We start from the raw sequence: 57671 nt of genomic DNA, 5'->3' as shown, positions 1-57671 counted from the left end.
AAAGACCGTATAGCGAATGCAATGATAGAAGATGCTGAGGCTGCCGGAATATTAACTCCCGACAGTGAACTTATCGAGCCAACAAGTGGGAATACCGGTATCGGATTAGCTTTTGTGGCTGCTGCCAAAGGATATAAGCTAACTCTTACTATGCCCGAAACGATGAGTATAGAACGCAGAAATCTATTAAAAGCTCTAGGAGCTAATATAGTACTTACTCCTGGCCCTGATGGGATGAAAGGAGCTATTGCCAAAGCAGAAGAATTACAAAAAGAAAACTCTAAAGCAGTTATTCTACAACAGTTTGCAAATCCGGCAAATCCAGCCATACACAAAAAAACAACAGCAGAAGAAATATGGCGCGATACTGATGGCAAAGTAGACATCTTTGTTGCCGGAGTAGGAACAGGAGGTACTGTAAGCGGAGTAGGAGAAGTATTGAAAAAATACAATCCGAATGTAAAAATTATAGCTGTGGAACCGGCCGATTCACCTGTCCTTTCGGGAGGAAAACCAGGACCTCACAAGATACAAGGTATTGGCGCAGGATTTATACCTAAAACATATGATGCTTCTGTGGTAGATGAAGTGATACAAGTAGGAAATGATGATGCCATCCGTACCAGCAGGGAACTAGCTCGCGAAGAAGGCTTACTTGTTGGAATTTCATCCGGAGCAGCAACATACGCAGCAATACAGCTAGCTAAAAGAGCAGAAAATAAAGGCAAAAATATCGTAGTTATTTTACCTGATACAGGCGAACGATATCTATCAACTGTATTATACGCCTTTGAAGAATATCCTCTATAAAATAAATTCCGATTGTTTGGTTATATTAATTTATCATCGAGTAATCAGCATATATACTGGTTACTCTTTTTTTAATCCGAAATATTATGAGTAATTATAAGTTTGAAACATTGCAAGTACATGCAGGACAAGAGAAAGAGCCTGTTACAAATTCACGGGCTGTGCCTATCTATCAAACCAGCTCCTATACATTTAATGATGCACAACATGGTGCAGACCTTTTTGGTCTCAGAAAGTTTGGGAATATATATACCCGACTTATGAATCCGACTACTGATGTCTTTGAGAAACGAATAGCTGCACTCGAAGGAGGAGCCTCGGCTTTAGCCACATCATCGGGACAGTCTGCACAGTTTATTGCTCTGAACAACATCTTATCCAGTGGTGACAATTTCGTCTCCACATCTCACCTCTATGGAGGAACATACAATCAGTTTAAGATACAATTCAAGCGTCTTGGGGTAGAGGCGCGCTTTACTCCAAATGATGAACCAGCATCGTTCGAAAAACTAATAGACGATAAAACAAAAGCGTTATATCTGGAAACAATTGGAAATCCAGACTTGAACATTCCTGATTTTGAAGCAATAGCAGCCATTGCTGACAAACATAATATTCCGCTGGTAGTAGATAATACTTTTGGAGCAGGAGGATATCTTTTCCGTCCATTGGAGCATGGAGCTTCGGTTGTAGTAGAAAGTGCTACAAAATGGATTGGAGGGCATGGAACATCTCTTGGAGGAATCATAATCGACAGTGGTAAATTCAACTGGGGCAATGGTAAATTTCCTGAGTTTACAGAGCCTTCGGAGAGCTATCACGGTCTTGTATTTTGGGATGTCTTTGGCGCAAGCGGGCCTTTTGGCAATATTGCATTTACAATACGTGCTCGTGTCGAAGGTCTTCGCGACTGGGGAAACACTATTAGTCCATTCAATTCATGGTTGTTGATCCAAGGCCTAGAAACGCTATCGCTACGAGTTGAACGCCATGTAGAAAATGCCCTTGCTGTGGCAAAATGGCTGGAGCAGCATCCAAAAGTTGAATATGTTAATTATCCCGGACTGGAAAGCAGTCCATACCACTCTTTAGCAAAGAAATATCTAAAGAAAGGTTATGGAGGCGTATTGTCTTTCAAAGTAAAAGGAGAAGGAGAGAACGCTGATAAGATAATAAATTCCTTGAGCCTTATAAGCCACTTGGCAAACGTAGGAGATGCCAAATCTTTGATTATTCACCCTGCTGCCACCACACATGAACAACTGTCTGAAAACGAAAAAAAAGTAGCCGGAGCTATTCCGGGTCTGCTTCGCCTATCTGTGGGAATAGAGAACATAGAAGATATAAAATCGGATCTGGATCAGGCTCTAAGCAAAATATAAGCAACTATACTATATTATACAATAAAATAAGCCTTCTGAATTGTCAGGAGGCTTATTTTTTATATATTAAATAGAAAGAATTAGTCTACAATCCCTAATTTTGTTTTAACCGCTTTGCTGGCGTCTACAGCATGAGTTCCGATATGAAGTAATGTAGCTGCATCAAGAATATAAGTATAACTATTCTCGTTACCAACTTCTTTTATTGCGTCTCTCATTTTTTGTTGTACCGGAGCAATCAGAGCTTGTTGTTCTTTTTCTAGTTCTGCCTGACTATCCTGGATAAATTTCTGATATCTCTGTTGAAGATTCTCCAATTGAGTTTGTCTATCTAATATGATGCTATCAGTAAGACTATCTGATGGCGTTGTCTTAAATTTTTCCACCAAGTCATTATACTCTTTTTCTATTGCAGCTGCATTCTTTCTTATAGTTTCACTTTTTGCAGCAAGTTTTGTTTCTATTTCTTTTAGTTGTGGCATCTTAGAAAAGATTTCATTGGCATTGATATATGCAAATTTATCTTGAGCGAAGATTGTAACGGGAGCTATTACAAGAAGTAACAGAATCAGTTTTTTAAACATAATTATAAGTTCTTTTTTAGTGGTTAATTCTATATTATTTAAGGGAACAAATATAAATAATTATTTTGAATATCCGAGTTTTGCAAGTACTTCATTACTAATATCTATTCTCGGAGAAGCGAATATAACACTTTCGGCCGAAGCACGATCGAGAATCAGCTGATAGCCTTTAGCCTCCGATATCTCTTTCACAGCATTATATATATCATCCTGTATAGGTTTCACTAGTGCTTCTTTCTTCTTAAAAAGCTCTCCTTCAGGACCAAAGTACTTACGATTGAGATCTTGCACACTTTTCTCTTTTGCTACAATCTCATTTTCCCTTTTTGTTTTTTGTTCTGCAGAAAGAAATACCAAATCGGATTGGTAAGACTTATACATATTCTTCACCTCTTGCTGAACTTTTTCCACTTCACCCTGCCACTTTTTAGACATGACATCGAGTTGTTCCTGAGCTGTTTCATAACTACTGATATTCTTAAGGATATAATCCATGTCTATCAATGCAAATTTTTGAGCATAAGTACCTGTTGCAATTCCAACAAATAAAGCAAACAATAAAATTATTCTTTTCATAATGGTCAATCTTTAGTAATATATATTAGACAGCCAGTTGATACTTTTGTTTATTCTATCTAAGGTAAATAATGTTAATTAATATAGCCGTATGTTAGAACTCCTGACCTATAACAAAGTGGAACTGACTACCGCTACTATCTCGACTACCTCTTATCGGGTCAAACCCGTATGCCCAGTCTATACCCATCAAACCTATCATAGGCAACATAATACGAGCTCCGAATCCGGCAGAACGCTTCAAGTCGAATGGATTGAATTTACCTAAATCTCTCCACGCATTACCTGCTTCAACAAAAGACAGAAGATAAATTGTAGAAGAAGGTTCCAGTATCAAAGGATATCTCAACTCCAGAGCAAGTCTTGTATATGCACTAGCCTGTGTCTCCAGTGAACCGTTTTCATACCCTCTCAATCCGATTGTCTCTGTTGCATATGTGCTCGAGTAACCCGACATTCCGTCTCCCCCCATATAGAAAGTCTCGAATGGAGATTTTTTATTTTTATTGAAGTAACCTACAAATCCATACTCAGCACGAGTCATCAACACAGGAGTGCGTTTTGTATCGTACAATGAAGTAAAGGTCTTTGCCTTGAATTTCCATTTATGATACTCGATCCATTTAAATTTCTCAGGAGACTCATAGTAGTTATCAATAAGTTTCATTGAAGCATAATCTTTTCCATCAAATGATGAGAAAGGAGGTGTTATTTGTAAGCTCAACGAAATATCTGTTCCTCGACGTGTATAGGTTGGATTATCAATAGAGCGTCTGCTCACCGATAAGTTTACACTCAGGTTGTTCGCACTTCCGTCTTTTACTATAAAGTAAGCCCAATCTTTCATTCTATATAGCTGATAAGATAACTCTGCCTGCACATAGAAATAGTCATCAGGCCAACTTAGACGCTTACCATAACCAACCGAAGCTCCGATCATCTGAATAGATTTATTAGGGTCTGCTCCGATACTATAGTCTCCTCCATAGCTATTGCCATAGTTACTACCATACATAGAGTATGGATTATAGTAACCATATGCATTATTCAAATAACGGCTATTAATATCTGTTTGCTTAGAGTAATAGGCACCTACCGAAAGAGAGTTAGGGCGTTTGCCTCCAAACCACGGATCCATAAATGAAATAGAGTATGACTGATAAAACTTGGCGTTTGTTTGGGCACTCAATACCAGAGTCTGCCCTTCTCCCTGAGGGATAATTCCTTTGTATGATTTAGGATTCAATAAGTTCTTTAATGAGAAGTTAGAGAATTTAAGACTTAACTTACCTATTACACCGGTTTGCCCCCATCCTGCCGAAAACTCGACCTGATCATTTGCTTTCGATGTTAGAGGAAGCCCTACATCAACTGTACCGGATTCCGGATCGGGAACTATACTAGGATTAAGATTTTCCGGATCGAAATGCCCTGTCTGCGCAATTTCACGCAACGATCTTACAATATCATCTCGGCTGTAAAGAGCTCCGGGTTTGATGCGAAGTTCGCGACGAACAACATCTTCATAAACCCTATCGTTACCTGATATTGTAACTTTACGTATAGATGCCTGCGGTCCCTCCGTAATCCTTATTTCGAGATTTATAGAGTCCTTTTCTATATTTACCTCTACAGGGTCTGCATTTGAAAATATATATCCGTTATTTTGATAGAACATATTTATAACGGCATCGTCATCCATAGAAAGCCGTTCGGTAAGTTTCTTCTGATTATATACATCACCGGGCTTCATATTCAATACAGCTTGCAATTTCCATGTCGGCTCTATTGTATTACCCACCCATTTTATTTCTTTGATAAAATAACGCTGGCCTTCATCCACTTTTATGTCAACATTTACCTTCTCCGGCTTATCAGGCGATGTATAAACTGTATCCCACAAAATAGTAGCATCACGATATCCTAATTCATTATATTTTGCAATAAGATGCTCTTTGTCTTCTTCATAATTCTCCGGAACATATTTAGTTGACCTCAAGAAGTTTCTCAACCATGCTTTGAAGTTGCTTTTGTGGCGAGTTTTCTTCATCGCTTTTTCCAAAGTACTGGCGCTCACCTCTGTATTACCTTCAATAGCAATCGTATTTACTTTTGTTTTGTTCTTCTTTATTACATCTATATTGAGAATAACATGATTTTCTTTCGACAAATCAGGTTTCTCTGTAATATTTATCTCAGCCTTATTAAAGCCTTTTTCGTCAAAATATTTCTTAATTATGGTTTTGGCTCTATCCATCTGATTAGGAGTAATCTGCAAGCTCTTAACCATACCGATTTTAGACTCAATATCCTGTCTCTCACCTTTTTTCATTCCCGAATATATTATATCCGAAATACGAGGACGTTCTTTTAAGACTATATCGAGCCAGATTTTATTATCTTCTATTTTTGTTGCCAGTATTTTCACATCTGAGAACAAGCCTTGCTTCCAAAAACGCTTTATAGCATTTGTTATTTCGGCTCCCGGCACCTCTATTTTATCACCTACCTGCAACTGAGCAAAACCCAGAATTGTGTAGTCTTCGTACATAGGATTTTGGATACCAACAACCTTGATATCTGCTATTTCATACTTACGACTGTTATTGTATGATATAACAGGTAAATTATCAGCACTCTCCTGAAGAGCTTTATTGATATTCTTAATCTCGGTGCTATCTGCTTTTTGTGCCTGAGCAACTATAGAAGAGGAGAATAAGACAATAAACAAAATGAATAATCCTTTCTTGAACATATAGTAGATGGTTTCTTTCTTTATATTATTATTAGTGTTGGTCTCTAACTAAATTATGATTTCTTTGAAATTTGTTCACTGGTCTTTCCAAATCTGCGCTCCCGACTCTGATAGTCTACAATTGCCCGATAGAGAGATTCTTCATTAAAGTCTGGCCACAGTTCTTCTGTAAAATAAAGCTCTGAATAGGCTATTTGCCAAAGAAGAAAGTTGCTCACACGAAGCTCGCCTCCTGTACGAACAAGGATATCAGGGTTCGGAATACCTTTCGTCGAAAGATGTGATTCTATCAACTCTTCGTTAATCTCTTTATCTGTAAGTTTTCCAAGGCCTACATCGTGTACTATATCTTTTAGAGCTTTTGTTATTTCCCATTTGGAAGAATAACTCAAAGCCAGTATAACAGTAGTTCCTGTACAAACCGATGTTGTCTGCAAACAATGATCTAATGCTTCTTTAGTCGCTACTGGCAAACGGTCTATATCCCCAATCACTTTAACTCGGATATTATTCTTAACCAGTTCGGGAGTTTCATTCGCAACAGCTTGTATCATTAAAGCCATCAAAGCATTAACTTCCTCTTCTGGTCTTTTCCAATTTTCGGTAGAAAATGTATAAAGTGTAAGATAGGGAATCTCAGCCCGAGATGCCCCTTCAATAGCCCGGCGAACAGCCGAAACACCTTCTTTGTGGCCAAACGTACGATCCAAGTTACGTTGTTTTGCCCACCGTCCGTTGCCATCCATTATAACAGCAATGTGTTTAGGTAATCGCGTTTTATCTATTTGGTCAATATATGACATCTATACTTATTTTTTATTAATCTATATTTAAACAAGGACATACTCTTGCTCCGAAATTCCAGGTTACGCTTATCATTGTCAAAGAATACCAATCATTATTCTTTAATATATTCCCTTTTATTTTATATGGTTCTTCCAAGTCGAAATCAGTTCGTTCTGTAACATCGAAAGAATCACTAAACAACTTACGGAACGAGAACTCAAAGCCTAGATTAAGTCTATCCCTTATTTTATATTTAACCCCTATCCCTATAGGAATATTCGCATCAAGATATTTTTTGTCTCCCGATCCAAAAGTAATACCTAAACCAGTAAATACATAGGGAGAAATACGTTTGGTTCCCAAATAAGCAAATTTATCACTATAATTAAAAAAATTAAACTCTATCTGGCTCCCCAATTCATAGAACATACGACTAAAGGAAGTCTGCTGTCCTAGAGGAAATTTATTCCCCGAATCGCGGGTATCACCCGAAACCTTACCTATCACCAGATTACTTTTTATAGACCATCTCAAATCTTTATTGTACCGAAATACAATCCCAGCTGAGAGTCCCGGATGCTGATAAAGCTTGCTTTTGTTGGCATCCCCCATATAAAATGAGGTTCCCGCCATACCTCCTATTTCATACTTATAGTCATCTTGCGCCATTATCTGATTTGAAAGAAACAGAGAATATAGTATGGATAGGATAGTAGTTAAATATATTTTCTTATTCATTTTCTAATCTAATCCTGATTCTATTATTCTTTAGAACGCAAAAAGCAACATAAAAAGTATATAGGCCAAAGACTTTAATTTATTTAGTATAAAGCTTATTCAGTCTGCCTTTCCATATTGTTGACGGCACTGAACCTGATCCTGTTACTCCACCGAATATCCAGATATAATTTTTATCATCTACTATTATCGACTGTCCAGATGCATTAGGCACAAGAGGATCTACAAATTGCTCTTTAGAAGGAGCCTCTGCCCATTTGAAAGAGAAACCTGACTTATAGAAGATCTTCTTTGTTAAAGCATAGAAATATCCATCGTAAACGAAAGTGACAATTCCTTCATTTGCCGCAAAAATAGAATTCTTCGATGCCACAGATACCTGCAACACGTTAGTATCGCTTACTCTAAACATCCAAGTGTCATTAGAATTCACTCCACTTTTTGTTTTACCTGCGGTAACGGCAAGCATATTTAGATTCTGATTTTTACGATCAAAGTTGACAGAAGAAGAAAATACGGAGAATGGAACACCCTTTTGAACTGAATTACCATCCAACTCAGTCGAAGTCAATGCTCGGACAATTTGCATAGACGAGCTATAATCAGCAAAAGTTGCAAATTCATTATTTTCGGTTATAACCAAAAGCTTATCTTCATCTCCATCTGATGCTAGTCCCGGCACTACACCTAATATTGTAAGGACATTACTTTGTTTCAAAGTCCAGTTTATTCCATCTGTAGAATTATAAACATTATGAGCTTTATCTAAAGCATAAAAGTTATCTTTAAATAATGTCATACTTCCCAATTCTACATTATTGGCATTCAAACCCGAAACCATCTGTTTATTATCATAAGCAGCTGAAGTTGTAGTAGCCTTTCTTATATAGAATGCATTATCTTCATCAATAGAGAACGTATAGAAACTTGTTCCTTTCAGTACAGTTTTTTGCTGTTTAACAGTTGACGGGAGGGACAAGGCCTGTGGCGCCCAAATAAGAGTATCCGGATCAACCTGATGCACTCTTAAATCAAGTGTATATTCTTTTTTACTTAATCCATCTGCGGCAGTAACCAGAAATTTAGGAGTAGCAATGGAAAAATCTACAGAATCTGTTGTATTCCATTCCATTATGGTATCCGGATATACCAAATGAATAGAACTGGTACCCGATGTGGAAAAAGCCAATGTTGCATAGAACTTTCTCATAGCCGTTCTATAAGGGAGGGAATCAGCATTATAGATCAATAGCTTGAACTGATCTATAGAGAACTTTGTTTTGGCTATCTGCGGATAAGTTGTAGAATCCAAAGCATTGTTAGGTTTTGCAGCTAACTTGAAGGAATAAATCTGAGCATCAGAAGAACTTCCTATTGTTGTTGTCGTTTCTTCGTCGTCGCTACAAGAACTGATAGTTAAAGCGGCTAAAACAAAAAGAAGCAAGAATTTAGTAATTTGCCTAAATTTCATTAGTTTAAATAAGTTTATTCAAATATCAATTTGCAAAAATAGAAAGAATTTCGGCTTACGCGTCAATAAATCTAATATTTATACAATTTTATAGTTACAAAAACCTTTCAGATGAACATGTTTAGACGTCCTCCAAAGATGTTCTTCCACAATAGCTCCGGCAATTTTTGGAGCCTTCACTCCCCCTCCAAACCTGATGTCTGAAGTTTCTATATATGCCTCATCCCATAATCCTTTATCGATCAGAGCCTGTAGCAGTTCGCTACCGCCTTCAACAAGCAGTGAATCAATATTATAATTATTCAATTTCGAAAAAATATTCTCGAATACATTTTCATTAAAATCAACAACTTCAAAGTGAACATTCTCCAGTCTTTTACCAGGTTCTTTTTCAGTAAAAATTATTGTTCTTACTTTCCCATCAAAGATATTGTACTGAGAAGGTATACGCAGAGTTCTATCAAGAACTACTCGTATCGGACTATTTCCACTCCAAAGCCGAGTGGTTAACGAAGGGTTATCTTTTATTGCTGTATTAGTACCTATCATGATTGCCCTCACTTCCGACCTCTTCTTATGCACAAGCATTTTAGAAAACTCATTGGATATTGGAGTAGGCTCAGCCTTATCTCCATCACCCCGATCTTTATCTATAAATCCGTCTTGGGTTTGTGCCCATTTAAGATAGATATAAGGACGCTTTTGGGTTTGAGACACAAAAAACTCTTTATTGAGTTCTATAGCCTCTGCTTCTAACACCCCAACGACAACACTAACTCCGGCAGCTTTCAACATACTAACACCTCTTCCAGAAACAGCAGGGTAAGGATCTAAGCATGCAACTACGACACGAGGTATTTTCGAGTCGATAATCAACTGGGCACATGGAGGTGTTTTTCCATAATGAGAACAAGGCTCTAACGACACATATATCGTCGCCTCTTTCAATAGCGATTTATCTTTCACGCTACTTATAGCGTTTACTTCAGCATGAGCCTTACCGTACTGACGATGATAGCCTTCTCCTATTATTCTATCGTTATGTACAATCACCGCCCCCACCATCGGATTGGGGCTTACTGCACCTCTTCCATTAAGGGAGAGTTGCAAACATCTGTACATATACTTTTCGTCAATAGTCATCTTTTTCGAGTTTCTACATTCAGAAACGCAATAATTGTAAGTATATTTTATTTAAAAGACTTTTTATACAAGAATTAGCGTACAGCTATTACTTCTATCTCTACCATTGCCCCTTTAGGAAGATCTCTTGCAGCAAATGCAGAGCGAGCCGGGAATGAGCCGGAGAACTGTTCTGCATATACTTCATTCATTCCTCCAAAATAAGCTATATCAGCAAGCAGTACTGTAGTTTTAACTACATTATCCATAGTTAGTCCCGCTTCTGCCAGTATTGCTTTTATATTTTTAAACGATTGCTCTGTTTGCTCTTTTATTCCTCCGGAAGGAAATTCACCTGTAGACGGATCAATAGGTATCTGACCTGAAATGAATAACATTCCGTTCACTTCTATTGCCTGACTATAAGGGCCTATAGCCGCAGGGGCGTTAGTTGTTGCTATTACTTTTTTCATTATATCTATATTTAATTTGATTCTCTCTGACGTATTGCTTCATAAATGAGTACCCCGGCAGCTACCGATACATTCAGTGAACCGATGGTGCCAAACTGTGGAATCTTCACTAGATTATCTGCTATACGCAAGTTGTCATTCGATACACCAACATCTTCTGCTCCCATTACAAAAGCAACAGGTCCACGAAAATCAACCTTCGTATACATTTCAGCACCCCGTTCTGTAGCAGCAACTACTTTTATTCCGCTATTTTTAAGGAACTGAATGGCTTGAGTCAAGCTCTGTTCTTTGCACACGGGAATTTTAAGTAATGCTCCTGCAGATGTTTTTACAGCATCGGCATTTACTGTAACACTACCTTTAGCCGGTATCACTATTGCATTTACGCCTGCTACTTCGCAGGTTCGGGCAATAGCGCCAAAATTACGCACATCAGTCAGACCGTCTAAAACCAGAATAAAAGGATCTTTTCCATTCTCATATAAAAAAGGAACGATATCTTCAATTTTTTCGTACGTTATAGCTGATAAGAACGCTATTACTCCCTGATGATTTTTACGGGTAAACCTATCCAGCCGCTCGTTAGGAACACGTTGAACTGATATATTGTGAGTTTTAAGAACCGAAAACAACTCTTTAGACAAATCGCCTTGAAGCTCTCTTTTTACAATTACTTTATCTATTTCTTTTCCGGCTTCTATTGCTTCTATCACAGCACGTATACCGAAAATCATTTCTTTTTCTTTCATGTTTTTTCCTTTATATATTGTCGCTTTCTACAGAGTCTTATTCATTTTTCGCATCTATCCAAGACGAAATACACCTTCTATTTTTTTTCGTACTACATCACTTATCTTAGATGAGAACAAATATACGGCAAGTATGACTAATATGAAAATGATTATATATCATTTGCTAATTCATCTTTACAAATCTATTGTATATGTATCGTACACTATAACTCTTGCCCCGAATCCCTCTTTCTGAAAAACAAGCCCTTCGTTAAGAAACATACCTCCTTGTTCGGTAGATGTGCCATAGTCGAAATAAGCCTTATGCGGATATGCTATATTAATAATATAATCGATAACAATATCTACAGCACCTAAGCTCTTTCCGTCTGCCGTTGCTGCTATATATTGAATATGCGAAACCTTTTCTGTTTCGAAAACAACGCATCCTCCTAGAGTCTGATTGCTATCGGAAACTAAATACAGATGAATATTATCAGGAAACTTCTCTTTCAGATATACAATTTCTGTCAATGAGTGAACGGGCTGTACATTATGCCTCTCTTCCAAATTCTGAGACAGAATTTGCCAAAACAAAGCAAAATCACTAGACTCTTGAACAACCAATCCATTCTTCTCTGCCTTTTTCAAACTTCTCCGTCTTAGTTCCGAGTATCTCGGTTTATCTGACAAATAGATCGAAGATGATATACTTCGTGCCGAAAGAATAGCTTTGTACCGAAACAGAGCATACAGGTCCTCTTCTGCCGGCATATTATGATATATATGAGGGATTGCCTTATATACAACCTTTTTAATTCCCTGATGACGAAAAGTAACAGTAAGATGTTCAAAGATTTTCAGTACATCTACTGCTGTCGTTTTCGGACTCATTATCAGACCACCATATGTAAGCCCTTTGTGAGAATAATACACTTTGTTTTCTATATGGCCGGGCATTATTGCCACAAGAATATCATTGATATAAAACATAAGGGAATAATCATTAAACCGATCTTGGTGATATTCCATAAAATCTCTATAGAATAGAAATGTTCCATTCTTCGAGTTGCTTACAAACTCATCCCAGGCAACCTTATATTCAGGCTTATACAATTCAATCTTCATGCCTTCGATATTTTTTAAATTCGGAATATGTATTAATATAGCCTTCCTCATCATATATTTCGGAAGCCAGCACCAAACACGTAACATCTGAAGAATACGCCTTTTCTACAGCCCACACTCCAGGTGGAATGTAAAGTCCGTATGTAGGGCAGTTCAATAAAACCGTTTTCTTATTTGCTCCATCATTGAGTTCCACTTCGAAACTACCGATTGCTGCAATAAGCACCTCGTGACAATACTTATGAGCATGCATACCTCTTTCCGTCCCTAATGGAATATCATAAATATAAAATAATCGTTTTATATGGAATGGTATATTTTCGGAAGAGCTAACAGATGCAATATCTCCAGTATTGTTTTCTATGGTAGGAAGTTGAATGAGTGAGCAGTCAAATACAGTATATTCTTTTTCTCCGATGATTGGAGAATGTTTAGTGGCAGACTTCTTATATAGGGAACTGTATTCGCCACAAATATCTGACGCTATAATCAAACAACAAGTATTCGCAGAGAAGTTATCAAAACTCCAGTAGACTTTATTTGGAATATAAAGAGCATCACTAGGGCAACTGAGTGTGTATTTCCTTTTTTCCTGACCATCATTTAACAGAACATCTAAACTTCCAGAAAGGACTATGACGAACTTATATTGATCTCTGAAAACGAACCTCTCCTTGTCCTTCGGCACATCATAAATCCAATAAGCGCAAGATATATTAAAAGGAATATGATTTCCTGCCTCTAAAAAAGAAAGGGTTCCCCGTCGATCAACTATTTTGGGCAGCTCTATCAGCCTTTCTTTAGCCATAGCAACAAAGATTATCTAAGCCAAGGCTCAGGATTGAGTTTCGTCGTTTTTTGCCAAAGCTGAAAATGAATCTGAGATGCTCCCGTATCAGGGTCTGTATATACTTTCCCTAAAGATTGCCCTGTTTTTATTTTGTCTCCCTGCTTTACATATATACTTTCTATATTTCCATAAAAAGTATAATAATTGCCATGTCTCATTATAATACAGGTATTGTATCCGGGTATAGCAGCAACATACGTAACCTCTCCATTAAAGACAGCTTTAGCCTCAGCTCCGGCCTGTGAGCGTATATCTATACCGCTACTGGATGTAGTCACATTCCACTTACTATGTTGATGAGTACCAAATCGGGTAGTAATAACATAATTACCGGAAATAGGATAAGGCAGTTTACCTTTGTTGGAAGCGAAATTATTAGATAATACAACATTCTCAGAGGACATTTTTTTGCTAGGCACCGTAATGCTAGGCTTAGTTCTCTCTTTCGATTCTTTTCCTTTATTTCCTTTTGCAGCCTCTGCTTTAGCTTTTTCTTCCGCAATACGTTTTGCCTCTCGTTCCTGTCGGGCAACTTCTTCTGCTATGAGTTTAGCTATCTGCCTATCTAAAGCGTTAGCTTGTTGTTGCTTCTGATTAAGTATTTTTTGAAGGTCTTTTTGTTTTTTCTGAGCGTCCGTTACTTCTTTCTGATAATCGTCTTCTTCTTTTTTCAGATTAGTCTGCTCTGTTGTTCGCTGATTTAGCAATGCTGTTTTTTCAGTTTTTGTCTTACTTAAAGCTTCTTTTCTCTCCTTAAGATTAGCACTTTTCTCTTTTATTTCATTTGCCTGATCCTTTCTCCATTCAGAATAATCGCGTAAATAACGAAGTCTTCTATATGATTCGGTCAAAGATTTTCCCGACAACACAAATAAAATACGGTTTTCGCTCTGACGATTCTGTAACATTCCATCTATAGCTTTGGCATAGCTGCTTTGTTTATCTTTAAGTTCAGCCTCTAAGCTTACTATTTCAGCTTCGATACGTGTTTGCTCTACTCCTATACCTCCTATTTCTTGCTCCAGTAGTCCTAGTACTTTTTGTCTTGAAAATATTTGATTAGATATTAGTTTTATCCTGTCCAAAAGTGTATTTGTGCTCTTTCGGGTTTCGGTAAGGAGCTTATTTGTATTCGTAATTTCGAGCAAAGCCTCCTTCCTTTGCCTTTCCAGCTCTTTTATTCTCGAGGTCTGGGCAAAGGCAGAGATACCAAAAAGGAATATAAGTACAAAAACTAACAGTCTCATTTCAACTTTATATATGTCTCTATCAATTCAAGGATACTTACTTTTTTGTATTTAGAACTTACAGAATTATCTATATCAAAATCTTTATCAATCTCCAGTTTATCGAAAACAAAGCCCAGATTAAGGCGCTTCTTTGCAATATCCGCCTTAGCCATTATACTTGTAGGATAGGTACGACCGGCATCTTCTATAAAGTCACTATAAGTCCATTCTAAAGTAATATTTTTACCTCCATTGTATATCAGAGTAGATACAATATGATTAGAAGCATCTACTGCAAAGGTATACTTCATATTATTCTTATCTTTTGTCTGCAACATATACATTGTCTGTGTTGCAGAGATATCCATCTTATTATATTCAGACTTAGCTACATTTTTTTTTCCGGGAAGAAATAGCTTATTTGTGAATAATGCCTGTAAATTATAAAAATTAAAATCGAAGCTTTTTGCTAAAGCTGAATTCCTGAAATCTTCGGCTACGTATTGTCTATTTCTCCGATCGATAATGATTATACTATCAGGAGTTATCGTCATCCGCATAGCTTCTCCCCCTATAAAAGGGATTCGGACAGAGGCTTGCAATATACTGTCTTTAATCAATTTATATACAGCTGGAAGTTTCATACTTCCGTTCAGAGAGATACTTCCTTTAGAATAGATCGAATTATACTGAATCTCTGTATTTAAAACATCATCTATTACTTTTGTATGAGTTTTATTTTCCAGCTCAGCATTCTCCGAACTTACTATTTTTTTAGATTTACATCCGTTGAACAATAAAACAGAAAATACAATGGCTAATGCCAACAATATTTTATTTAGTCTATTCACTTCTATCATTATTCTGCAATGTAAGTTTTTGTTTCTATTTTTCTATCTAAAGTTTTCGATTTATTCTTTCCTTTTTCTTTAGCTTTTATCCAGTACTCTAAGGCTTTTTCCGGCTCATCGGTTTTATAAAGAACATCGCCATAGTGTTCTAACACCTCTTCGCTAATTTCTTCTTTTTTCTCTTCACTGTATTTTATTGCATTCTCAATATATATTTTTGCAATAACATAAGCTCCTTGCTCAAATAGTATCCAGCCATAAGTATCCAGATATGTTGGATTGGAAGGCTCTGCTTTTACAGTAATACTACTCATCTTTTCGGCCTTATTCAAATCTTTCTTTGCCACAGACAGAAAGTAACTGTAGTTATTCAACACACCCAGATTGTTAGGATTATAAGACAGAGCTTTGTCATAAAAAATAAATGCACTATCTGTCTTCTCTAAGTGATAATACAAGTCTCCTATTTGTCCATAAAAATCGGAAAGTAAGCTTTTATTATTTTCATCAACATACACAACTCCTTTTTGCAGCGCATCTAATGCATTGGAGTAGTCTTCTTTCATATATTCAGAAACCCCTAAATAGAAATAGAACTGTGGCTGATCGGTATTGTAGGATATTGCTTTTTTACAAACATCGATAGTCATATCTAAACTATCGGGAAAAACGGTTGAAAGCATTTGCTCCCATCCTACAGGATTCGTAGGATTGGCTTCGGCAAAAAGTTGATACTGAAATCTGGCATCATCTTTCTTATTCTGAATCATGAGGAGATTTCCATACATCAAGTTCAGTTTAGGCTCCTGCGGATGCTGTATCATCAACGTATCGAACAATGCATTTGCATCTTTCGTGTCTTTTTTTGTTTGCTGCAATGTACCAACATACTGTGCTAGAATAGCCAGTTTTGTGTCAATATCCATTTTAGGACTGATCAAAGCTGTCTGCAATTCGTTTTCTGCCGCTGCTTTATTATTTGTTTGTTCATAATATTGAGCCATAGACGAAATAAGGTACGGATCTTCCGGATCTATAGCCTTAGCTTTACTATATACTATAAATGCATCGTGAGTTTTACCTGCCTGCAGATACAAATCTCCAAGAAGAATCTGATAACGAATCTCTCGCGGATATTTATCTATATACTTCTGAATTTCGGCAAAAGCTTTCTTCTCTTGCTTCATCATTGTATACAACTGATACTTTTGAAGGCTGATTTTCTCATTAAGTCCTACTATTTGCTCTAGCTTATCTAAAGTAGCCACCGCATTCGGAAGATCACCATCCATACGATACGATTCTGATAAGTAAACATACAATTCCGTATCGTCAGGGTCTTCTTGTACCAGCTTTTCGAATTGATCTATTGCATCACTATACTGCTTAAACTCTAAACAAAGAGAGGCGTAAGCCATATTGTAGGAATAATTATCACCAGCATAACTAACAGCCTTGCGATAATAATCTAATGCTTTACTTTTGCTATCTATTGAATTATAGTAATTTCCAAGCTCATATAATACATTTGCATTAGCCGAATCTATAGCCATACAGTATTTGAGATAGTCGTATACGACATCGTATTTACCTAAGGATTTAGCATTCATGGCCTCATAGAAGAAGTAATCGAACTTACGCCGATTGTCTTCTTGTCCAGCTTGTGTAAGATCTGTCTTTATCGAATCTTTGTTTTGTGCAAAAGCAAATGCACATGATACTAAATAGAAGAATATATAAACAAATATTTTTCTTTGCATTCTAAGCCTGTTACTATATTATTGTTTTCCTGTATGTCCAAAGCCTCCGGTTCCGCGCTCGGTTTCGTTAATTTCTTCAACTTCGATCCATTCTACCTGAGAATGAGCAGCAATTACCATCTGACAAATCCTTTCACCATCGTTTATAACAAATTCATCATTTGATAAGTTGACTAATATAACGCGGATTTCTCCTCTATAGTCTGCATCTATAGTTCCCGGAGAATTCAAAACCGTTAACCCATGCTTAAAGGCAAGTCCGCTACGGGGACGAATTTGCGCCTCATATCCTTGCGGCAGTTCCAGAAACAGTCCTGTGGGAACAAGAACTCTCTCCAATGGTTTTAGAATTATAGAATCTGTTATATTAGCCCTAAGATCAACCCCTGCTGAATACGGAGTTGCATATTGGGGCAAAGGATGATGGGATTTATTGATAACTTTTACTTCCATTTTCAAATTATATATTTATTGCTGCGAAATTAGTTAAATCTTTGCAATCTATTCTGTTAATTGATAAAAATTAAGAAATTAACATCCAAACGATTATTCTCTTGTTATTTTTTTTAGAAAAATATTCTCAATTTGTTTTGCAGTATCAAAAATTTACATACCTTTGCATCGCATTTGGGAGAAAATGCAACCCTAAACAAAAGGGGCGTTTAGCTCAGCTGGTTCAGAGCATCTGCCTTACAAGCAGAGGGTCGGCGGTTCGAATCCGTCAACGCCCACAAAATGGTAAAAAGGTCAAAAGCCACAAAATGCCAAACAAAGACATAAAGTCTGTTAGTCAGTAGATTAACAGACTTTTTTCTTTTTCACCAAAGCCAATAAAAGTCACTAAAAGACAGTAGTTGAGTGAAAAATAAGTGACTGAATTTCAAAAATTAAAATCCAGTCACTTTTTAACAAATTATTCACCGTTTTAAATGACTTACAATGACCTAACTTGGCTTTATTCGAGGTGCTGAATCTTTAAGCGATAGTCAATAATTTTGTCGAATCGTGAAAATTTTGAGTTATGAACAGTACCTATCGAATCCTTTTTTAGTCAGAAGGAAGAATGTAAACAAAATGCTCGGTCACACAAACATATTTCAAGAGAATAATAAGAAATATTTTATGTAGCTTTGTAGGATGACTAAGATTTGGCATAAATCGGATTTGGTGTTGTAAGCAACCTGTATTTTTTCTGATACAGATTGTCCTTTCGTTTTACTCTCGAATAAACCTTTTCGAGAGTGGTTTTTATATTAATATAGTTTAGTTTTTAATCGGTGTACACAGTGATGATGGCACTGTTATGCTTTCACATGTATGCTATAACATATAAACAAAGAAATGAATAACGAAAATAAAACAATTCACGATTTCGATTTTAGTTTAATCTGCGAATTCTTTTCCAGTATGGAACGACAAGGACCCGGCAGCCTTGATGTAACACTTAAAGCTCTTAGCTTTATTGATAACCTAACCGATAAATCCCTTATTGCAGATATCGGATGTGGCACAGGAGGACAGACCATGACACTAGCCAAGCATGCTCAGGGAGAGATTACTGCACTTGATATATTTCCTGATTTTATTAGCATGCTTAATTGCAATGCCGAGCAACTAGGTTTACAAAACAGAGTAAAAGGGATTGTCGGTTCTATGACAGAAGAACTTCCTTTCGAAAAAGAATCATTAGATCTCATCTGGAGTGAAGGAGCAATTTACAATATCGGTTTCGAACGTGGATTAAAAGAGTGGAGTAGATACTTGAAAACAGGAGGATATATTGTTGTTTCCGAAAGTTCGTGGTTTACAGACGAACGCCCTAAAGAAATAAATGATTTTTGGATGAATGCATATCCTGAAATAGACACTATTCCAAATCAGGTTGCTAAGATACATAAAGCAGGGTATCTGCCTGTTGCTACATTTATTTTACCGGAATCTTGTTGGACAGAGAACTACTTTGCGCCAAAGATTAAAGCAATGAAGATTTTTCTGAATAAATATCAAGGGAATAAGACTGCTGAAGAATTAGCAATGTCTCAAGGTTATGAGGAGGTATTGTACCGTAAGTATAAGGATTTTTATGGCTATACATTTTTTATAGCAAAAAAGATAGGGCTATAATTAAATTTCTTTTTTAAACAATGCAGATAGTTAAGCTATCTGCATTGTTGTTTTATTTAAGTAAATGTCAAACTAAAGAGAATTGCCGCCTTCTACTTCTATTATTCTCTTTTTAAATGCGGGATTCATCTCTTAAAAAGAAAGATAATATTCAATTACAAGACTACATTTTTACCCTATTCGACTTTCAAGTAGCAGCAAATCGCAACTTGGTATAAAAAATAGAAGCATATGTATAATAGTTAGAATATTAATTATCATATATACTACTTTAGTATTCTACCGACAATTTCAATAGTATATTGTATTACATAAATAAGTTTTATCACACTATGTTGAAAGAAGCTATTAGTATCGATGCAAAATATATACAAGGGTTGCTTTCTTCCGATAGAGGATTGGCAATTGAAGATCTGGTAGAAATAACCGGATATAGAAATGATTATGTATGTATTGTCCTTGGCTGGTTATCGAAAGAAAATATTATCAGCTATTGGGAAACAGATGATGGATTGGTTATTAAGCTAAATGACAGGGTGTGATTATTAATCTCAATATCAACATAGTTATCTATTCATTCAAGATTAAGTGTCCCTCCTGAATATATTGAAAAGAATTCTTTCTTATAAACCTCACCTAATGAGATTTCGTAGCCACCAATAAATATACTGTGATGGTCAAATGATTCCACGTAGTTTGTATTTACTATATATGATTTGCTTACACGCAAGAAGATATCCTGCGGCATCTTTTGATGAATATTCTTCAAATTCATTGCTGTAATAAGCTTTTGATTGGTCGTGTATATGATAACATAATCTTTCAGACCTTCAATATACCTGATATCCGAAAAATTGATTCTATGAAACCTACGTTCTGACTTGACAATTAAAAAATCATCCGTTCCTCCTTCTATTATACTTTTCTCAGTATCATCAGATAGTAGTTTTTTATATGTTTCAGCCTTGTTTATCGCCTTTTCCAGTCGTTCTTTGGCAATTGGTTTGAGAAGGTAATCGATTGCATCCAGTTCGTAGCTGTCTAATGCATATTGTGAATAGGCAGTTGTAAAAATAATCAAAGCTTTCTTCGGCAGCTGGGCCGCAAACTCTAACCCCGTTACCATTGGCATCTCTATATCAAGGAAAATAAGGTCTACATCATTTTCCTCTATGAATATCAAAGCACTTGGAGCATTAGAGAATTTGCCTAATATTTCAATTTTAGATATTTCTTTTATCTGTGCTTGCAGTTCTTCTCTTGCTAAAGGTTCGTCATCAATAATAATACAATTCATAGCGGAATTATCAATTTAACATTATACTCTTTCTCTGAGACGTTAATTTGCAGAGAATGATTATCTCCATACAAAAGTTCCAGACGTCTTTTTATGTTCACAAGTCCTAATCCATTGCTTTTTCCTTTTGATGGAATATATTCAGGGTCTATCGAATTAATACAGATAAAATACAGCTTATCTTTTTCTACATCTATATTAATCCTAATATAAGATTCAGTTCCTGTAATATTTACACTGTGTTTTACTGCATTTTCAACGAATGTGGTGAAAAGGTTCGGAGGAATAAATATACTTCTGAAAATAGAAGGATCATCTTTGCTCGGGCTAATATCTACTGACAGGTTGTCTCTTCTGAGTTTTTCTAAGTCAAGAAAGTTGCTCAGGAAATTTATTTCAGATTTAAGTAATATCTTTTCCTCATTATTCTCATATAATTGATATCGAAGAAACTCCGACAGTTTCATAATAACGGTAATCGCTTTCTCCTGATCGGTACGAACCAAGGCTTTAATTCCATTGAGCATATTAAAGAGGAAATGAGGATTAATTTGATTTCGCAATTCACTCAGTTCCATCGTTGATGTGATATTATTCAGCTCAGTTATTTTTTCATTATCATGCACCCATCTCTGAAAGAGTTTTATCATCGTGGTAACTAATATAACGGCTCCTATCGTAATTACACCTCGATAAGTATTTTCTTTTTCTACACCTCTATCATAGTGTAGATTTTGTATTGGATCAAAAAAATTATCTAAGAAAAACCCTATTACAAAAAGATCTATTTGTACTAATAGAAACAATAATAACAGATAAACAATATATCGATTTTTAAAGAAGAATAGAGGAACCAAAATATTCATATTGACATAAAATGTTATTATCATAACAATATAAACAAAGAGTAACCTATAATATCGGGAAGCACCCGAGTATTCTGAAAACTGACCAGAATAAAATATAAGTATAAAGACTCCCAATAAGAGTACCACATGTCGCAATAACCTATATCGGGGATTAACCATCAATTGGAGAATCTTTGTATTCTTTATTACAACGGGTTCATGTTCCATATTTTATAGAAATAAAATTTAAACAAAGATAAAAGAATAACCTCCCTGTTATTAAAATATTATACCAAACAATCTGATAGATATACAAAATCCGAATTAGAAAATAATTTAAAAGACTTTAGTCTAAAAGGAAGCGGGTTTGGTATAAAAACAAAAAAAGGTTATTGCATTATTTCTTTCTTTGCCACATGCTAGTATTTAGCAGTTAATATGCTCATTTTATTTAATAATATATCTATGGAAGCGTTTAAAAGAATGGTCTTAGTCCTTGGTGCCCTAATTCTCTCCATCCAATCTTTTTCTCAAAAGACTGACAATATACCGCCGATAGCAAAAGACAGCTTGAGCCTATCTCAGAAAGCAGCTGCTATTGCTGCCGCAAAATTTACAATAGCCCGTCCTTTAAATATCGAATTCACCCAATTGATGCCATACAACTTCACCTTGAAGGATGGAAATAATTCATTCCCTGAAAGTAAGGTCAGAGGACTATCACAAGTAAAGGTCAATACTAATATTAATCTTATAAAGAAAAGCAATTGGCTTTTTGGAACTACACTCGGATACAATTATATCTCGGCGAAAGCTGACATGACTGAACCTTTATCTAAAACAATTAGGAAAGTAGATAATGATTTTCATTATTTCCATGCAGGTGCTAATCTTGCTTACATCTCAACTTTGCTCAAAAAAAGAACAGTCTTTACTTCCAGTATAATTGTTGATGGCAGTGAAAAGCATTTCGAACGGGTAAGAGGATTACTTTCAGGAACAATGATACTTAAAGCCAATGATCGGACAAGAATGAGTTTCGGGTTTGCAATTCCTATCGATCCGCTTTCTGAAGTGCCTTTTATTCCAACTTTCTCGTATGAGCATAAATTCAGAAATGGTCTTATCGTGGATATTATCCTTCCTAAAAATATGTATCTCAGAAAACACCTCTTTTATAATGGTAGACTCTCATTAGGCACAGAAATAGATGGAACAACCTTTTATCTCTATAATATAGACGGTACAGATCAGAAATATCAGTACAGGCAACTGGATATTAATTCAGGATTTGTTTATGAACACCTTATTGCTAATTCTTTTCTGATTACAGGCAAAACAGGTGTGAGATTCACTCCGTCAGGCAGATTGTTCAGAAAGCAGGATTCGTATAGTGATCCTGTCCTGAAAATGAGTGCCGATCCTGCATTTTACTTTAATATAGGTATCTCATTTAGCCCGTCTTCGTTTATTGGTAAGAAAAAATAATATTCTATATCTCTTAAATTTAGAATAACTTTAAGGTTTTGTTGTATATTCCTTTCGGATGTCAGACTTATTTTATAATAATCTTTACGACTGTATGGAATTGTATGATTCGGTTGTAAATAATCATTCAAAGAAAAGACATTGAACTGGCTTATCTTCCCGATAATCTCATTTGGTAAGATTCCTAATTTAATGCGATAAAAATTTGCTAGAGACTAATGCCTTTTCCATTATAATACAAGTTTAAATATTCTTTTCCCTTTCAAATACTTTGACCTCCGGAAACCTCAATCCGTTGAGCATTTACCCATCGTGCTTCATCCGTACATAAAAATGCAACTACTCCGCCAATATCTTCGGGCAGACCAACTCTTCCCAATGGAATCGTACTAGCTGTTATTTTATTGACTTCCTCGTTATCTCTAACAATACCTCCGCCAAAATCGGTCGCAATAGCACCCGGAGCAACAGCATTAGAACGAATACCCCTTGCTCCAAGTTCTTTCGCCTGATATCTTGTTAACACCTCAATAGCCCCTTTCATAGATGCATAAGCGGAATATCCGGGCCGAGAGAAACGTGCCAGACCTGTTGAGATATTTATGATACCTCCACCGTCTTCGAGTATGCTCAATGCTTTTTGAGTAAAGAAGTAAACACCTTTGAAATGGATATTGAAAAGAGTGTCAAAATCCTCTTCCGTTGTTTCGGCAAAAGGAGTATTAATTCCGATGCCTGCATTATTTACCAGATAGTTGATTTTCTGAGTATCAAATCTGACAGACAATTCTTGTTTAAGTAGTTCGAAAAAAGAATCGAAGCTTTTTACATCAGCAGTATTAAGTTGGAGAGCAATACCTTTTTGTCCGAGTTGCTCTATTTCTGCTATTGTTTCCAAGGCACTTTCTTTTTTACTGTTATAAGTAAGAACTACATCCAGTCCTTTTCGAGCTATATTTAAAGCCATATTCTTACCTAGTCCACGGCTACCGCCTGTTACTAATGCGATTTTTGATTGTTGTGACATTATTTAAAAGTTTTAATTACAATGCAAAGATATTGGTATATAGATAATTGATACTGTATGATTCAATACGCTTATGGTAAAAATCAAATAATTCATTAACCTCTTTTCAAACGACTTTAGTTGTATATCAAGATATAAGCATTTAAATATGTAGCTAATATTAACCAAAGTATATAAGGAACAAACAATACTCCGCTCATTTTTTGAGTCGGGTAACATTTGAAAGCATAGTATAAAACAGCAATATCCAACAAGATAATATTAATAAAACCTAAAAGAGGATTTTGCAAATAGAAGAATGAAATACTCCACGTAAAATTAAAAAACAGTTGAATCACAAATAGTAGTGTGAGATTTTTTTTGCTCTTCTCTTTTGAGTTTAGTATCAAGCCGATGGAGATACCCATACATAGGTATATTATACTCCATGCGATAGGAAAGGCTATATTTGGCGGAGTTATTTCAGGCTTACTCAATGTCGGATACCATGTTTGTATAGATTCCGATTGGAAATAACTAGCTGTGAATCTTACTAAAAAACAGATAATTATAGGAAGTATTATGTATAGAAATTTTCTCATATGAATATCAGTTTCTGTTCTTGCCAATTATGTTATGATTTCCCAATCCTCAATATCTCCTTCTATCATCTCGAATAAAGGATGTGGTTTTAAGTCAGTCAATATTGGAAACTTTTCTAAAAGCTCCGGACTTCGTTTTTGAAGTTTTCGTCTCAAATGTTCGTACTCAAATACCAATTGTCCTTTCGTCACAGAAATTGGCGGAATATTTTCAATCATACGAATCTTTTCTTTGCTATACGAAAAATTCCTTCTCACAGCTTCTTTGTATATTTCAGTAAGGAAGGCATCAATGTAAAGAGATGGATCAGCACTGTTTCTAAAGCGAATCAATTGAGGATGGTTTGTATATCCTTTTGTATTACCCAAGAGCACATTCTTTGCCAACAAACCTTCACGCCAGGAGGCATTAAGTCCAGCCGAATCAAGGTACTGAGGATGTAAAGACCATAACCGCATACATTTATTGTTTTGCTAAGAGTTTTTCGATAGTCCCGGCAATCTTTGAAGGATTGGTTATTGGAGCATATCGTTCAATGACATTTCCCTCTCTATCAATCAGGAATTTAGTAAAGTTCCATTTTATAGAATCTCCCAGAATCCCTTTGCTATTTTGCTTCAGGTATTTATAAAGAGGATCCGCATTATCTCCATTTACCTCAATCTTTCCGAATGTGGTAAATGTCGTTTTATACTTCATTTCGCAAAAAGAGGTAATTTCATCATTCGTTCCAGGAGCCTGTTTTCCAAACTGGTTACACGGAAAATCCAATATTTCAAAACCCTGATCCTTGTATTGAAGGTACAAATCCTGCAAATCTTTATACTGAGGAGTGAAGCCACATGCTGTAGCTGTATTAACAATTAGCAGAACTTTTTCTTTGTAATTAGATAACGGGACATCATTACCTTTACTATCCTTTACAGTAAAATCATATATACTCATAATTCTTCTTTTTACTATATACAACAATTTCAACCGCTTTTAGATTATGTTGTAACCACTTTTATTACAAGATTATTTCAACAACCGTTCTTTTTCCTCCCACATATACAACAAAGCCGACTCTAATGCTTGCCTAGATGGTTTTGGATTAAAGCCTAATACTTTTCTTGCCTTAGAAATATCAAAATTCTGTATCAGACCGTAAAACATATTAACTTCTTTTGTTGTCATAGCAGGAGATTTTCCGGTTATTTTTGCACCCAAACCCAATAAAGCTCCGAATGCAAAGAGTACAAATTTAGGAACAGGAATAGGTTTCTTTAACTTAAGTTTCGGGAATAAATCATTTGCCAGTTTAATAGAGTCGGTAATAGTCATACATTTTTCATTGGCCAGAATATAACGTTCTCCCGATTGACCTTTATTTGCAGCCAGAATACAACCTTCAGCGACATCATTTACATCTATCCAGTTCAGAGTTATCTTTGTTTCGATAGGTAGTTTATTATTTAATATTGCCTTTAATATCTCATTCGAATTACTCAACCTATCGGCAATAACACCGCCTATCATGGCAGAAGGTAATACTGCAACCAATTCTATATTATGCTTCTTTGATAATTCGAATGCTAGTTTCTCTCCATCGTTTTTAGAGTTGTAATACATATCTCTACGATCAGGATTATAACCTGATTCTTCACTGATGGGTGTTCCTTTTGTATAATCCAATGCGGCAATCGAACTGACATAAACAATCCGTTTTACACCTGTTTCGGCTGCTGATTCTATCATAATCTTGCAGCCATCTATGTTTACATCGTAGATTTCTTTTTGAGGATCTTTTGCCCAGAGTTTAAAGACTGCTCCCACAGCATAGAATGTTTCAACACCACGTAGAGCATGAAGCATTGAGTTCTTATCCGTTATATCTGCTTCTACGACTTCACAATCTAAACCTTCAAACGGTTTAGTATTTTTAATATTACGAACAGATGCCCTTACCTGATATCCTTTAGAAATTAATAATCGTACTAAGTTATTTCCTAAATGTCCGTTGGCTCCGGTAACTAAAACTAAATTCTTCTGTGTCATTGTTTTTATGTTTAATAATTATGACACAAAATTGAGAATACAAAGATCAATTACACTTGACTTTTGTTAGTTAATCAGATTTCTCCTTATACGACTGAGGCTTTCCGGTTTTATTCCGAGAAAAGACGCAATATATTGCAGAGGCACATTTTGAAGAATATCTGGATGAGACTTCATGAGCTTAAGATAGCGTTGCTCGGCAGATAAAGTTGCCAGATCTTTAGACCGTTCTTCATTATAAATTAATGATTCTTGTAATACGTGCATCCCATAATCTTTCCAGAACAGGCTTTCACTCATCAAGGTATCATAATCTTGCTTGGTGATACGAAGCAGTTGGCATTCAGTAACTGTTTCTACATTCACCGATGATTTAGTTTGGTTTGTAAACTCTGAGAATGATGTAAAAAAGCCATGCGGACAGTTAATATGTGTAGTCACCTCATCTCCGCTATCACTATAATAAAATAGGCGCATAAAGCCTGATACGATATAGTATAAATGTAGAGGGATCTTACCTTCTTCCTCTAAAATTCTATTCTTTGGCATCAATACAGGCTGGAATAGTCTTTTGCTCAATTCAATATCCGACACTTGTATCTTATACTTAATAGAAATATCCTTTATTAGCTGTTCGTGCATAACCCTGAATCATTTCAATAATAAGACAACGATTGCAATCAATGCCGGCAAGGCTTGCTTAAAGAATATTGATCTCTGAGCAGTAATAGCTCCATAAATTCCTGCAACAGCAACACAGCCAAGAAAGAACAAAGCTATATTCTGACTCCAATCAAGATTTTCAATCAGTAGCGACCAAATAAGCCCCGCAGCCAGAAAGCCGTTATATAATCCTTGATTTGCAGCCAAACCCTTAGTCTTCTCGAATAATTCATCCGGAATACTTTTGAATGTCGTTCGTCCTTTTGTTGTCCATGCAAACATTTCTATCCAAAGGATATAGATATGCTCAAGAGCTACAATTCCTATTAATATTTTAGATAATATTTCCATCTGGGTATGTATTTAAGAGTAGTACTTACAAAGTAAGTATATCTTTTTTAAGATGACTCTTAAATGCCTACAAAAACAATCCCCCTCCATATAAAAGATATTGAGGGGGATTTACCCACTTTTTATTTATTAATAGAAACATTAATACCCCTAAGAGATACTAATATAACTTCTTATTCATTCAGGCACAGGCCTGCTGCCCCCATAAATCCGGCACTATTACCCAATATGGCAGCCTCTATTGTCGTATTAAGAGCACAATCAGGCATTACGTACAACCTCGACGCTTCTCTTATTTTTTCCAGATAAAACTCTCCGGCATCAGCCAAGCCTCCCCCTATCACTACTTTCTGAGGACTGAAAATATTGATGAAGCCCGCAATACCATGACCTAAGAACCGACAATTTTCGTCTATAGCAGCCATGGCAAGCTTGTCTCCGTTTTTATAAAGCCTCACAATTTCTTCTCCATCTACATCCGAGCATTCCATGTCGTTCATATCCTTGTACATCCTCTTATATCTGCCAACCATTGCTGCTGCTGAAGCATAAGTCTCCAAACAGCCTACCGAACCACACGCACAAGGCTCTCCATCGGCAATGAAAGGAAAATGTCCAAGCTCTGTTCCCCTATTTTTGTATCCGCCATAAAGCTTGCCATCAATAATAAGTGCTCCGCCAATTCCTGTACCTACAGTAAGAAAGACAACATCGGTACAACCTTTTGCAATGCCAAAACGAGTTTCGGCTAACCCCATAACATTGGCATCGTTATTGACCCATACCTTCAACCCGGAATATTTGCTTATAATATCTCCCAATGGAATATTCTCCCATCCTTTCAGGTTCTCAGCACCACCCAGCACCACTCCGTTTATCTGATCGACTATCCCCGGAGTGCCAATACCAATACCACAAAGTTCTATATTATTATTTGTAGCATACTCTTTTACAGTATCTACTGCTAATAAGAGTTGCTCTATAATTCGGTCAGAAGATTCGTCAGCAAAAGAAGGTATTTTCCCTTCTTGCAAAATATCTCCTTTGTTGCTAACCAATCCGTACTTTATAGATGAGCCTCCTAAATCAAGGCCTATTGCATATTTCATAACTTAGCTTGATTAAACACGTTCAACCCATATAGGAGAGCTCCAAGCCCATTGATTGTCACGCTGACGTACACGGATATAATAATAATCTGTACTCTTTTCCGGCTTATCATCCGTCATAAAATGCTCGAACGTAAAGGCCGATACAGGAATGGCTCTGTGAAACTGAATAGCTTCGCTCAACCAACCATTCATAAACTGAGTCTTAGTACCTTCCAGTAATTCGCCCAAAGTATAGTCAAATTTCTTCCCGTTAAACTCGAGTGTAAATACTCCCGATTTTGGCATTGTAACGTCCATAATAACAGCCTGAGTAGAAGCAGTAGTTGTATTAGGGTTTTTAGTCGAATACATTTCCAGTTCGACGCCCTTATCATTCTTACTCAATATTTTATTCACTAATGTAGGTACTTCTTTTACTCCTTTTTGTGGCGAAGTATAAGGTGCTCCTCGGAAACAAGGAGTTACCTCATTTACTGTCCCATTATTTATTTTAATAGTACCGTCCCACTTCACAGGTTCTTCGAATCTGTTCCATCCAAATTCGAATTTAACTTTAGCTCTCACTATTTCTTCCGATGGCATAACGGGAGTTAAAGGGCCACTGATACGACCTACTGTCTGTCCGTTTTTCACGATGTCGATGTAGTCTATTGCACTTTCTCCTACAACGTTTATATATATCCGGCGATTGTTACCTTTTATCACATCACCTATTACTGCATCGTTGATACGAAAATCTATCAGTATCTTATCTCCTGTGGCACAACATACTTTACGATTTTTGAGGGCATCCCAAATCGCTTCGCGAGAAAGAGATTCGGCATAAACTCCTACCCTACCATCGCCATAACTACCCGGATAACCGGCATGCTGATCGGTAGAACCCATAATTCCGAATTTATTACCTAGCCCTAATCCGTACATAATAGTTCCTTCCCAATGACGAGGCCCCATATCGTGCAGATAAGGATAATCTCCAAGATCGCTTTCAGCCAGACCATGGCGAGAATACATTTCCACAAAAGGAGTCTGGTCTCCTTCCGAGAAGCACTTCCAGTTGTAGCCTCTATAGCCTTCCTGATAGCCCATATGATGAGGGGTAATAAATGTCTTTGTTCCTTTCAGCTTTTGCTTAAGGTCTTCGACAGAAGTACATTCAACCAAAGGAGCATTCAGATCATAATTGAGTACTACATGGTCGCCATGCTCCATACTATGACACTCATATGACAGGAATGTAAGAAACTCATTATCTTTATTATAGTCGTTGGTCATTTTCACATACTTTTCCCAGCCGCCTGCACGTAAACGACGGAAAGCACTTTCGTGATATTCTATAACCCACTCGAGACGAGGGTCATTCTTTCCCGGGATGTCTGGCCACATGGCATGTGGAGTAACTGAAACGAAATCGAGCTGCTGTTTTGCCGCTTCAAAAGCTTCTTTCATTCCTCCGTGTCCGTATGTGAGATTACAGTGGTTGTGTATATCGCCCCAATAGACCTTGAGATTACTATCTGCTCCTAAAGGTATTTTTGTCGTTTTGCTCGACATTGCCTGAGCCGTATTTTGCAAAAAACTACCTCCTGCCGCTATTCCGGCCAGAGTAACTCCGGCACTTCTTATAAATTTACGTCTGTTCATATCAACCATATTTTATTTTTATCCAATTCTAATTTTAACTAAAAGGTGACAAAGTTGTACATCTTTCGAGCCCCTCTTTATCTCCCCTGAGGGGAGAAACTGCTGACGCAGGAAATATACCTCCTAATACTAACTGTTGACTGATTACTGCTAACTGTTCAGTATTGGCTTCGCTAAGCCTCCCTTTCGGGCCGGTTGGAGGGGATGTATATAGATAAAGTTTTAGATTTGCTCTCTCTATCAATTATTCGACATTATCTTTATACATGTCTCTGTTTTGAGACAAAATACTCATCAACTCTTTTTGCAGGTCAGCATACTCCAAACGCCCGTATATGTTATTCATCTCCTTTGGATCGGTTTTCAGATCATACATTTCCCATTCATCTATGTCGTTGTAGAAGTGTATGAGCTTATAACGTTCTGTCCTTATCCCATAGTGACGCTTTACGCTATGTTCGGCAGGATATTCGAAGTAATGATAATATACTGACTTGCGCCAACCGGCAGGAGCATGCGCTTTATCTTTCAATACCGGCAACAAAGATTTACCTTGCATATCGGCCGGAACTTCCAGTCCTGCTATATCGAGAAAGGTTGGGGCAAAGTCCACATTCATGCTCATGGCAGAAGTGGTGCACCCTGCCTCTATCAATTTAGGATAGCGCATCACAAGAGGCATTCGCTGACACTCTTCGTACATAAAACGCTTGTCGAAGAAACCATGCTCGCCCAAGAAGAATCCCTGATCGGAAGTGTAAACAATAATTGTATTGTCCAATTCACCTATGTCTTCCAGATATTTAAGCACCTTGCCAATTCCTTCGTCAACAGCCAGAGTGGTAGCCAGATAGTCGCGCATATATTGCTGATATTTCCAGCTTACAAGTTCGCGTCCTTTCATGTTGCGGGTTCTGTATTCCTTTATGCGCTGCTCATACACCTTGTTCCATTTCTCTTTTGTCGATGCAGGCATACGATCATAGACAGCCTTAAATCTCTTGTCAGGGAAGTTATCTTTGGCAAGCTCATCGCCTGTTGCCAATTTCAGATCCCAATAGTTTGTCAGAGTTTTAGCAATAGACATATCCTGCTCCTTCGGAGCGCGGCTGCGTGTACTGTAATCATCAAACAGATTGTCGGGTTCGGGAAAAACAGAGTCATTGAATATCCCCAAATGCCTTTCGGCAGGCATCCAATTGCGGTGAGGAGCTTTATGATGCAACATCAGAGCAAAAGGCTTGGAAGTATCTCTGTCCTTTATATATTCAATCGCCTTGTCGGTAATTATATCGGTAACATATCCCTTTTCCTGGATATTTTTTCCATTCTCAAGAAAATCGGGATCATAATAATCGCCTTGTTCATGCTGTCCGGAAAGGATACTCCAATAGTCGAAGCCTTGCGGTTCGGATATCAAATGCCACTTACCTACTATAGCTGTCTGATAACCATTCCGTTTGAGAATTTTAGGAAAAGTTTCCTGATCGCCGTCAAAAGTTTTAGCATTGTCGGTGAATCCATTTACATGCCCAAACTTACCGGTAAGCACGCACGCCCGAGATGGGCCCGACAGAGCATTGGTAGCATAGCAGTTATCGAAACGTATTCCTTCATTCGCAATACGGTCTATATTAGGAGTAGATACCATCCTACCACCATAGGCACTTATAGCCTGAGTAGTATGATCGTCCGTCATAATAAACAGAATATTCGGTTTCTTCTGCTCCTGTGGTTTGTCTTTGCAAGCCACAAGGGCGAATGGTAAAAGAAAAAAAGGTTTATACAATTTCATATTATTTATTTTCTGTCTAGTTCATCTTTCAATAATCTGATCAGCATCTTATCTTTGGTAGCCACACCCCAGTCGTATAATTTCTTCCGCATGGTTAATAACATAGGATCGTATTGTTTATCTACCGCCAGATTTTGCATCTCGTAAGGATCGGTTGTCAGATTTATCAGTTGCTCTTTGTTCTTATAATACCTGTAAAGTGTATATTTATAATCTTTACCGATAACCGACCATCCTCTGGTATCTATTCCATCTAGCATGGTCTCCACATATACTTCATCGTGGTGCTTACTTTGCTTGCCTTCGAGCAACGGACGCAGGCTTTTACCTTTCAGGTCTGCTTGTGTTCCTGCTCCGGCATAATCACATATAGTCTGATAAATATCGAGGTTGATACTGACAAGAGCCTCGTCATTGACTACTCCTTTAGTTTTTGTATGAGGCGGTTTCACTATAAAAGGAACTCTCACTATTTCTTCCTGCAATACTCGCTTCTGATTAGCACGGTGAGCACCTACTCCATCGCCATGATCGCTAACGAAGAGAATAAGGCTATTATCGTACAGGTTGTTCTTTTTGAGTTCGTCTATTAACCTTACAATTTCTTTATCTACTCTTTCCACAAGACGGTAATACGCATATAGATACCTTCTCCAGTCATCATCGGTATATTGTTCCGTAGGGTATGATTTTGGCACCCAACGTCTGTGCAAAGTAATAGCCTCAGGATAGTAAGCGGGAATAGCTGCATTGTATGGCAACGGCGGACATTCCGAAATATCAGGTTTGGGAAGCCTGCCATAATGTAGAGCTTCGTCTCTTGCAAACTCACAGATCTCGTGAGGATTGAGAAAAGAAGCAACCAAGAACATCGGCTTATTATGTTTTCTTTTCAGATAAGGGATACAGTTATCTACAAGAATGCGGTCATCCATGTCGCACACTTTCTTGAAGCCGGTTCCATCTTCAGGAATATTCACCTGCTCAGGAGCATGCCATTTACCTGCATAATAACAATCGTATCCGGCACGGGACACGGCAAAGCCAAAATTATTCTGTAAATCCTCGTCTGCCAGTTTACCTCCGTTGTCCTTCACTCCGAGTTCTACCGGCATACGCCCGGTAATAAGGCTTGCACGCGAAGGGCCGCTAAGAGGATATGTTACATACGAACGGTTGAAACGAATTCCATCCCGGGCCAGCATATCCATTCCGGGAGTCTGTACATACGGATTTCCAGCACAGCTCATAGCCGATGCTGTTTGCTGATCGGTCATTATCAGCACTATATTGGGCTTTCCTTCCTGCGCATAGCCGGAAACAGCAATACACTGGAAGGAGAAAATACCAAGCCCTCCCATCAACAGGGAGGACGTAATATTATTTATATCGCCTCGTTTCATAGAGTATAGTTCAGATTATATTTCTTCTTACCTACTTCTACTTTAACTTTCAGTCCTTTTTTATCAAATTGTTTATTTTCGAATAAAGCTTTAATCTTAGGTGCAGATTTCTCTTTTTCTACAGGTAAAATAACTGTAATGAAACGAACAGGATCATTGTTTTTCTTGTCAGCAGTGAAAGCATAAGCCGCACGTTTAGCTTTATGACGATAGGCATAAGACACCCAGCCTTCTTCTTCGACCATTTGAGTAGCCTGTGCAGGAAAGCATTGAACAAGAATATTATTTTTATCATCAAATTGTGTTGCAGCAGACAACTGATTTTTCGACAGATTGACCTTTCCTTCACACATCTGATAATGTATCGCCACATCTCCCTGAGCATTACCATAAGCTTCGTCGACAATAACAAAGAAGCTCTGATCGACAAAGAATACCGAACGACGATGGTTTAGTTCCTTGTAACTAGGGTTCTCGATTACCAGTTTATCCAACTGTGGAGAAGTCTCCCATAGCAAACATTTTGTGTCTGTGCTGTCCAGATTGGCATTATTCAGAGTAAGAGTCTTATGCACCATCGTCTGACGAAACCAATTACGTTCTTTCATCACTTCTGCATCGCCACCATACACATAGCTACCTGCATCAGGAAAGAAATTGCGTCCTTTTACATATAGCTCGAAAGTTCCATTATCGGGTTGACAATGCCAGAAAGCAGGAGGTCCGGCCTTGAGTGTCATCTGAGTAGCCCCTTCTGTCCATCCGTTGCGGAAAACATAAAATCCGGAAGTCTTAAATGCAGTAGACAGATGTGCCGGAGGAGTTCCCGTCTTGTGGTCAGAAGCCATATACCTGATGGCCTTATTAGCAGGAAATATCTTAGTCCAAGACTTATAGTCTCTCAGCATCGATTTCTTATCATCGAGCTTAGCATCACTAAACATCGGGTTTGTATAATCGGGGAAATTAATGTTGACAACTACCATTATCATTTTCTCTACCCTATCAAGATAAGCTTTGGGAAACTCATCTCTAAAATTGTTGGCATCGGCTATACTGATAGCTTTAGCAAAAATATTAATTGCAGCAAGATGATAGTGAGGATCTAGCTCGTACTGCATACCATCATCATATACTTGCAATTGTATTTGGCGGTTGAGAACATCTATACCACTCTTGCGCCATACAGGGGCATCCTTTAGTTCGGGGAAAAGAACCCCCGCATAAAGCTCGCGCTGAGCCTCGAACAATAAGTGGTTGCCCTGATCGGAATAGTTGGAAAGAATATGTTCTGCATGTTTGTTGTAATTAACAAGGAATTGCGACAAGAATTCAGGTGTAAAATTAGGGGAATTAAGAAATAGCAAAAACTGAATAGTCTGATCCTGTAGTCTATGGCTCACCTCGAGAGGACGCCATGCAAATCTCACATTTTCGTCATTTTCTTTTAACGGATTTTTCTTTATCCAATCCATATATTGAAGAATCCATTCTTTTGCATATTTTTCGTCCTTTGTAAGAAAGTAGGCTTTCCCCATCGGTTGCCACCACTTGGTGCGATGTAGCTGCCAGCGCAATTCATTATCCTGTACAGGCCAATATTGCCAGTTGATGTCGTCTCCATAAAAATACGAAGGCTGATAACCTTTGTGTACGAAGAAAACATGTTTCAGACCATCATCTGCCCATTTTTGTTCTTCTTTAGATATCTTTACATTGTCAAGATTTACATCGGGGTGATTTATCCCTTTCCTATTGCGATAGTAGTCTAACAGCGCAGCAAGAGCTTCTTTATCTTTACCTTTGGCATGCAAGTCTTTTACTTTCTCTAATCCTGGATAATTCAGATTGACAACATTAAACACTTCTGTATTTAATTCCTGAGCACGAGCCGAAGAAACTATTATAAACAGAATGAGTATAAAAAACAGTTTTCTCATTTTTATTTGTTTTAGGTATTAAACTCGATATAACAAATCCTTCTCTCTCGCAAAAAACGATGCGAAGAAAGAGTATTATTGATAGAACAATATTATACAATATACAGCAAACAGACTTTCAGATATGTTTTATATAATTGAACTAAACCGCCAACCAATATTAATTTTATCCAAAAAAAAATCAATATTGTCTATTTATCGGTTCTTTTCACGTCTTTCACGTATTCGGTAGGTAATATTCCAAAATATTTTTTGAAACTCGTTGTAAAGTATGAAGGTGTATTAAACCCGACCATTGTACTGATTTCGGCTATAGAATACCTGCCTTCTTTCAGCAAATTACAGGCATGGCTGAATCTGATTTTCTTTATAAACTCAATTGTAGATTCTCCTGTTATCGCTTTCATCTTGAGATGAAGATTTGAACGGCTCATAGCCATTTGATTACAAAAATCGTCTACTGAAAAATCTATATTATCGAGATTTTCTTCTACAATAGATTTTGCTTTTTCAATAAACTCTTTATCCATTTCATTGAAAGTAATCTTTTGCGGATCAACATCCAGCGTATTCGAATAGTGCTCGAGAGTACGCATTCTCGATTTCAACATATTATGCACTTTCATTTTCAATATGGATATATTGAATGGCTTGTAAACATAGTCGTCGGCACCCACAGTCAGCCCTTCCATCTGGTCTTGCTGATTGGTCTTAGCTGTAAGCATTATAACAGGGATATGGCTTGTCCTTATATTCTGCTTTATAGCCTTACACAGCTTCAACCCATCCATTACAGGCAGCATAACATCCGTTAAAACCAGATCGACCTTATTGTCTTTTATCAGCCGAAGTCCATCTTCGCCATCGGAGGCGGAAAGCACTTTCGCCGACTGTCGGAAACTATCTACCAGATAATTTCTTACATCTGTGTCATCTTCTACAATAAGCAAAACGGGGTTATTCTCATCATACTCTGCCTCGACATCCGTTTCCGAATCATTTTCTTTGAGTAACCGAACTATATCGACATCTTCGCGAGGATTGATTGTGTGAACCTCGTTTGTGTGAATATCTGACAATTCCTGATCGGTATAGATAGTTTTATCTTGCGGGAAAAAGACTGTAAACTCCGAACTCTTTTCCGGCTCGCTATGCACAACAATGCGTCCATGATGCAGATCGACAAGACGTTTGACCAGAGACAAGCCTATACCGGTACCTATATTATCGGAATTTACCTGATAGAATCGCTCAAAGATAAGCTCCTGATATTTAGGAGAAACACCTATACCTGTGTCTTTTACAGATAGTATAAAATTATCGTCGACATATTTCAGGCTTACTATTATCGACCCGTTTTCGGGGGTAAACTTAAATGCATTGGACAAGAGATTGGAAAGAATAAGGTCTAGATAATGCGGATCATACACCACTACTCTATTATCCAACTCGTCTTCGAGTATGAAATCTATATCTTTCTGCTTAGCCAAACGTTCGAATAAGCTCATAGAACTTTCAATCAAGGCGAGAGGACTTTGCTCTACTACTTTCAGGTCGAAAACACCTAACTCAGCTCTACGATAATCCATAAGCTGATTGATAAGATACAATAGTTTATTCGAATTTCGCTGTATCACTTTCACCTGATTGAGTATTCGCTTATCATTTGTCATACTCTGTATTTCCTGCAACGGAGAAACGATAAGTGTAAGAGGTGTACGAAACTCGTGAGAAATATTGATAAAGAAACGGAGCTTCATCTGGTTCACTTCCTCTATTTTCTCCTTCTCTAAACGTTCTAACGCCAACTGATTTTTAAGCAATTGACGATTGTACAGAAATTTAAATAAAAAGAACACTGCCGTCAAAGCCAATACTGTAAATGCAAGCTTTGCCCAAACAGTCTCCCACCAATAAGGTAATACTTCTATTTCGAGTATAGTAGGATCGTTATTCCATTTACCATCGCTATTAGCTGCCTTTACAAAGAAAGTATATTTCCCGGGCTTCAGATTGGAATATGATATCATATGCCTGTCTTCCGTATAGTTCCAGTCATTGTCAAAACCTTCAAGCTTATACGCAAATGTGTTGTGCTGAGCCGACAAAAAGTTAGGTACAGTGAAAAGCAAACCGAATGATGTCTGGTCGGGCTGTAGAGTTATCTTACCGGTTTCGCTTATATCTTCGGACAAAATACCTGTATAATCTCCGGGAATAACGGGCTTGTTGAACAATTGCAATTGGGTTATCATTACAGGAGGCGTAAATGGATTGTCGGTCAACTGTTCGGGAGAAAATGCGGTTATACCATTTATCCCACCAAAGAACATCTCGCCGGAAGAAGTCTTACAATACGCATAACTGTTGAATTGTTCGCCTTGCAGCCCATCCAAAAGTGTATATGTCCTTATCTCCTCATTTTTGGGATTGTAACAAGCCAATCCTCTATTGGTACTAAGCCATAGGCGATCGAAACTGTCTTGCAATATGCCATATACATTATTGTTGGGCAGACCTTCTGTTGTAGTAATAGTCTTGAAGTCTTGCGATGATTCCCGAAAGAGACTAAGCCCAAGGTTTGTACCTACCCAAACCCTTTTTTGGCGGTCTTCGGAGATGCAATATATACGATCTTTGGGCGAAGAATAATCTTCCATCCCAATCTTATATTCCTTAAAGTTATTAGTCTGAAAAGAGTAGGTATATATTCCGTTTTCGGTACCTATCCACATTTGATGTTTACTATCCAAAAGCAAAACATATATATGATGCTTATCTATTTTGCTCAGGAAGTCACTGTTTCCATCCTTTTTAGGCAAAAAAGAATCCAGCTGAGTAAAGGAATCGTTTCTAGGATTATAAATAACCAACCCCTCTAATGTACCCACCCATATATTGCCCTGAGAGTCTTTTGCCAACGAATACACATTGTTGCTACCAACTTCACTGTTCAGGTCTGTATAGTTCTTTATTTTATTCGATTTTTTATCAAGCCGTGCCAAACCTCCTCCGTGCGAGCCGATATATACAAAGTCTCCATCAACTAAAACGGCCTTTATATTTTTCGATAGGATAGAGTTCCCGTTATTCTGATTTACTGTATAGTATGTAAATTTTTTTGTATTAAGATTATATAGGTTCAATCCATTATCATTTGTACCTATCCACAACTGAGATGGCCCATCTTCGACAATACAACTGACTACATTGTCACTCAACGAATTAATGTATGGAATGTGATATATTCTCTCAAACTGATTTTGTAACGGATGGTGATAATTTAAGCCTCCATAGAATGTCCCCACCCACATAGCTCCCTGATTGTCGAGATAGAGAGAACGTACAGAATTCTGATTTATTGATTTTTTCTCTACTTCGTTACTGTAATAGCGACTGAACGAATCACTTACTTCATCATAGATATTCAGACCTATAAATGTTCCCACCCACAAGCGCTGCTGATCATCGAAACAGAGACTTCTTACAAAGTCGGAAGAAATACTCTTTTCATCATTCTTGTTATTCTTATAGTTCTTTATTCTACCATCGTCCGATATATAAAAGAGCCCATGTCCTTCCGTTGCTACCCATATTCCTTTTCGGGCAGGACAAATATTCATTATATTTTTATTCAACAATTCTTTTTTGAAAGGTACTATATTTTCATCTTTCCGGCTCATCATATAAAGCCCTCTATCAGTACCTATCAGTATAAGATCATTGTATTTGGCCAGAATATGGAAGTTGTCGCACAACACACTTTTTTCCGAGAGCGTCCGATAAGTATTCTGTTGGGTATTGAAAGAAAAAAGACCTTCGGATGACGCTAGGTAAAGTAAAGAATCGGAAGATTGCAGCATATAATTGATCTGCGCCTTATAAGGATAGGTATGAAATATATCCTTTTTGCTATCATACAGTGCTAACCCCGAATTGGTTCCTACCCAAAGTTCCCCTTTATCGTCAAGAAACAAACTGCGTATAAGATCGGACTGGATAGAATTGTGGTTATAATTTTCGTGTCTGTAAACAGTAAACGTATATCCGTCATATTTATTAAGACCATCGGCTGTAGCCACCCACAGAAAACCTTTTTTATCTTGAATAATATCATATACTGTACTCTGAGATAGCCCATTATCGATAGACAACGAGGTAAATCTTATGGATGGATCTCTTTTCTCTGCATATATATTAATACAAGATCCGATCCAGAGTAGCAGAATTATATATAAATACTTTTTAATCATCGCACAATGAACTTCCTTCTATTTTCTGTGGCAAAAATCCGAGTTATAAAGGTACATACAAAGCGACGCAAAGACTAAGGCTTTTAATCATTTATGGAAATATTTAACTTTTCCTCGCTATAATCAGCCAGATTGTAACAAACAGGTACAGAGCTATTACCAACTCTATAAATTCCGAATTTGAAATAATAGCCATCTTCGTCATTGCGACCTATAGATATTGTTTCATTCTTCACAATATGATCATCAACCTTTCTTCCACCCCTATTGTACGACATTCTTACATCCAACTTGCCCGGAGAGGTGATTTCTTCCGACATGCCACTATATTCAGTCCACTTTACATCTACAACAAAGGTTATCCAACAATTTTTCGGAAACCGGGCAAATGGAAGCTTATATGCTATTGTAGATGCCTTATAGGCAGATGTAACAGGTTTCATTATCGAAGATTTTTCCACATCGGCATTGCAACGGTCAGTCTTGTCGCTCAACCATTTTCTATCCGAATTAGCTTTGATATAAAAATACCCTTTCGAAAAACCGAAAGCTAACGGAGGGTAGCCTCCCTGTTCTATAAGCCAGCCATTAGCCTTACCTGCCTTATATGTGACAGCTCCATTCTTATCTGTTACTTTTATTTTATCATGAGCTATATTTTTCTTAAATATCATACGATCATACATATCGAGAAATTCGGGTATTGTCAGCTTTTTTGCAATACCATCGGGAGAAGACACCAGAGTGCGATCGGGCATGCCATGCCACTGAGCAAAAATAGTGGAAACATCTTCTCTGAGGTCGGACGGAATATATACCGAAAAAGTATATTTACGTCGCTCTCCTTGTTTACAAATGCCTTTTCCGTAATGGTAAACAGTCTTCATCTTCACAGCATTTTCGAAGGCATCTGCTGCCTGACCATTAAAGTCGGCACTGGTAGCATAACAATAAGATAACTCTGCCCTACCTTTAGTCTCTCCTTTACCATATCCGGCGAGCGTATTATCATTCTCTTTCAATTCGAAACGAAAAGATGGTTCACCACCAAAAGGCAAAGTATAATCATAGCTAATAGCATGTTTTTTGTTTGTGCCCACTGCCACCCATTCTCCATCTATTATCTGGGCTATACGGGCCGTATCGGCTTGTACATTCACACGCTTTGTTATAGGCTTCAATCCATTATTTTGAGCCTGTACAGAGAGCAAAGAACAGGCCAAGAGAATCAATACAGTAACTTTACACATAACAATTATTTATTATTTTGATATAAGTAACACTTCCTCCTTCATCGGGCTATATAAGGCACAGTATCTACTAATCTATCTGTAATTTTCCCCGACTGACGAATAGTTGTTTTACCCTGATTGATATATTCAACAGCATCTCCGTTCTTATTTTTCACAATAAGGCTTGGAGTTTTGTTTCCATTCATCTCAGCTTCTATTGTCCAGTCACTAACATTCCACGTTCCTGTTTTGGGAGACTTAAGAGCTGTCTTTCGAAAGCCCTCATTGTCCTTATCCAGTTCAATTATGGTCAGAAACCGTGTCGATGCAGATTTATTTAAAGTAGAATATTCCAGATGCCAGTGTTTAGCATATTTGTAAGGCTCTCCATTATCCGATTTGCCTCTATTTTTCCAATTGATAGCGGGAGAGAAAAATTCATTCGTTATATAACTTTTAGCTTTCTCATCCGTATATATATTTACCCGGGCATTAGCCACTTCGTTATGGGCTAAGATAACATTAGGCTTATCACCTTGCTCCATTTTGTTGTAAGAATGCAGAAGCCATGTCCACTCTACAGGAGTTTTGGCTTTCAGTTCATCGTAAATAACGATTATATTAGGACGCAGAAAGACGAAGTGTCTGCGAAAACGTGTTATTCCGGGATCTCCAAAACCATTTTCTTTTGTATAGTCTACATCAAATTGTTTCATTCGGTCTATCCAGAAAGGAGTGGTCATAGTTCCATACGCATGTGTAGCATCACCCAGAACATAAGTAAGTGCCGGAGTATCTTTGAAACGTGCAATCCAACCATAGCCGTTTTCTCCTATACTTTGAGCCATACCATCAGCCAAAATAGTATTATGCCCACGAGTGCGATAATGTATAAGGGTATGTTTGTCGGTAAAATTACTATAATGTCCCGACCCTCCAAACAATTGTTTTCCTCCGACATTAACACCAAAGCCATTGTGTGCTGCATGCGCATGGCCTGTAGAGCCAAAAGGCAGATCCATGAAAGAAATCATTACATCGCTCGGTGTATTGGCAACATCATTGTGCATGAGAGCAAAGCCGGCATCTCTGAACAGCAGGCTTTGTGGTAAGTCTTTCGGTGAACGGGCAAGAACATCTTCCCCCCTGTTTTTTGTCATTAAACGATAAAAAGCAAAATTTGCGCTTTCGTTTACTATTTCTTTCTTTCCTCCGCTTATTTCATCGGCATACCATCGGGCATACGGGTCATGCAGCTCACGAGCCAAAGCATCGGCAAACCCCCAATAGCTTTTTCCGGGTTTGGTCTGATTCTCTGCATTATCCCCAAATCCGGTAGAATAGGAATCTTTAGGATATGAATATATCAAAAATTTTGAAAGGTTTTGATAATAAGGTATATCAAAGAAATTAACTCCTGTAAACCGCTTGAACATAAACGGCATATAGATAAAGGTTTCGAAATTTGTCTGAAAATAACTTGAGCCGTCGTGCCATCCGCCATCGTTTCCTCCCAGTATAGGAAAACGGCAATTCCACGCTTCATAACAGTATGCCAGCCAGTCTTTAGCTTCGGGCAAATCGTTGAGAACGGCAATAGAAGTAAAACACAATCGACGCAGTGTATGTTGCCATACATGATTGTCCATCGAGTGGGTTTCAAATTCATTTACATATTGACGGAAAAATTTATTTCCTCTTATCTTAATAGCTTCTAACAGCTCTCTTCTTTCTTCTGCTGTAGCCATATCATATGACGTGTCATAGGCTACGGCCATAGCCAGCATCACACTGGCGGAATTAAAATCTTCGCGTGTGGCATAACCCTGAGGATCCATTTTAGCTAAATGGAGTGCTTGGGAGAGCGCAGTTCTGGCATATTCTTTTTTACCTGTAAGCAAATAAGCCATCGAAAGATTTTTTATAGGCTCTTTTACCTTATCACCAAAACGATGATACATAAAAGTCATCATCACATCTTTTTGCGAATCGCTAAGTCCGACTGTATCACGCGGACGAGTCGGGGCTTCTACAGGCAAAGGAGAAATTAATTGTTTGTCTGCCTTCCGGATTATGTTCTGAACCTCCGGATTATCTTTATTTCTTTTTATAAAATCATCTATTTCATCTTTAGATACATATAGACGAGGATGAGGAAGACTGCAATCTTTGAGGAACTCTTTTACAGTCGGTGTTTCAAACACATGAGATTCATCAGTTATTAAAAAATCGTATACGTCAGACCATTCTACTCCCGAAGGCGTAACAACACCATATTGCCAAAACCATTTACCTAAGCCAATCTTACCATGTGTGCTGTACATTGCCCATTGTATCTCATCACTTTCGATAGTGTTTCCTTTCGGAAAGCTACTATTCTGAGATAACCTAACCTTATATATAGCTTTTTTACCTGTCGCAGGCCAAAGCAGAGCAGGAGGATTCATATTAACACCCTTTCCGTCCGTAGGACTAGCCCATTCCCGATATCGTGGATAAAGGGCTTTTTTCGTTATCTGTTTTTCTATCGCATCATTTTGTGCATACAAAGCAGAGACTGATAAAAGAGATAATAAGATGCTAACAATGATATATTTTCCTGACATATACGATTTAATTATAGGTTTTTATTATATACGGGTTTCTCATTAGTGATGTCTAATCGAGAAACCCGAAATTATGATCTAAGAACTCTACTGATTACAGATCTTTATATTCTATTTTTTTCAGAGCCATATATCTATCTAACCCTTCTAAGAAATAATAATCGGCATAGTTGAGCGGAACATCTATTTCAGAGCCGTTAGGTAACGAACCTGTAGAATGCTTAAGAATAAAACCTTGATTAGAACCAACAGATGCCAGATAAGTATCTGTAGATAAGTTCTGAAGAATTTTTTCGGCATAATCAAGATATTTACCACCATCTGTTGCCATTGTGCTCAACTCTACAAATGCAGAAGCAGTAATAGAAGCAGCCGAAGCATCTCTTGGTGTATCTTTTGTATCAGGAGCATCGTAATCCCAAAAAGGAATAAGGTCAGCTGTCTTAACTCGCTTCATTATCAATTCTGCAATATTAACAGCCTGATCGAGGAATGCGGTATCTTTTGTCTCTCTATAGCAAGACACATAACCGTATACTGCCCAAGCCTGTCCGCGAGACCAAGACGATTCATCATTTTTTCCCTGATGAGTTTGCTTTCTTTCTACTGTACCATCACTATTATAGCTCACTACATGATAAGAAGAATAATCGGGACGGAAATGATTTTCCATAGTCTTTTTGGCATGTGCTATAGCAACATCTTTGTACTTTTTATCTCCTGTAAGGTTAGATACATAAAATAATAAATCGAGATTCATCATATTATCTATAATAACAGGAAAATTCCATGTTCCGAAATCCCAAGAGCGAATGCAGCCTATTTTAGGATCGAAACGACCAATAAGATTATCAGCAGTCTGTACCAATATAGGTAAAATACTATCGCTAGGAGCAAAACGTTCTGCGTTACCATAGCTACAATTCATCATAAAACCTATGTCGTGAGTATCTTTATATTCGCGGATAGGATATAATAGATTTGTAAATTTAGTAGCTTCCTTTTTCATTATATCATTGCCTGTAAGGTGATACGCATACCACAGACTGCCCGGATAAAATCCACTTGTCCAGTCATAGATACGAGCAAGTCTGCGTGTACCAATTTTCTCACTGCTCGGATTAGGGCGCAACGAATCTTTAAATGCAGTGATATCTGTTTCCATCTGTTTGCAAAGGAAATCTATATCGTACCCAACCCATATAGAGCGTGGCATTTTTGCCGAATCTGCAATTTCTTTAGCTGTCAGTTCTAATTGAGATACTGACACATCAATACTATTTTTCAACCATTTGTAATCTTCTTGCGGCTTTTTATCGCATGAAGCCAATGTTAACAAGCAAACACAAATAGTGAGGGTCGTTTTAAAATAATTCATCTCTTTTCAATACTTATTTAATCGTTAATATTATTACCAAAGTGGATTTTGTTTAAACTTTGTCATCAAGTCCATATCTCGTTGTGGTATCGGATACAATTCATGTTTTCCTTTTGTTGTATAGCCCGGAGTTGCGACAGCATAGTTAGGAGAATCGGCAGATTCCCACCATGTAGCTAGTTCTACTGCTGTTGATTTTACTGTTTCATAATAAACACCCCAACGGATAAGGTCTAGCCTTCTATGTCCTTCGAAAGCAAGTTCAAAAGCACGTTCTTTATGCACAGCATTACGGAAATCACTTTCCGACAACCCACTTGGCAAATCGGATAAACTGCTAGCTGTACCAACAGGTAATCCATAACCACGGCGACGCACCATGTTTATAGCTGTATAAGCATCTGTAGTAGGTCCTTTTTTCCATTCATTCAGGGCTTCAGCATATATTAATAATACATCAGAGTAACGAAGAACATACCAATTCACATTGGATTTATCATTATTTACAAGCTTATTGCTCTGAGGTACATATTTTTCTGTATCCCATTTTCCGGGAGTATAATTTTGTTTTTCTTTTTGCTTTTTCACAGGATCTGTATCATTAGCTTCTGCAACAGCTTCTGTGTCGCTGGCTCCTCTCACCCAAAGTACCTTATCCGGGTTGTATCGGTAATTTGCTACGGAAATATCCCTACGAAGGTCTTGAGGATAATTACGCCAATCAAGAACAAAAGTGTGTACTACTTTTACATTTCCGGCATTGGCTCCACGCTGACCGGCAATCGCTGTAGCTTTTACTCCATTCCATTTACCTATTCTTCCTACAGGATCGGCAGCCGCTCCTGTAGTAGTAGGAGAGTAGAACGAAACCTCAATAAGACTTTCTTTTGGATTCCATAAGCCTGCACCTGAGTTTTTCCATAAATCCTCATAATTGTCCAGTAAGCCATGTTTGCCTGACTCTATTAGTATTTGTGCTGTTTTAGCAGCCTTTTCCCATTTACTATCATCTTTAACAGGGTATCCTGCCCATGTTGCATACACCTTTGCCAACAGACCCAGAGCAGAGCCCTTAGAGAGACGAAAATCACCACTCTTCCGAGATGAGTCATCTGATGCATAAGGCAGTCCATTAGCAGCAGCAAGCAGATCTGCTTCGATAAACTCATATACTTTAGCAGGATTCTCTTGCACAAACGTAGACGGATGTTGATTAGACATAGCCGTGTTAGTCATCAGAGCAATATTTCCGTATCTGCGAACAAGTTCGAAATAATATAATGCACGCAATCCTCTGGCCTCTGCAATGTAGATATTGGCAAGCTCCTTATCCGCATCAGAATAATTTACCATCTTGCGCTGAATTGTTTCCAAGAAGTCATTTGCATTATAGATAGAGTTATAGAGCATTGCCCATGTATTCTGCACTTCAGCCTGATTTGCCGAAAACGAGTTAGTAGGAATTATACGAAAGTTTTCATTTGTACTTCCTTCTACCTGAGATATATCTGTACCCATTGTAAACAATATAGACATATGATATCCATACATGGCATCAGTCACCATATTCCGATAGACTCCCAACAAAACTATCTCCGCCTCAGCGGCATTAACCATATATTTGTCTTTGTCTACCTCCGTATTCGATTCTTCATCCAGAAAGTCGGAACATGCCATACTGCTAAGTATCAACATTGCCGGAATGAGTATATAATAAATTATTTTTTTCATCTTGTAAGTCGTTTATTTAAAATTGAACTTCTAAACCGAAAGTGAATATTCTACTCTTAGGATAAGCACCCCAATCGAGCCCCGGTGTCATCGGATTGTTTCCGGCAGTACTTACCTCCGGATCGTATCCGCTATAGCCTGATATTACAAAGAGATTTTGTCCTGATGCATATGCACGTAGTTTGGAGATATATGCCTTTTTAGTCCACTTAGCTGGGAAAGTATAACCAAGTGTAACATTTTTCAATCGAATGAACGAACCGTTCTCTACAAAGCGAGAATATACGTCATTGGTTACATACCCATTAGTAGAAGGAACTTTATTGGACGCATTAGTTGGAGTCCAACGGTCTGCAACCTCAGCCAACATATTTGTACGTCCTCTACGAGTTTGTGTAGCATATAGTCTTGTGGCATTATATATATCATTTCCATAATTGAACTGGAACATAATATTCAGGTCTATTCCTTTATAGGCAAATGTATTTGTTATACCTCCGTACCATTTAGGAATAGCATTACCAATCGCAGTACGGTCATTAGTGGTTATTATACCATCTCCGTCCTGATCTTTATACTTAACCATACCCGGTGCTAATCCTGTAAGACGACGATTGTCTGTTACTCCATCTTTAAGAACTAAACGTCCATCAGGGGTAGTATTAAAGTCTGAAGATTGATAAATTCCATCAAATTCGTAACCGTAAATAAGCCCCAGAGAAGAACCGACCATAGCTATATAATCATTTTCAGTAAAATTACCATCGAAGCCCGAACGGCTATACATTGCATCTACTCCCGATTGAAGTGATCTCAGTTCATTTCGTATAAATGATATATTAAAGTTTGTCTCCCATTGAAAGTTTTTGTTTTCGATATTCTTAGTATTAAGTCCTAACTCAATACCTTTATTACGAATTTTACCTATATTCTGCCATTGGGAAGAAAAACCTGTAACATGAGCAAGAGACTGTGCCAATAATAGGTCTTTTGTATCTTTCATAAAAACGTCCGCAGTCAGATTCACTCTACTATTGAAGAAGCCCAAGTCGATTCCCATATTAATAGTAGATGAACCTTCCCATTTCAGGTTCTCATTTCTCAGTTGCTTAGGAGTAAGAACTGTATTAGTAGTACTTCCTATACCATATTTACTTATCTCATAAAGGTCCAAAGACAGATAATTGGATATACGGTCATTACCAACAACACCCCATCCTAATCTGAATTTGAGATTAGAAATAGCCTTTATATCTTTCATAAATGCTTCTTCCGACACACGCCATGCAGCAGAGAACGAAGGGAAATATCCCCATTTGTTCTTCTTTGCAAACACACTGGATGCATCGGCACGCATAGTCGCTGTAAAAAGATACCTGTTATCATAATTATAGTTAGCACGAGTGAAGAAAGACACCATCGTTTTATCGAAAAGGTCTGTTTCCACTTTACTAGGAGTAGCTCCTATACCAAGATTATCATTTCCCAGATTGTCGAAAGGAAAATCCATCGCTTGTCCTAACAAAGACTCAGTTCCATTGTAAGAAACCTCATGTCCCAGCATAACATCGTAAGAATGCTTTTTCCCAATCTTTTGTTTCCATGTCAGATTATTATAATTAGTCCATCTTACATTACGTAACATTTGGGTTTGTCCGTAAGGCTTCTGACCATTACGATAAGCTTCTTTAGATCCATTTTTGTAGAACAGATCATTGCGAGTATTGGTCGTATTGTATGTTCCGGCTGTTCTAAAAGATAAACCTTTTCTTATTTCCCAGTTTAGGGACATGTTCGCAGACCAAAGCTCTGCTCTCTTTTTGTTTGTAACCGACTGTGTCTGTACTACAGGGTTAACTTGAGCTAAGCTGGAACCGTCTTCCAACATTTCAGGGTCTATAGCAGAAGAAAGAAGAGCCTCATCACTTAATTTCAGTCCTCCTGTAGGACGTGCGCTAAGTATCTGAGCCAACATATTGAAGCGTCCGGCATCGGCTGTTGTACCTACTCCTTCTCTATTTGTCATGGCATAGTTGACTGTAACATCAAATTTCAATGATTTTGTTAGAGTCTGGTTCAATTTAAATTTAGCAGAAGTTTTGTCGAAACCACTATTATTGAAAATACCATTCTCTGTATATCTTGAGATAGACAGATTGTATTTTGTGTCCTGCGTTCCTCCAAACATAGATAGATTGTGATCTTGTGACCATGTAGGACGAAACGTTTCATTTTGCCAGTTTACTCCTCCTACTCCAATATAATCTTCAGCAGACTGATAAATATATGGAAGCCCATTGTCATCTACACCTTCTTTATAATATGTATCGGCATACTTACTATTTACTTCTGTCTGTAACTTAACGAACTCATAAGGACTCAACATATCCAATTTCTTAGATATTCTTCTGTAGCTAGCCGATCCGTTATAAACTATCACCGGACGTCCTTCTTTCCCTGATTTAGTTGTTACTAATACAACACCATTAGCAGCACGGGCTCCATATATAGCCGAAGCCGAAGCATCTTTTAGAATCTCTATCGATTCAATATCTGAATTGGCTAAATAATCGAGACTAGCTACTTCAAATCCGTCAACAATATATAGAGGAGAGGCATCTCCTGTAAGAGTACCAATTCCACGTATATTTACGTTAAAACCCGAACCCGGAGTTCCATCAAACTGAGTTATCTGAACTCCGGCAACCTGTCCTCCTAAGGCTCCTAACACAGAACTGGTTTTAAAACCTTCTATATTTTCGGAACTGATAGATGTAACTGACCCTGTAAGGTCGCTACGTTTCATAGATCCATAGCCTACAACAACTACTTCATCCAGAGAAGATGCTTTCGGTTCAAGTTTTACTACGACAGAATTCTGTCCGGCAACTTTCATATCTTTAGGCACATAGCCAACATAGCTGATGCGCAAAGTCTCACCTTTAGTTGTTTTTATGGAAAATTCGCCATTCATATCGGCAGAAACTCCAATTGTTTTTCCGACTACCGATATAGTAGCCCCAATGAGAGGTGTATCCGTTTCGTCAATCACCTTTCCTTTTATCGTAAGTTGTTGTGCATACAAACCAACCGACATAATAAGCGTCAGGATAGTAAGTGCAGCCTTACGAAAATTCTTTTCTTTTATAATTCTATATATCATTTGTTTATCGCTTATTAAAAGTTCGTATCAAACCATAAAACAATAGGAAACATCTGACCTCCGCTTGCAGGGTCTTTTCCATTAGTCTCAAATGTTATTTGTCCAACCATAGCTCCGTTTGCAGGCTCTCCATCATATATCCATTTATTCGGATTAACTACAACTTCGTAAGCATTCGGGTCAACATAAGCAAGCGCGCTGTTTATTAGGGCAGGATTAGCATAATATGAAAGAGGATTTCTCGAACCATAGTTTGGCGTTGTACCAGTACTCTCCGCATAACTATTCCAAAGATTCCTCATAAAAGATCCTGCGGCATTAGGCTGTCCGTCAGCATGTGTACCAAAGAAATTATAATAATTAAATGTCCGGCGATAGTCGAAAGTAAACTTCGTCATGTCATTTACCCCTGTAATAACAGGTTTGACAGATCGGCCTCCCTTATTTGAATTTACCTGAAACACAAATGGAGAATATTCTACAACTACTTGTTCCGAAGAATTGCTTGGAGATGCAACAGCATCTGAATAATGAAAGAACACAGGAGTTTGTATAGAGAATTCAGAAGGTGTTCCCTTTCCTGCTGTAGCAGTTACCATTACTATTGCACACTGCTTTTTAGCAAGACCGGCAAGTGTTATTTTTCCGGTAGACGGATCAATAAAAGTTCCATTAGACTGATGGATAGATCTAATCTCATAAGTGAGGCTTACTTTTGCGTCTGTTGTAGGAGTTGGGTTTACACTAGATAAAGAACCTCCTACAGCAATCCTGAACTGATTTGCATAATTAGTTTCGGGAGTCAATCCTAGATTGTTTCCATAACGTACATATGTAAAATAATTAGGATTCTCTCCGACAATCAAAGTGAATGTTACTATAGATGGCAGGTTAGGATCGCTCTTAGGATTTGTAGCTTTTACTTTTACCGAATAACTACCTAAAGGAATTTTATTTCCCTTCAATGCAGAAATTTTTCCTTCATGGTCTATAGATAAATTACCCTGCAAAGCTGAAGGCAGATCTACAAATTCGAAACGGACTTCATCTCCCTTAAATCCGGCATCGGGATTTACCTCGAAAGCAACGGCCTGTATAGCATTAACATTTGAATAAGCAAAATTCTGTATTGGTTCTATAAATTCAACAACTTCGAGCTCGAAAACACCATTAAAGTCTACACCTTCTGCTGAAAATTCATTCTTTACATTTACATCAATAACATACTTCTGTCCTGCCTTAAGGCCATGATTCTCTTTCACAGACAAAACCCCGGTCTGAGGATCTATTTCTATTTTTGCGGTAGCAGTAGTCTTCTTTATAGAATATACAAGACCTTCTAACGAACCTTTAAGAACCGGAGCATTACTTGTAAAAGTTGTGCTTCCGCTCAATGCAGATTCTTCTTCAATCTTACCTGTAGCAGGTGTATAGGTAAGAGCTAAAGGACGCGATGTTATATTTACTTCAAGAGCATTTTCAAAAATACCTTCATCTTCGCCCGAAGCTCCGGTTGTAAGCTTTAAGGATAGCATATACTTCCCCGGAAGTAAATTGACATCTCCACGAACAATAGATATCACACCGGAAGAAGATATAGCAAAAAACTTAGAAAAATCACTCTTTGCAATTTCATATTTTCTGATAGAAACATGATTACCATCAGTAACTACTTGTGCAGTGGGTAACTCAACCACACTTGCAGGATCAATAACGTCTCCATAATCAGCTTTCAACAAGTTAGGCTCTACCGAAATACCATCAGGTACAGGCTTCATCATGTTCACTTCAACTATATCCTTAAACTCATATCTTTTCCCGTTAGAAAAACATTTAACAGACAGTTTGTAATGACCAACAGGTATACCTGTAGTTTGAGCAATGGTTATACTTCCGGTCTCTTCATCTATAATGAAACTGTTACCTGAATATGATTCACCATTGAGAGTAGTGCCTACAATTTCGAATCCATAAGGCTTTCCTCCTATATATGAAGGGGAGCTAACTACACCGGTCATTGACGGTCCAATATCCGTCATACCTGTATAATAAATTGCAAAGTTTGTTTCGTCAGTAGTCTCAGTGTCTTCGCAAGCCGTGAATGACAGCAATGACAGTAATACTATTGACAAAAGAAACAATAATTTTGATTTGATGTTAATTTGGTTCATATTACACAAATATTTAATATAAGATGTTATAAATCACAGTTTAATTCATATTTCTTTCCATTGATAACAACCTCTGCAGCTATACTGTTTTCTTGAAATTCCTGTTTCTTGAAAGCAGCGCTAACCTGAACAGAAGCTGCATCTGCGGCAGGATAGATCACAGTTATATATCTGGCAGTCTGCCCTGTAGCCTTTGTCATATTCACAGAATAAGATTTTCGTGCAGATTCTACACCTGGAGTATAAGACACTTTGCCGCTAAATGGTATTGTAGATAATGCACCATTTCCGAATGTGCGCACAATTATATTATTTCCATCAGGGAAAGCTGTAGAAGCCCCGTTTTGAGAGTCATCCACAACAACTTCATTATTACTACCTTCACATAAGTTGTAATTGAGGTTTACCATACCGTTTGCAGTACCTATCCCCTCATCTACTAATACAAAAAATGATTTATCGACAAAGAATACATAGCGTCTGTGTCTGAGATTGCTATATCCTTGATTTTCGGTCACAACAACATCCGTATTACCCCCTGTCGTTACTTTAAGAGTCTTACCATATGCGTTCGTTATATTCTTAGAATCCAGAGTCATTGTATTATGTACCTTTGTTTGGCGATACCAGTCTCTATTGGTATTGTCTCCACCTTGTGTATAATAAGAGAAGACTCCGGTATCAGGAAAGAAATTCCTTCCGTTATGATACAGTTCGAATGTTCCATTATCCGGTTGCTTATGACTCCATATCTTTATTGGTTCATCTGTATAATTATTACTAAGCATCATCATTGTCGATGTTTTATCCCATCCGTTTCTCAGAGCATAATAACCTGATGTAGAGAATGCTTTAACAGATATTTCGGGGCGTGTTCCCTGCTTGCCTTGTGTAGCCATATACAATAGCTCCTTACTATCCGGAAACATTTCATTATATCGCCCGAAATTGCGACTAAGAACAGATCGCGTCCACGAAGACTGTCTGGTATCATTAAAACCGGGAACACAGTAACCTCCGGATTTAGAATCGAAGAAGTTCGGGAAAGTAAAGTGCATCACAATTTCCGCAGCTTTGCGTAGAGAAGAACTAAAGTCGGTAGGTAAATTAGCAGTTAAAGAACTGTTTGCGTCTGCCAGTTTCATTGTCTCATAATAGTCTGCAATTGCACTTATATGGTAGCTCAGATCTAATTCGTAATGCATACCATCATTCAAGAACTGACTATTTACTTCCTGAGCTAGAGTCTGATAACCTGTATTCATCCATTCTTTGGCATTCTTAAACTCCGGAAATAACACTCCGGCAAAAGCCAGAGCATTAGCCTGAGATACAAGAATGTTTCCTCCTGTATATGGATATTTAACTAAAAAGTCTGCATGATCGGCAAAGTGGCTCATAAAGTCAGAGAACCATTCCGGTGTAAAATTTACCGAGTTCTTATAATAATCAAACAATTGAACTTGTCCCAGAATACGCTCCGCCACTTGTAGTTGCCACCATGTTGTATTATTTGTTCCCGACTCGGGCATAGGATTATTTTCCCACCAGTCTTTGTAAGTAGCAATCCAAGATTTAATATATTTCTCATCGTTGGTGATTCTATATACCTTTGCCTGAGAAACTAGCCATTGGTGTCTATGAAGCTGTTTTTGATATTCATCATCAGCTCCCGATGGTTTGAAAGACCAGTCGATCTTTCCATCTTTTGTCAAGGAGTAAGGTTTTTTTGTTGCGGCATCTTCATAATAGTTATTCACAAAGAAGCGATTATTGTCTAACGCATAATCAGCTTTCGACTTGTCGTCTGCGGTAGCCACAATATTAATAAGAGAGATATTAGGATTAACTACGTCTGTACGAAGTTTGTAATAATCCAATAATGTTTTTGCTGCATCGTAATGCAGCCCTGCTTCATATTGTTCTTTTACCCTTTCTAAGCCCGGATAGTCTAAATTGATTGCTTCAAAAAGTTTCTCATTTATAACACTATTCGGCTTTGTCGGACCAGTCCCTCCGCTTCCGGTAGGGTCTATAATATCCGAAGGGTCGTCTGAACAACTAACGAATAAAAAAAAGACGGATAAAATACAAAAGAAATGTTTCATGTTTTTTACAATTAGATTAAAGAACAACTTTGTAAGATCAAAAGTATTATCTTTAACACAAGAGGAAGCTCAAATTCATCCAGACTTATATTGAATTTGCGTATCAACTATCAATTTTATTTAATATAATATCACTTTTATACAATGAAGTCTATTATGTCTAATTTAAACAACATAGACTAAAGACTTTAGCATGCTGATATGTAAAGTATATGACAATCTAAATAAATTTGGCAGAAGTAAATATCTGAAGATATGAAACTATAATATATAACAAGTCCTGTTAAGGGATAGGATAACAAACTGGAATATAACTAAAGACTAAATAGTACCTTCCAAAGTTTGCTTTATAACTTTCTCCATTTTCTCCACAGCATTGTCCCATTTGAACCGCTGTACATATTTATTCCCATTAGAAGCTAATTTTATACGATACAAATTATCATTTATCAGCCTCAAAATACTATTGGCCATTTGCTGCGAATTCCGAACTTCTACAAGCAAAGCTGTCTCTCCTTCAAAAGCATATTCTTTATGCCCTTCTATATCTGTACAAACTAGTGCACATCCACAAAACATAGATTCGACAGAAACCAGCCCAAAGCCCTCGGTGAAACTATTGGATATAAAGATTGCGTTACGGTTATATAAATCGTTCAGTTTTTCTGGATCCCGATAATATTTGATCCAATAAGGAAGATCTTCAGGACATGGCGAAATTCCAAAAAACTCTACCTCTAACTGGGGAATTTGTTCTCGGACTAATTCTAGTGCCTTCAATCCATATTTCGATCCTTTTATCTCCTGAATAGAATACATCATAGCCACTGTGTAGGGATTTCTATCTTCAATATTGTTTTTTACTTTATATACTGAGTTATCTATTCCACTTTCAATCATCTCAATATGATTACTTGTGTGCTGAACAACTATTTTTGAGAGATAAGATGCTACAACAATATCTACTGTATCTTTCATGTTATATGAGGCATATAGTAGATCTTCATGACCTTCCCAGTTTTCAAATCCCTGTATCAGATTGATTTTATTCCCTTTGCTACTACTTAGCTTCCCCATTTCCAGAACAGTAGACCACCATGTAGCAATTACGACATCTGCATCTTGTACATATTTGTCCTTAATCTGAGGAACATATGACATAGTAATAGCAGCCAAAAAGTCGAACCATTTATCCCTGGAAAACCCTTCTATTTTGGCTAGCAGAGATCTTATCAGATATGGCAGACGATATTTCATATAAGGAGTTTTTAACGGAAAAGTCAGATGAACCTCGTACCCTTTTTGCGATAAGCGATTTGCATATTCATACATAACCCTAAAGCCTCCGGCGGGTCTCCGAGGCTTGAAAGGGAGTATAAAATTTATTCTGATTCTTTCGCTAGTCTGCATTATTATATCTATAAAAGAATGCTATTAGAGAACAAAGATATATAGTAGATCGAAAAAGAACAAGTGTAGGAAGGCTTTTATCAACTGTTCTAAGCTGCCCCTATATATTTGTTAGTTGCGATAATCAGAGAAAGATTTACTCTGTATACTTTTAGTAAAATATGGTTTCAATAATAGACCTTATGCAGAATCTCTCATTTATAAATAAGCTTGTATTAAAACCAAAACTCCAGCCAATAGGTACATTATTATTTTACAGCTTAATTTTAAATTAAAGAATTTAAAATCAGAATCTTCCTGTTTTTAAGTTAAATTTCATTTATTTTTTTAATTATAGAATATAGTTGTTACATTTGCAGAACAGAACGAAGCAAGACAAAGCGATAATATTGGGAGGTGTAATATGAATCTTAAGCAAAAAACTACATTTTTTGAGTATATTTTTCATTCTAATAATTTGGGAGTTATCTCTATTTTCTTAGAGAGAGAGAGAGAGAGAGAGAGAGAGAGAGAGAGAGAGAGAGAGAGCATAGCATTTTTTTTCTCTTTTCCAATATTTCAATATACCAAATATTCTTAAAGGAGATCGAATATTTAATATTTGCAAAAAATGCCCTCAAAACAATTGCAAATATTATTCACTTAAATTTCAATAATTCTTACAACTTATTTAATGTTAGATATGGTACACACTATACCTATAGGCGTACATAATTAATTTTTAAAACAATGTCTCAAAAAGTATGAATACAAACAAATTTATTGTCTTTACTATTTGTCTTTTTTGGTTCATTTTTTATTTACCAATTGTGAAATTAGTAAATAAATATTTGAGACATTGTTTTTAACCATAAAAAATAAGACTACTACAAACTAAACTTTAATTACAATGAGAAAATTAATTCTATTATTTCTATTTGCTGCTATTTTCGCAGCTAAATCAGAGGCCCAAGTCACTATTGGCTCAAGCAATAGCCCCCATAGCGATGCGCTTCTTGATCTTAAAGAAGAGGCCAACGGTTCATCTAGAAAAGGCCTCTTATTTCCTCGTGTAGCTTTGGTATCTACAGACAAACCTGATCCAATGATAAATCATGTAGAAGGTATGATTGTATACAATACTGCAACAACAGCTTATGATCCTTTGATTGACATGAACATTCGTGTTTCTCCCGGATTATATTATAATGATGGTACCAAATGGGAACGTCTCTATATGGGATATACCAATTGGTTTTACATGCCATCTGTTTCTATTCCTACAGGATCTGTTTCCACAGATTGGGAATATATTAATCTGTACGAAAGATATAAAGCTCAGTTTACCGGAGAAGATCCCACTACCTTTAAAGCAAGCAATCAGGCTCCTTCGATAGTTCCTTATATACCACAAGCCGCAGATTTATATTATTATATAACCTACTACTCAAAAGATGTATTCGAAATAGATGAAATTTCGAATACTGGTGTTATGAAATATAAAGTAATAGGTGCTGCTACAGACTGCTCATATATCAATGTTGTATTTGTATTAAGATAAGGAAATAAGCAGAATACTTATATTACAGATTAACAAAATACAAGAAGATTATTTGTCTTAGAATAATCAGTAGTACAACTTTAATAACAAAGCAATGAAGATATATAACAAAAGCTTTATACTTTATTATTTGGTCATAATATCTTTTTTGATGTTTTCCAATTCTAAATTAAAAGCACAAACACCAGGAGGTACAAACCTTAATGTCGAGTTATGGTTATCAGCCGACAAAGTACAAGGTTCCGCCCTGCCTGCTAATGGAGCAGATATTGCTACTTGGCTCGACAGATCTTCTAACGGAAGGAATTTTAAACAAAATGCTCAGACTAATGCCGATTACAACACTCTGCCTCGATTCAAATACGGAGGTATGAACTATTATCCATCTATTGAATTTTATAGTTCAACAGAATCTGCTCGAAGAAACGAATCTAGAAAATTGATTTCCGAATCAAATTTTCCGGCAAGCAGAGCGGATGGAAAAGCATATTACACATTCTGGATCAGCAAATTAGCCAC

At 37.3% G+C, this 57671-nt stretch carries 45 protein-coding genes and 1 tRNA gene (2 of these 46 cut by a window edge); 8 read left to right on the top strand and 38 right to left on the bottom strand.

The genetic code is table 11. The features are described 5' to 3' along the window. Both cysK and BGC7_RS09085 read left to right on the top strand, forming a co-directional pair. Nucleotides 1-810, top strand: the 3' portion of a protein-coding gene (gene cysK, locus BGC7_RS09090; RefSeq protein WP_050701266.1) for a cysteine synthase A. Its footprint begins 138 nt before the window's first position; only the last 810 of its 948 coding nucleotides appear in the window; its start codon lies off the left edge, out of view; it ends in the stop codon at nucleotides 808-810. Nucleotides 811-896: 86 nt separating this feature from the next. Next, entirely contained in the window at nucleotides 897-2192 is a 1296-nt protein-coding gene (locus tag BGC7_RS09085; RefSeq protein WP_050701265.1) for an O-acetylhomoserine aminocarboxypropyltransferase/cysteine synthase family protein, read from the top strand. 80 nt (nucleotides 2193-2272) lie between these two features. On the opposite strand, the gene BGC7_RS09080 is transcribed toward BGC7_RS09085, so the two are convergent. From BGC7_RS09080 to dut, 15 genes are all read right to left on the bottom strand, one after another. Further along, nucleotides 2273-2776, bottom strand: a complete 504-nt coding sequence (locus BGC7_RS09080) for an OmpH/Skp family outer membrane protein (RefSeq protein ID WP_050701264.1) — start codon at nucleotides 2774-2776, stop codon at nucleotides 2273-2275. A gap of 60 nt (nucleotides 2777-2836) precedes the next feature. Beyond that, nucleotides 2837-3352 carry an OmpH/Skp family outer membrane protein gene (locus tag BGC7_RS09075; RefSeq protein ID WP_050701263.1) on the bottom strand — a complete coding sequence of 172 codons (516 nt, stop codon included), beginning with the start codon at nucleotides 3350-3352 and terminating at the stop codon, nucleotides 2837-2839. Nucleotides 3353-3446: 94 nt separating this feature from the next. Then, the gene (gene bamA / locus BGC7_RS09070; RefSeq protein WP_050701262.1) at nucleotides 3447-6107 is read right to left on the bottom strand and encodes an outer membrane protein assembly factor BamA; all 2661 of its coding nucleotides are present in this window, start codon (nucleotides 6105-6107) and stop codon (nucleotides 3447-3449) included. 53 nt (nucleotides 6108-6160) lie between these two features. Next, a complete protein-coding gene (locus tag BGC7_RS09065) occupies nucleotides 6161-6910 on the bottom strand; it encodes an isoprenyl transferase (protein ID WP_050701261.1) in 750 nt (249 codons plus the stop codon). A 16-nt stretch (nucleotides 6911-6926) separates the two neighbouring features. Then, entirely contained in the window at nucleotides 6927-7631 is a 705-nt protein-coding gene (locus tag BGC7_RS09060) for a type IX secretion system protein PorG (RefSeq protein ID WP_050701260.1), read from the bottom strand. Nucleotides 7632-7710: 79 nt separating this feature from the next. Continuing rightward, the gene (locus BGC7_RS09055; protein ID WP_050701259.1) at nucleotides 7711-9102 is read right to left on the bottom strand and encodes a DUF6242 domain-containing protein; all 1392 of its coding nucleotides are present in this window, start codon (nucleotides 9100-9102) and stop codon (nucleotides 7711-7713) included. Nucleotides 9103-9180: 78 nt separating this feature from the next. Further along, entirely contained in the window at nucleotides 9181-10245 is a 1065-nt protein-coding gene (gene ribD, locus BGC7_RS09050; RefSeq protein ID WP_050701258.1) for a bifunctional diaminohydroxyphosphoribosylaminopyrimidine deaminase/5-amino-6-(5-phosphoribosylamino)uracil reductase RibD, read from the bottom strand. Between the two features lie 74 nt (nucleotides 10246-10319). After that, entirely contained in the window at nucleotides 10320-10697 is a 378-nt protein-coding gene (locus BGC7_RS09045; RefSeq protein WP_050701257.1) for a RidA family protein, read from the bottom strand. Between the two features lie 11 nt (nucleotides 10698-10708). Continuing rightward, nucleotides 10709-11449, bottom strand: a complete 741-nt coding sequence (rlmB, locus tag BGC7_RS09040) for a 23S rRNA (guanosine(2251)-2'-O)-methyltransferase RlmB (protein ID WP_050701256.1) — start codon at nucleotides 11447-11449, stop codon at nucleotides 10709-10711. Nucleotides 11450-11626: 177 nt separating this feature from the next. Beyond that, nucleotides 11627-12559, bottom strand: coding sequence for a GNAT family N-acetyltransferase (locus BGC7_RS09035; protein ID WP_050701255.1), 933 nt, complete (start codon nucleotides 12557-12559; stop codon nucleotides 11627-11629). Next, on the bottom strand, nucleotides 12549-13367 hold the full coding sequence (locus BGC7_RS17645; RefSeq protein WP_082206597.1) for a WxcM-like domain-containing protein: 819 nt from the start codon (nucleotides 13365-13367) through the stop codon (nucleotides 12549-12551). The genes BGC7_RS09035 and BGC7_RS17645 overlap by 11 nt, the downstream gene beginning before the upstream one ends. Nucleotides 13368-13378: 11 nt before the next feature. Next, entirely contained in the window at nucleotides 13379-14656 is a 1278-nt protein-coding gene (locus BGC7_RS09025) for a murein hydrolase activator EnvC family protein (RefSeq protein ID WP_050701254.1), read from the bottom strand. Continuing rightward, nucleotides 14653-15498, bottom strand: a complete 846-nt coding sequence (locus tag BGC7_RS09020; protein WP_050701253.1) for a lipoprotein insertase outer membrane protein LolB1 — start codon at nucleotides 15496-15498, stop codon at nucleotides 14653-14655. The genes BGC7_RS09025 and BGC7_RS09020 overlap by 4 nt, the downstream gene beginning before the upstream one ends. After that, nucleotides 15498-17249 carry a tetratricopeptide repeat protein gene (locus BGC7_RS09015; RefSeq protein ID WP_050701252.1) on the bottom strand — a complete coding sequence of 584 codons (1752 nt, stop codon included), beginning with the start codon at nucleotides 17247-17249 and terminating at the stop codon, nucleotides 15498-15500. The genes BGC7_RS09020 and BGC7_RS09015 overlap by 1 nt, the downstream gene beginning before the upstream one ends. Before the next feature lie 18 nt (nucleotides 17250-17267). Continuing rightward, nucleotides 17268-17702: a dUTP diphosphatase gene (gene dut, locus BGC7_RS09010; RefSeq protein ID WP_050701251.1), complete on the bottom strand. Its 435-nt coding sequence runs from the start codon at nucleotides 17700-17702 to the stop codon at nucleotides 17268-17270. A gap of 203 nt (nucleotides 17703-17905) precedes the next feature. Here dut and BGC7_RS09005 point away from each other — a divergent pair. The 3 genes from BGC7_RS09005 to BGC7_RS08995 all read left to right on the top strand — a co-directional run bounded on the left by BGC7_RS09005 (nucleotide 17906) and on the right by BGC7_RS08995 (nucleotide 19915). Then, nucleotides 17906-17980 (top strand) — tRNA-Val (locus BGC7_RS09005). 610 nt (nucleotides 17981-18590) lie between these two features. Next, nucleotides 18591-19373 carry a class I SAM-dependent methyltransferase gene (locus BGC7_RS09000; RefSeq protein ID WP_050701250.1) on the top strand — a complete coding sequence of 261 codons (783 nt, stop codon included), beginning with the start codon at nucleotides 18591-18593 and terminating at the stop codon, nucleotides 19371-19373. A gap of 332 nt (nucleotides 19374-19705) precedes the next feature. Then, nucleotides 19706-19915 carry a winged helix-turn-helix domain-containing protein gene (locus tag BGC7_RS08995; protein WP_050701249.1) on the top strand — a complete coding sequence of 70 codons (210 nt, stop codon included), beginning with the start codon at nucleotides 19706-19708 and terminating at the stop codon, nucleotides 19913-19915. Between the two features lie 32 nt (nucleotides 19916-19947). Here the strand turns inward: BGC7_RS08995 and BGC7_RS08990 are convergent, their stop codons facing one another. Continuing rightward, nucleotides 19948-20670, bottom strand: coding sequence for a LytR/AlgR family response regulator transcription factor (locus BGC7_RS08990; RefSeq protein ID WP_050701248.1), 723 nt, complete (start codon nucleotides 20668-20670; stop codon nucleotides 19948-19950). After that, nucleotides 20667-21746, bottom strand: a complete 1080-nt coding sequence (locus BGC7_RS08985; RefSeq protein WP_050701247.1) for a sensor histidine kinase — start codon at nucleotides 21744-21746, stop codon at nucleotides 20667-20669. The genes BGC7_RS08990 and BGC7_RS08985 overlap by 4 nt, the downstream gene beginning before the upstream one ends. Before the next feature lie 237 nt (nucleotides 21747-21983). Between BGC7_RS08985 and BGC7_RS08980 the strand changes: the two genes are divergently transcribed. Next, nucleotides 21984-23006 carry a hypothetical protein gene (locus BGC7_RS08980; protein WP_082206624.1) on the top strand — a complete coding sequence of 341 codons (1023 nt, stop codon included), beginning with the start codon at nucleotides 21984-21986 and terminating at the stop codon, nucleotides 23004-23006. A gap of 262 nt (nucleotides 23007-23268) precedes the next feature. On the opposite strand, the gene BGC7_RS08975 is transcribed toward BGC7_RS08980, so the two are convergent. The 21 genes from BGC7_RS08975 to BGC7_RS08875 form a co-directional block, all read right to left on the bottom strand. Continuing rightward, nucleotides 23269-24033 (bottom strand): SDR family NAD(P)-dependent oxidoreductase, encoded by a 765-nt coding sequence (locus BGC7_RS08975; RefSeq protein WP_050701246.1) that lies wholly within the window; start codon nucleotides 24031-24033, stop codon nucleotides 23269-23271. 116 nt (nucleotides 24034-24149) lie between these two features. After that, nucleotides 24150-24614 carry a TspO/MBR family protein gene (locus tag BGC7_RS08970; protein WP_050701429.1) on the bottom strand — a complete coding sequence of 155 codons (465 nt, stop codon included), beginning with the start codon at nucleotides 24612-24614 and terminating at the stop codon, nucleotides 24150-24152. Between the two features lie 27 nt (nucleotides 24615-24641). After that, on the bottom strand, nucleotides 24642-25073 hold the full coding sequence (locus tag BGC7_RS08965; RefSeq protein WP_050701245.1) for a pyrimidine dimer DNA glycosylase/endonuclease V: 432 nt from the start codon (nucleotides 25071-25073) through the stop codon (nucleotides 24642-24644). Nucleotides 25074-25077: 4 nt separating this feature from the next. Then, on the bottom strand, nucleotides 25078-25560 hold the full coding sequence (locus tag BGC7_RS08960; RefSeq protein ID WP_050701244.1) for a glutathione peroxidase: 483 nt from the start codon (nucleotides 25558-25560) through the stop codon (nucleotides 25078-25080). 72 nt (nucleotides 25561-25632) lie between these two features. Then, nucleotides 25633-26652: an NAD-dependent epimerase/dehydratase family protein gene (locus BGC7_RS08955; protein WP_050701243.1), complete on the bottom strand. Its 1020-nt coding sequence runs from the start codon at nucleotides 26650-26652 to the stop codon at nucleotides 25633-25635. Nucleotides 26653-26718: 66 nt separating this feature from the next. Beyond that, nucleotides 26719-27294 (bottom strand): Crp/Fnr family transcriptional regulator, encoded by a 576-nt coding sequence (locus tag BGC7_RS08950; protein ID WP_050701242.1) that lies wholly within the window; start codon nucleotides 27292-27294, stop codon nucleotides 26719-26721. A gap of 9 nt (nucleotides 27295-27303) precedes the next feature. Further along, nucleotides 27304-27666 (bottom strand): DUF1304 domain-containing protein, encoded by a 363-nt coding sequence (locus tag BGC7_RS08945; protein ID WP_050701241.1) that lies wholly within the window; start codon nucleotides 27664-27666, stop codon nucleotides 27304-27306. Nucleotides 27667-27839: 173 nt separating this feature from the next. Further along, a complete protein-coding gene (locus tag BGC7_RS08940; RefSeq protein WP_050701240.1) occupies nucleotides 27840-28775 on the bottom strand; it encodes an ROK family protein in 936 nt (311 codons plus the stop codon). A 12-nt stretch (nucleotides 28776-28787) separates the two neighbouring features. Further along, nucleotides 28788-30422, bottom strand: coding sequence for a Tat pathway signal sequence (locus tag BGC7_RS08935; protein ID WP_050701428.1), 1635 nt, complete (start codon nucleotides 30420-30422; stop codon nucleotides 28788-28790). 244 nt (nucleotides 30423-30666) lie between these two features. Beyond that, nucleotides 30667-32217 (bottom strand): sulfatase family protein, encoded by a 1551-nt coding sequence (locus BGC7_RS08930; RefSeq protein ID WP_050701239.1) that lies wholly within the window; start codon nucleotides 32215-32217, stop codon nucleotides 30667-30669. 5 nt (nucleotides 32218-32222) lie between these two features. Then, on the bottom strand, nucleotides 32223-33620 hold the full coding sequence (locus BGC7_RS08925) for a sulfatase family protein (protein WP_050701238.1): 1398 nt from the start codon (nucleotides 33618-33620) through the stop codon (nucleotides 32223-32225). After that, complete coding sequence (hepC, locus tag BGC7_RS08920; protein WP_050701237.1) at nucleotides 33617-35560, bottom strand: heparin-sulfate lyase HepC; 1944 nt, start codon at nucleotides 35558-35560, stop codon at nucleotides 33617-33619. The genes BGC7_RS08925 and hepC (BGC7_RS08920) overlap by 4 nt, the downstream gene beginning before the upstream one ends. 191 nt (nucleotides 35561-35751) lie before the next feature. Further along, nucleotides 35752-39813 (bottom strand): hybrid sensor histidine kinase/response regulator transcription factor, encoded by a 4062-nt coding sequence (locus BGC7_RS08915; RefSeq protein WP_050701236.1) that lies wholly within the window; start codon nucleotides 39811-39813, stop codon nucleotides 35752-35754. Nucleotides 39814-39896: 83 nt separating this feature from the next. Next, complete coding sequence (locus tag BGC7_RS08910) at nucleotides 39897-41063, bottom strand: heparin lyase I family protein (protein ID WP_050701235.1); 1167 nt, start codon at nucleotides 41061-41063, stop codon at nucleotides 39897-39899. 41 nt (nucleotides 41064-41104) lie between these two features. After that, nucleotides 41105-43651, bottom strand: coding sequence for a DUF4962 domain-containing protein (locus BGC7_RS08905; RefSeq protein ID WP_050701234.1), 2547 nt, complete (start codon nucleotides 43649-43651; stop codon nucleotides 41105-41107). Nucleotides 43652-43745: 94 nt separating this feature from the next. Then, a complete protein-coding gene (locus BGC7_RS08900; RefSeq protein WP_050701233.1) occupies nucleotides 43746-45029 on the bottom strand; it encodes a DUF4995 domain-containing protein in 1284 nt (427 codons plus the stop codon). 33 nt (nucleotides 45030-45062) lie between these two features. Then, on the bottom strand, nucleotides 45063-46760 hold the full coding sequence (locus BGC7_RS08895; protein WP_050701232.1) for a RagB/SusD family nutrient uptake outer membrane protein: 1698 nt from the start codon (nucleotides 46758-46760) through the stop codon (nucleotides 45063-45065). 16 nt (nucleotides 46761-46776) lie between these two features. Further along, nucleotides 46777-49923 (bottom strand): SusC/RagA family TonB-linked outer membrane protein, encoded by a 3147-nt coding sequence (locus tag BGC7_RS08890; RefSeq protein ID WP_242034329.1) that lies wholly within the window; start codon nucleotides 49921-49923, stop codon nucleotides 46777-46779. A gap of 14 nt (nucleotides 49924-49937) precedes the next feature. Continuing rightward, the gene (locus BGC7_RS08885) at nucleotides 49938-52094 is read right to left on the bottom strand and encodes a surface glycan-binding family protein (RefSeq protein WP_050701231.1); all 2157 of its coding nucleotides are present in this window, start codon (nucleotides 52092-52094) and stop codon (nucleotides 49938-49940) included. 26 nt (nucleotides 52095-52120) lie between these two features. Continuing rightward, nucleotides 52121-54202, bottom strand: coding sequence for a heparin-sulfate lyase HepC (hepC, locus tag BGC7_RS08880; protein WP_050701230.1), 2082 nt, complete (start codon nucleotides 54200-54202; stop codon nucleotides 52121-52123). Between the two features lie 321 nt (nucleotides 54203-54523). After that, on the bottom strand, nucleotides 54524-55459 hold the full coding sequence (locus tag BGC7_RS08875) for a glycosyltransferase family 4 protein (protein ID WP_242034330.1): 936 nt from the start codon (nucleotides 55457-55459) through the stop codon (nucleotides 54524-54526). 1042 nt (nucleotides 55460-56501) lie between these two features. Between BGC7_RS08875 and BGC7_RS08870 the strand changes: the two genes are divergently transcribed. Together BGC7_RS08870 and BGC7_RS08865 are read left to right on the top strand one after the other, a co-directional pair. Then, complete coding sequence (locus BGC7_RS08870; protein ID WP_050701228.1) at nucleotides 56502-57152, top strand: hypothetical protein; 651 nt, start codon at nucleotides 56502-56504, stop codon at nucleotides 57150-57152. A 151-nt stretch (nucleotides 57153-57303) separates the two neighbouring features. Continuing rightward, nucleotides 57304-57671: the start of a DUF8202 domain-containing protein gene (locus BGC7_RS08865; protein WP_050701227.1), read on the top strand. Its footprint extends 5356 nt past the window's final position; the window shows 368 of its 5724 coding nt (coding positions 1-368); the start codon lies at nucleotides 57304-57306; its stop codon lies beyond the right edge, outside the window.

The organism is Dysgonomonas sp. BGC7, assembly GCF_001261735.1.
Lineage (GTDB): Bacteria > Bacteroidota > Bacteroidia > Bacteroidales > Dysgonomonadaceae > Dysgonomonas.
This window is presented reverse-complemented; position numbering and strand designations above follow the sequence as displayed.

Bases quoted from the DNA above. Each gene is read 5' to 3' on its own strand.
- BGC7_RS08995 (WP_050701249.1), top strand. From the start codon at position 19,706: ATGTTGAAAGAAGCTATTAGTATCGATGCAAAATATATACAAGGGTTG.
- bamA (WP_050701262.1), bottom strand. From the start codon at position 6,107: ATGTTCAAGAAAGGATTATTCATTTTGTTTATTGTCTTATTCTCCTCT.
- BGC7_RS08910 (WP_050701235.1), bottom strand. From the start codon at position 41,063: ATGTGTAAAGTTACTGTATTGATTCTCTTGGCCTGTTCTTTGCTCTCT.
- BGC7_RS08955 (WP_050701243.1), bottom strand. From the start codon at position 26,652: ATGACACAGAAGAATTTAGTTTTAGTTACCGGAGCCAACGGACATTTA.
- BGC7_RS08885 (WP_050701231.1), bottom strand. From the start codon at position 52,094: ATGAACCAAATTAACATCAAATCAAAATTATTGTTTCTTTTGTCAATA.
- BGC7_RS08970 (WP_050701429.1), bottom strand. From the start codon at position 24,614: ATGAGAAAATTTCTATACATAATACTTCCTATAATTATCTGTTTTTTA.
- BGC7_RS09065 (WP_050701261.1), bottom strand. From the start codon at position 6,910: ATGTCATATATTGACCAAATAGATAAAACGCGATTACCTAAACACATT.
- BGC7_RS17645 (WP_082206597.1), bottom strand. From the start codon at position 13,367: ATGGCTAAAGAAAGGCTGATAGAGCTGCCCAAAATAGTTGATCGACGG.
- BGC7_RS09020 (WP_050701253.1), bottom strand. From the start codon at position 15,498: ATGATAGAAGTGAATAGACTAAATAAAATATTGTTGGCATTAGCCATT.
- hepC (WP_050701230.1), bottom strand. From the start codon at position 54,202: ATGAAACATTTCTTTTGTATTTTATCCGTCTTTTTTTTATTCGTTAGT.
- BGC7_RS08870 (WP_050701228.1), top strand. From the start codon at position 56,502: ATGAGAAAATTAATTCTATTATTTCTATTTGCTGCTATTTTCGCAGCT.
- BGC7_RS09045 (WP_050701257.1), bottom strand. From the start codon at position 10,697: ATGAAAAAAGTAATAGCAACAACTAACGCCCCTGCGGCTATAGGCCCT.
- BGC7_RS08915 (WP_050701236.1), bottom strand. From the start codon at position 39,813: ATGATTAAAAAGTATTTATATATAATTCTGCTACTCTGGATCGGATCT.
- BGC7_RS09000 (WP_050701250.1), top strand. From the start codon at position 18,591: ATGAATAACGAAAATAAAACAATTCACGATTTCGATTTTAGTTTAATC.
- BGC7_RS08980 (WP_082206624.1), top strand. From the start codon at position 21,984: ATGGAAGCGTTTAAAAGAATGGTCTTAGTCCTTGGTGCCCTAATTCTC.
- BGC7_RS09015 (WP_050701252.1), bottom strand. From the start codon at position 17,249: ATGCAAAGAAAAATATTTGTTTATATATTCTTCTATTTAGTATCATGT.
- BGC7_RS08875 (WP_242034330.1), bottom strand. From the start codon at position 55,459: ATGAAATATCGTCTGCCATATCTGATAAGATCTCTGCTAGCCAAAATA.
- BGC7_RS08905 (WP_050701234.1), bottom strand. From the start codon at position 43,651: ATGTCAGGAAAATATATCATTGTTAGCATCTTATTATCTCTTTTATCA.
- BGC7_RS09080 (WP_050701264.1), bottom strand. From the start codon at position 2,776: ATGTTTAAAAAACTGATTCTGTTACTTCTTGTAATAGCTCCCGTTACA.
- rlmB (WP_050701256.1), bottom strand. From the start codon at position 11,449: ATGAAAGAAAAAGAAATGATTTTCGGTATACGTGCTGTGATAGAAGCA.
- BGC7_RS09055 (WP_050701259.1), bottom strand. From the start codon at position 9,102: ATGAAATTTAGGCAAATTACTAAATTCTTGCTTCTTTTTGTTTTAGCC.
- dut (WP_050701251.1), bottom strand. From the start codon at position 17,702: ATGGAAGTAAAAGTTATCAATAAATCCCATCATCCTTTGCCCCAATAT.
- BGC7_RS08990 (WP_050701248.1), bottom strand. From the start codon at position 20,670: ATGAATTGTATTATTATTGATGACGAACCTTTAGCAAGAGAAGAACTG.
- ribD (WP_050701258.1), bottom strand. From the start codon at position 10,245: ATGACTATTGACGAAAAGTATATGTACAGATGTTTGCAACTCTCCCTT.
- BGC7_RS08935 (WP_050701428.1), bottom strand. From the start codon at position 30,422: ATGAACAGACGTAAATTTATAAGAAGTGCCGGAGTTACTCTGGCCGGA.
- BGC7_RS08890 (WP_242034329.1), bottom strand. From the start codon at position 49,923: ATGATATATAGAATTATAAAAGAAAAGAATTTTCGTAAGGCTGCACTT.
- BGC7_RS08975 (WP_050701246.1), bottom strand. From the start codon at position 24,033: ATGTCACAACAATCAAAAATCGCATTAGTAACAGGCGGTAGCCGTGGA.
- BGC7_RS09060 (WP_050701260.1), bottom strand. From the start codon at position 7,631: ATGAATAAGAAAATATATTTAACTACTATCCTATCCATACTATATTCT.
- hepC (WP_050701237.1), bottom strand. From the start codon at position 35,560: ATGAGAAAACTGTTTTTTATACTCATTCTGTTTATAATAGTTTCTTCG.
- BGC7_RS08945 (WP_050701241.1), bottom strand. From the start codon at position 27,666: ATGGAAATATTATCTAAAATATTAATAGGAATTGTAGCTCTTGAGCAT.
- BGC7_RS08985 (WP_050701247.1), bottom strand. From the start codon at position 21,746: ATGGAACATGAACCCGTTGTAATAAAGAATACAAAGATTCTCCAATTG.
- BGC7_RS09075 (WP_050701263.1), bottom strand. From the start codon at position 3,352: ATGAAAAGAATAATTTTATTGTTTGCTTTATTTGTTGGAATTGCAACA.
- BGC7_RS08930 (WP_050701239.1), bottom strand. From the start codon at position 32,217: ATGAAATTGTATAAACCTTTTTTTCTTTTACCATTCGCCCTTGTGGCT.
- BGC7_RS08965 (WP_050701245.1), bottom strand. From the start codon at position 25,073: ATGCGGTTATGGTCTTTACATCCTCAGTACCTTGATTCGGCTGGACTT.
- BGC7_RS08895 (WP_050701232.1), bottom strand. From the start codon at position 46,760: ATGAAAAAAATAATTTATTATATACTCATTCCGGCAATGTTGATACTT.
- BGC7_RS08925 (WP_050701238.1), bottom strand. From the start codon at position 33,620: ATGAAACGAGGCGATATAAATAATATTACGTCCTCCCTGTTGATGGGA.
- BGC7_RS08940 (WP_050701240.1), bottom strand. From the start codon at position 28,775: ATGAAATATGCAATAGGCCTTGATTTAGGAGGCTCATCTATAAAGTAC.
- BGC7_RS09085 (WP_050701265.1), top strand. From the start codon at position 897: ATGAGTAATTATAAGTTTGAAACATTGCAAGTACATGCAGGACAAGAG.
- BGC7_RS09025 (WP_050701254.1), bottom strand. From the start codon at position 14,656: ATGAGACTGTTAGTTTTTGTACTTATATTCCTTTTTGGTATCTCTGCC.
- BGC7_RS08900 (WP_050701233.1), bottom strand. From the start codon at position 45,029: ATGAATTATTTTAAAACGACCCTCACTATTTGTGTTTGCTTGTTAACA.
- BGC7_RS08960 (WP_050701244.1), bottom strand. From the start codon at position 25,560: ATGAGTATATATGATTTTACTGTAAAGGATAGTAAAGGTAATGATGTC.
- BGC7_RS09035 (WP_050701255.1), bottom strand. From the start codon at position 12,559: ATGAAGATTGAATTGTATAAGCCTGAATATAAGGTTGCCTGGGATGAG.
- BGC7_RS08950 (WP_050701242.1), bottom strand. From the start codon at position 27,294: ATGCACGAACAGCTAATAAAGGATATTTCTATTAAGTATAAGATACAA.